The sequence below is a fragment of the Pseudoalteromonas sp. Of7M-16 genome, from assembly GCF_022347805.1.
In the GTDB taxonomy this organism is placed as follows: Bacteria; Pseudomonadota; Gammaproteobacteria; order Enterobacterales; family Alteromonadaceae; genus Pseudoalteromonas; species Pseudoalteromonas luteoviolacea_F.
Map to the genome: position 1 here is coordinate 57,672 of NZ_JAKRFY010000026.1, position 42,252 is coordinate 99,923.

Sequence of the window (42,252 nt, forward strand, 5' to 3'; positions counted from 1 at the left end):
CTTTTTGGCTTTCATGAATGGCAAGGCTATGCCATTTTCGTATGCAGAAAGTACACAGGGGTATCGAGTAAGGACTTTATAGTTGTCAAAAGACCCCATGGAGATCCCCAGTATGCTGACGGTGTCTCGCACGGTTAGTTTTTTGAGCCCGAGTCGGAGTCTGGCGTCTGACAAGGTTTGTAATTCGAGCAGTGCGGCATTAAACGAGACCAATTTTCCATACTGAGGTAGCTCTTCGCGGCTGGCATTTTCTTGAAATTGTTTGGTCTTTAGTAAGATAGGCTCGCATTGATAAACTTTAAACTGGGAAACAGAATTAATTCCGTAGGTATATAAAAGAGCAAAGTATCGGCGGTGTCCCGTTAAAATTTGAAATTGACCATCTTGAATTGGGTAAACAGTCGGCACCTGAATGATTTCTGACATGGCCAAGTTATTGGCTAAATCGACGATAGAGTGAATGGTTTCGTTTGCTTTTTTCCAATCTGGTGAGCCGTGGGGGAGGCAATTGATAAAACAGTTGTGGCCGACAAGTACGAGACCCTCGGCATCATACATCTTAGCCAATGTTCGCTTGGATATTTTCCTGTTGACGAAAAGAGCTGCATCTTCATCACTGATCATTACCGTGGGCAGGTAACGGGCATTTGTCGGATCGGGCTTTACGTTACAGAGGAAAATCGCCTCGTAAGAGAAATCTTCATCTTTAAAGCTCATTTCCTTGTTCTTCCCTAAAAATGAGATAACTTTCTGTTCTAAACTGATCATGCGACTACCAAAAGAATAGTGATATTAAAAAGAGTAACATTTGCCTAAGTAAGACTAGTACGCAAGTCTAACTCTTGCTAAAGAGAATTTCACCTTTATTGCAAAAATAGTGTTTTTCAGAACATGAATTAGTCTGTCAATTCCTTTATTGACGTCTTAAATACTATAAAATTAAGAGTTATTTGGTTTCTTCTTGATGGTTTTACGCTTTTTATTAAATAATTAATATAAATGAAACAATCGCATTAAGGCTTAGCACTTTGTCTCATGCGTGAGACAAATTGCTAATGTAAGCTGTGGGGAAGCGGGCCGGGGATCCTGAGATCTAGCCCAAAGGCTTAGCTTAAAACAGAAATGCGCACGGCAAACGCGAAAAATCACGGACATTGTCTGTGATTGTGAAGGAATTAAATACCGTGTGCATGATACGAATGTGAGTTGAATATGATTGAGGGTAGGCACAGATGAGACGTAAATAGTTATTTACAAATTAACTATTTATCACTGGCCATTTCTAACTCAGCAAAGCGCGACATATCATTTTGGGAAGATAATGCAGGCTCAAATTCACTATTCATAAAGCGTTCTACCACTTTTTCTAGCTTAATGTGTATGCCGTTGTTTGAATCCGAATACCCCAATTGGTAACCCGCTTCAAAGGCCAATATTATTGCTTTTTTTGTATTCATAACCACGTCTATTCCTTCGTCTGTTATCGCCTGTCAAAATTATATATTTTATAACAGGTTGAAAATCAATCTATCATATCCATTAGGTGCTTATCTATAGGAAAGTAAATTTTTTCACATTTTCCCGGTTGGTAAGCAATCATTTATCCTATATAGGAATTGTTTCAATTTGCAGAAGGTGTGTGGGGCGATTTGCATTCAGTTTTCGTGTGCAAGAGTGACTTGAGCCGAATCTTTTATTGGGTTAGTATCAAAATGTCATGTTCAATGACATATCATAATTTGAGACATATCATAAATTGATTTTTCGAGGATGCGAAGTTAATGGAAGGAATATACCAGTTTGTTCAGAGTACTTTCTCTGAAGTTTGCAATATAGATAGTGAAGAGATCACGCCAACGACCAATTTGTTTTCAGACTTGGGCATAGAAAGCATGGACTTTATGGACGTGTGCTATTTAATTGATGAGAAATACAGCATTCGTATTCCCATCGGTGAGTGGATGGGACGGGTTAATGAAGGCGATGAGTCTGCTGCAGACTTATTTGTATTTGAAGGCTTTGTGAAGGCGGTATCTAAGCTAGTTGAAGCTGAATTTGCTTAATGCTACTTTGTCGTTCTAAGATGTGATATCTAAAAGTAATTTATAAACACAACTCTGCCCGTATGCGTATACCCTATGCCTGTGCGGTTGCCAGTGTCTGATGTCAGCTAGGTGCGCTAAAGAATAGTAACTAGTGGACGCCACACGTTACGTGTATGAATGTTTATTTTAGATAGGCCAATTATAAATAATATGATCTGCTGTTGTGCGCAATCGCTGTGTTTTGCGCGACTGAAAGCTGCTAGAGCATGCAAACGGCTGACATATTTTCAATACTGTTACAAAACCGCTGGGTGCGCATTTACAGATAGTTAGGTATCGCGCATGAAGTGGTGTTATCGGTCAGAAGTTTTGGAGAAAACTCATGGATAGTTTGCAGTCGTTTGATGATAACGCACCAATAGAGAGGGTCATTACTGCACTTTTAAAAGATGGAGCCGTTATTCTTGATAAGTTGATCAGTGATGATGAAGCAGAGCAATTAAAAGCTGAAATTGAACCTGCGTATGATGCATTTCATGGCAAGGCCAATTCCAAGTTCTATGGGTTTAAAACCCGCAGGGCTCTGAGGCTGTTTGAGTACTCAAACAAAGCAATTGAGGTGTGTAGCCACCCTCGAGTTCTTGAGATCGCGGACAATATATTGCTACCGCATTGCGACTATTATCAGATAGATAAGTCAGTAGGCATTGAAATCTTCCCCGGTGAAGATAAGCAAGCAATACATCGTGATGACGTACAATATCCAATCCAAATGCAGGGTATGAACTTAATGTTTAGCTGCTTAGTCGCATTGGATGAGTTTACCCATGACAATGGTGCGACCTTGGTGGTGAAAAATAATCGCAGTATTCACAACGAGCCGACTTACGATCAAGCCTGTTCTGCGGTCATGAGCAAAGGATCCGCGGTGGTTTATTTGGGCAGCACTTATCACGGTGGAGGCAGTAACGACAGTCTTCATTCGCGCAGTGCACTAGCCACCATGTACAGCCTTGGTTGGCTAAGGCAAGCTGAAAACCCATATTTGTCACTGGCGCCAGAAACCGTCGAGAAATTACCACTGAGAACCAAGCAGTTACTTGGGTACAGGCAATTTGGCAAATACCTTGGTCACTATCCTCGGGACCCTGAGCGGCGATATCCTGGTGGGTATTAATCTATGACACCTTTTCACTATTATCAGAATTAGCAAGAATCAGAGTTGCAACATGAATAAATTGGCACCAAAAAACGGCAAATATACAAGTTATCAGGATGTGATCGCAACCGATAAAATTGCCCCGCCGGAGGATATGCATACGCACTCTTCGGCGCAATATGATTTTCACTCTATCTCTAAAGCCCGCTATACCGAAGCTGAATACCATGATTTGGAGATGAAAAAAGTGTGGTCGCGGGTCTGGCAAATGGCGTGCCGGGTCGAAGATATCCCTGAAGAGGGGGATACCTTTGTCTATGAGATAGGCCACCTATCCTTGATAGTTGTGCGCGTTTCGGACGATGAGCCGCAAAGCTTGAGTGAGACTAAGGTAATCAAGGCATATTATAACTCCTGTCGCCATCGAGGACGTAAACTGGTTGAGCATAACACCAGTGTGCAATGCATCAGATGTCCGTATCATGGTTTCACTTGGTCTCTAGAAGGCGAATTGACGGAAATTCCGTATGAGTGGGATTTTTCCAAAATAGAAAAGAAGTCGATGCCACTGCTAGAAGTGCGTGTTGATGTATGGGATGGCTTTGTGTTTATTAATATGGACCCAGATGCTGAGTCTCTTAAATCCTATCTAGAAATTTTGCCTGAGCAGCTTGCAAATAACTTTTATGGCGAGCAAGTTGTTGTAAAACATAGCCAGCAAGTGTTACCTGCAAATTGGAAAACTGTCATGGAATCCTTTATGGAAGGATTGCATGCCCACGAGACTCATGGTCATACATGGGCGCATCTTAGCGATATATTGCAATATGATACATTTCCGGGCGTCCGTCATATATCGAGAAGCTTTCACGCCGTTGGATTGCAAGTCAGTGAAGGCCGAGAAAAGCTGACCGAGCAGGAGATCATGGATCACTTCCATTACAACGTGCATCTTGGCAATCCAGATACACCGTCCCCCCAGTTAGGCCAAGGGGTAACGGCTCGGCAATATATGGCAGATATTATGCGCGCCCAGCACACATTAAAAACGGGCAAAGACCATATGCATCTATCCGATGCAGAGGCTCTGGATGTACTGCAATACACCTTGTTTCCGAATATCATTTTGTTCCGCGGGATCACGCTACCGATTATTTTGCGCTTTAGGCCAAATAAAAATGACCACAGCCAATGTATTTTCGATATCTTTTTTCTTGAAGATAAGCCGAAAAGCCAAGTTGAGTCTCCCGCTGTGGAGACGGTTCATATGGCTTCGGGTGATACCTATGAAGAAGCTGGCGTTTTGGAAGACTGGCTGGGTCATGTGTACGACCAAGATATGGTGAATATTGAGAATATGCATGGCGGCTTGCTGTCAGGACCTGATCAGGAAGTGTATCTAAGTGACTATCATGAGTCGCGGATCAAGCACTTTCACCATGCATTGAACCTGTACATGAATAAAAAGCTAGGAGGCGAGTAATGCTGGTCAACAATGAAACATGTGTGTCTACAAAGCCCTATTTTGAGATCCCAGATAAACATGTGGCCGAGTTTTTAGAGTTTTGTGATAAGTTCATTGCCAAGACGGCTAATGAGCCAAAATGTATGCATTACATTTTTTCTTTTGATGGTAACAAGGGTCATTGCCAGGAGTGCTATGAAGACGCAGAAGGCGTCTTGGCGCATTTGCAAAATATTGATGAGTTAAATCGCCAGGCTATGCACTTGGCGACAATATTTCGCTATGAGGTACATGGTCCAAAAAGCGAATTAGATAAACTCAGAGGGCCACTGGCTTTTTTGAACCCGATTTATTATGAAACCCGATGCGGTTTTCGTAAGGTATTGGAACCGACGAGTTAAGGCTTGGTAGGCGGATACAAGTTGGCCACACAAAGTGTGGCATACACCAGAGATGGGGTAGTGATGTCCGCTAGTTTAGATAGCCTTTTTATAAAGTGAAAACTTTGACAAGTGGGGTTTCCCCGCTTTAAACAAAGCTTAGTTAGTTGTCGTTTAAGGGAGCAGGTGCTTTTTGTAAGCACTGTGTTGTCTAGGCGCGTACAGTGAGACGGATGTAGTGGCAGTATCCTCTGCTTCAGCAATATGGATGTGAACACTGGCAGTGATGCTAAGTGGTGAGCGCAAAAATTTGTTAGCTAATGCTTTACTGGTGTGAGTAGATAGGCCGTCAGCGTTTACTCAAAATGAACAAGATAATCTTTATTGGTGCGAAGTTATATTATGAACATGGATGCATTTAAGCAACGAATTCAATTAAAAAATAGTGAAATCCACTTGAGCTCTGCTCTCGAAGTAACCGATGGTAATGCCGCTCTTTTTGCACAACACGTACGTGCATTATTAGAGGGGAAGCTACCCTTAGATGAAGCGCACCTAAAAGGGCATGTCAGCACTGACAGTACAATTCCTTTTAGTTTGTCTGATATTCAATATGCGTATGTGATCGGTCGAAATCCAGGCGTTGAGTTAGGTGGTCGCTCTAGCAATTTCTATATTGAGATCGATGTTGAAGATGCGGACGTTGACGCATTAACGACTTCACTCAATCATGTGATCTCATTGCATCCTATGTTACGCGCGGTATTAAGCGGTGATGGTCAACAAAAAGTGCTTGAACAGGTGTCGCCCTACCAAATTGAAATACTGGATGTGTCTGGTTTAGAACAGCATGAGCAGCAGGCCGCATTGGCTGCACATCGCCATGAGCTAGAGAGCACATTATTACCTTTAGATAACGCCCCTTCTTTTGTGATCAAGGCCATTCGCCTGAACACGGGCTTGGTGCGCCTAGCAATCTATTTTGATTTGATCTTTGTCGATATGCACAGCGTATACCTGGTGCTACAAGATTGGTTTGGCCACTATCAAACTGGTACTGTGAGCACACAATCACGACCTAGCTTCAGCGATTACTTAAATTGTGAATCGTTACTCACTGATCAAGCGCAAGGTCGAAAAGATGCTGCATACTGGGAAGATAAACTCAATACACTACCACAAGCACCAGAAATGCCGTTAAAAAAGGCGCCTAGCTTACTGTCTCAGCCCCGGTTTTGTCGTTTATCTAAAGCTTTGCCAGCAACGCTCATTGAGCAACTCCGCGTCGTTGCAAACAGTGGCGGAATGACACTCGAAGCCTTATTTCTTGGTGCCTATGCTGAGGTGGTTCGGCAGTGGTCAAAGGCACAGGATTTCACTTTGACCGTGACACAGATGAGTCGTCGGCCCTATTTCGAAGGTATAGAACACACGGTGGGTAACTTTTTACAACCTGTACTATTGCCTATCGAGGGGGGGCAAAACGAGACATTTTCACAGCGATTGCTGGCCTTACAGTCATCCATCATCAACAATCGCTTACACTCGTCCCACAATAGCATCAAGGTGCTAAGAGCGCTGACAAAGCAAAGTCAATCAAATCGTGCGGCTTCATTTCCTGTGGTATTTAGTAATACACTCGACTATGACCTACAAGAAGTGGTGAAAAGCCCTTCTTGGCCAGGCATTCACAGTCGATATATGAGCAATACAACGCCACAGCTGTGGTTAGAAAATCAGCTGACCTATGAGCAAGGACAAGTAACGATAAACTGGAACTATGTTGAAGAGTTATTCCCAGACGGCATGATCCAGGAGATGCAAGAGGCTTATCTGACGCTATTAAATGCCTGCGCCAACGATGCAAAGCTGCTTGATAAGCAAGGGGAGGTCGTTGATTTACCTGAGCATGATGCCAGTGCCCGGCAGCAAGCAAATGACACGGAGATAGCGCTCAACCCGACTTTACTTCAAGATTTAGTATTGAACGCAGCGCACAAGCATCCTGATCAGGTCGCCTTGGTACAAGGTGATCGCCAAGTCACTTACTCAGAGCTGCTTAATAAAGCCCAGTGGATCGCCAATCAGATCGGTCGCAATGTCAATATTTGCGCCAATGATATAGTGGCCGTCACCCAGCAACAGGGCCCAGATCTGGTCATTGCGATAGTCGGTGTGTTGTTATCAGGAGCTGCTTATGTGGCCATAGACCCAAATCTTCCCAGTGCCAGAAAAGTGAAATTACTAGAGCGCTGTGATGCCAAAGGCGTGGTTGGAGATGCAAATACCTTAGCTGATTTTAAACAGCTCAGTGATATCCCACACTGTGATTTATTCGGATATGATGCTGCGCAGACGGCATCAACTATGTCGCACCCCGTTCCCGAACTGGATGATTTGGCGTATGTGATCTTCACATCGGGGTCCACCGGAGAGCCCAAAGGGGTGATGATCTCCCATCGCAACGCCGCCAATACGGTAATAGATATTAATCGTCGTTTTAATGTTAGCAGCGATGATGCGGTACTGTCCGTAGCCCCGGCTGGATTTGATTTATCTGTATACGATTACTTTGGCGTACTTGGTGCCGGAGGACGGGTTGTCTTTGGCAAGCCTGAGTCGGCACAAGATCCGCTGCTGTGGTATGAAGAGCTGATCGAACATGACGTGACAATTTGGAACAGTGTTCCGGCACCAATGAAAGCGTTAGTAGACAAAAACACCAGCAATTTGTCTCAGTCCAAACTCAGATTGGTATTGATGAGTGGTGACTGGATCCCGGTTGATTTACCCGATCGAATCAAAGACGTGCTGCCGCACTGTGAGGTTATCAGTTTGGGCGGCGCAACCGAAGGGTCGATATGGTCTATTTTCTACCCTATTCAAGCCGTTGATGACAAATGGTCGAGTATTCCTTACGGAAAACCATTGGCAAACCAGCGTTTCCATGTATTAAACGAGTGGCTGTCTCACTGCCCGCGTTGGGTGACAGGTGAGCTGTACATTGCCGGTGAAGGGGTTGCACAAGGGTATCTTGGCGATAAAGAAAAAACTGCCCAGCGCTTTTTTGACCATCCAGTAACGGGAGAGCGCTTGTATAAAACTGGTGATTTAGGAAAATACATCGCCGATGGCTACATTGAGATTTTAGGGCGAGAAGACAATCAAGTAAAAATCAACGGCTATCGAGTTGAACTTGGTGAAGTGGAAGTGTGTTTATTGGAGCATGAACACATTAGTCATGTTGTGGTGGGGGCTCCCGCGCACCCGAGAACAGGACAGAGGCATATCGTCGCATGGATTGTATCTGATAAGCCTCAAGCTGAGTTAGATCATGATGCGTTGCAAACCCAGTTGCGAAACCTAGCCCAGCGTGAACTCCCCAACTATATGATCCCGTCTTATTATATTGTGTTGGATGCGATGCCACTTACCAGCAACGGAAAAATAAGTCACAACGAACTGCCTAGCCCTTGGCAAGATCTGGACAATGAGGCGGAGCAGAGTGTGCAAGCGGGCAATGAAATTGAAGCTGCACTTTTAGATATCTGGATCAAACAACTTCAGCATGATTCGGTCGATGTGACCAGCGGCTTTTTCGATATTGGCGGAGACTCCTTACATGCAGTGGCGCTAATCGGCACGATCAGAGAGCAATTTGGTATTAACACAGATACCGAACAAGAGATCGTGGAAGGGCTATTTATGAACTCAAATATTCAGTATTTTGCCCAACTCATCCACAAGGACAACGAGACAGAAGAATAATAAGGAAAGCGCAATGTACAGCGACGAAGTGCACAATCAAGTTTTTGATTACATTGTTATTGGGGGCGGAACGGCCGGGTGTGTCATGGCTGCTCGATTGTCTGAAGATGAGCAGGTCTCGGTATTATTAATTGAGGCAGGTCAGGACTCCGATGCAAACGAGGAAAATAGCCCGTTAAGAGATGCCTCTCAACTGGTTTTGGACGGGTATAATTGGGATTATGAAGCGAACCTCAGTGGCAGTAACCGCTTCATGTCAGAACAGCCTGAGGTGCCCGCGAAACCGGGTAAGCGTGTACCGGATAAGTTATTTGGTTACAAAGCGGGCAAAGTGATGGGCGGTTCATCAGCGGTCAATGGCGCTGTGGCGCTGCGCGGGTTTCCCAGTGATTTTGACACATGGGCTGAACTGGGTTGTCCAAACTGGCAATGGGATAAGGTAAAACCTTGGTTTGATCATTTAGAAGCTGATGCGGATTTTGGTGACACCGACCGCCATGGTAAAGATGGATACTTGCGGATCCGGCGACCTTCTGAGGCTGAGCTGCACCCACTGGATGTGCTCTTCTCGCAGATCTGTCAAGAATATCACATTCCCTATACTGAAGATTTAAATCACGGTGAGCAAACAGGTGTCGGGTTGGTGCCTTCCAATGTTGGCCGTGAAGCTGAGCGATTGGATGTGTATCGCTCTTATCTTGAACCTATGCGAGAGCGCAAAAACCTCCATGTTTTAACCGATGTGATGGTCTCTCATGTGCAGTTTTCGGGAAACAAAGCGACCGGGGTCAGGGTGCTACAAGGCAACTCAGCGCGTGAACTACAGGGGAAACAGGTGGTGCTCTGTGCTGGCGCGATTGGCAGCGCGGCAATTTTACAGCGTTCAGGCGTGGGGGATGCGACCCATCTAGACAAGCTTGGTATTCCTGTGGTGGCTGATTTACCAGCTGTGGGAGGCAACTTACAAGATCACAGTGCCGTGGTGTTATGGGCCAAGCCCAAACAAGCGCTATGCACCAGTGGCTCTCCATGGCGTCAGGTCGCCGCCCGATTACCCAGTGGTCATGACAGTCAAATTGATGTGCAGATTGGTCTGCTCAACAATGTGAGTAGTAAAACGGTGCCGCGATTTAGTCAACAAGGTGAAGATACCATGCTTATGGGCGCCTCGGTGATGTTGATGCGGCCTCAGGCGCGTGGCCGGGTGTTTATCGAAACGACATGTGCAAAAACCAGCCCTGTGATTGATTTTCCAATTCGCCAACATGAAGAGGATATTAAACGCCTGATAGGCGGAGTGAGAAAGATCTGGTCGGTGATAAGGCATGAGAAACTTGCGGACTGTCTAGAGGACATCCCTATCTGGTCTGACTCCATGATCAACAATGACGTTGTTATGCACAATGCGATGAAAAACTTGGTGAATCCTGGTTGGCATGCCTCTGGCACTGTGTGTATGGGTGAGCCCGGACAAGCGGGCACAGCCGCCGATGAACAGGGCAAGCTCCATGGCCTAGAAGGGATCACGGTTGCCGATACCTCGTTATTCCCGCGTGTCCCGTCGATGCCAACCAATTTGACCACCATCATGGTAGCGGAGCGGATCGCCAATAGTTTAAAAGTAGGAGCACTACAATGAGTGTGGACAAAAAAAGAGTGGTGTACGCCTTTCCGCACTTGGGCGCTGGGGCTGCGGTATATAATGCGTGGAGTAAGTATGCACAGCAACAGCCTTTGCTGCTGTTCAAAGCGATTGAGATCCCTGGCAGAGGGGCTTTAGGCGGTAAGCCACACATTCAAGAGCTGGACGAATTAGTGAATACACTCGCCGATGCGTTACATTTGCACTATCTCAGTACACAAGAGCAGTGTCAGGATTGGATCACATTTGGGCATAGCTTTGGTGGCGTGATCAGCATGGCAGTAAACCAATTGCTAGAGCGTAAATACGGGATGCGACCGACATTCAGTATCATTTCTGCCTCGCCAGCCCCCTGCGTGCAAGCGCAGGAAAATCTGCATTTGCTGAGCGATGAAGCGATCTTGGAAAAAATCAGAAGAGATAAAGGCACCCCCGAAGCGGTGCTTAATCAACCTATGATTGCCAACCGGCTGATCAAGCAGCTGCGCAGTGACTACACAGTGAAAAGCCAGTTTAGCGCGTTAAAACACATGCGAGTTAAGCAGCCACTAACCCTGATCACCGCGTCAAAAGACTTTGATGTGCCAGAGCAGGATGTCTTTGCCTGGCAGGAACACTCCACAGGCAGAACGAAACACGTAGAAGTGGCTGGGGACCATTTTGCAATTTATGACAATTGGGACGTGGTGGAGCGCGAAATGTTGCAAGGGTTAATGTCTGAGCAACCGGTATGTTAAAGAAGCGAGGGGATAGCAGTGAGTAAAGATATCGATTCGTACAACGAGTTTAGAGAATACTGCCGAGATTTTTTGCAACGGGAAGCAGTGCCCTATCAAGCTCAGTGGGAGCAACAGGGATTAGTGGATCGCTCATTTTGGAAAAAGCTGGGTGAAGCTGGGTTGCTTGGTATGGAGATTGACCCCGAGTATGGCGGTCAAGGTCGCAAGGGCATTTCGCATACAGTGATACTGACAGAAGAGCTTATCAGCGCTGGACTGACAGCACCTATCATTATTTCACACAACGATGTTCTGGCCAGTTACATCAATGCACATGGCACAGAGCAACAAAAAAGACGCTGGTTGCCAGCGCTGTGTAGTGGTGAAAAAGTGGCAGCGATTGCCACCACTGAACCTGGAGGCGGATCTGACTCAACAGAGATAAAGACCACAGCAGTGCGGGACGGTGAAAAATATGTCGTCAATGGGAGCAAGGCCTATATTACCAATGGCGTCAATGCAGACATCGTGGTAACCGCGGTACAAACGGGCAGCGGTCAGCGCGGTCAAGGGCTGAGCTTATTGGCCCTTGAACGAGGTTTGAATGGTTTTACACGCGGTGCCGCGTTGAAGAAGTTAGGGTGGCACGCCAGTGATACTGCTGCGCTTTATTTTGAGGATTGTCATGTGCCCGCAGACAACCTAATTGGCCGTGAAAACATGGGCAGCTACTATTTTATGACGGCCATGACTCGAGAGCGTTTAAGCATTTCATCGGTGGCGGTGGCCACCGCTGAAACCATATTGAAAGAGACGCTGGAATACAGCAAAAACCGTATTGCATTTGGTCAACCCATTGGCTCTTTGCAACACAATAAGTTCACACTCGCCAATTTAGATACTGAAGTCAAAATTGCTCGGATCTATCTCAATGATGCGATTGACAAGTTTAATCGCAAAAAACTCAATGTCGATGACGCGGCTCGAGCCAAGCTATGGACAACCAATTTGCAGGTTAAAGTGGCTGAGCAGTGCATGCAGTTACATGGCGCTTCGGGTTACATGAGTGACTCCAGCATGGGGAAACATTGGGTAAATAGCAGAGTGCAGAAAATTTATGGTGGCACCAGTGAAGTGTTGCAAGAAGTTATTGGAAAGTCGATTGGCCTTTAGCAAATTTGGAGAGAATAATGAGCGAAAAATTAGATAGTTATAAATTAACGCAGGACCACCAGTCGTGGACGTCAAAGCCTGCGACTTTGGAAGAGTGGCAAATTGTTAATGAGTGGGCACTGGCTGAAAAATGGGATTTGGGTCTAGGTGATACCGAGTGCTTTTTTAATATTGATGATCAAGGCTTTTATTTGGGCTATGTGAATGGTGAGCCAGTTGCATCGGTGTCAGTCGTTAATTATAGCGATGAATATGCCTACGCTGGGTTTTACTTGGTTGCACCTGGTGCTCGCGGTAAAGGATATGGATTGCGTTTGAGTTACGATGCATTTCACCACTGTGACAAGCGCTCAGTTGGGCTCGATGGCATGCCTGAACAGGAAGAGAATTACAAAAAAGGCGGGTTTGTCACTCATTATGAAACTTCGAGGCTGGTTGGAGTGCACAATCAGCAAGTTGATGCACCACAAGGTGTGCAAAATATTAGCGCGGACAATATCGAGGCGGTTATTGAGTTTGATGCGCAAATTACTGGCTATTCACGTGCTGCGTTACTGCAAAATTGGTTCAGCGGAGAGGGGCGTCACGGCTTTTTAATTGACTCTGGTGATGGTGTCTTAGGTGTGGTCGGGATCCGCCGCTCAACTGACGGGTATCGACTCGGTCCTCTGTATGCGGAAAATCAAGCGGTCAGCGAGAAGTTGTTTGCGATGGCGATGGCGCAGGTGCCACTTGGCACCCAGGTAACGATTGATGCACCGACGCTGGACCTTGGCTTTATCAACACCTTAAAAGCGTTAGGGTATGAGGAAATATTCCATACATTTCGCATGTACAGAGGCACAGAGCCACAAGGTGAAAAGCACAAAATTCAAGCTATTGCCTCATTGGAACTCGGCTGATCATAGCGCTTTATGCGCTATTGATTAGACATAATCACGCCCGAATAAAGAGATAAATAATGACACAACAGCCCACATTATTTGAATGGATGGGGGGACGGGAAGCCGTGTCCACCCTACTAGAAAAATTTTATGAAAAAGTGAAGCAAGATGACTTATTGCAGCCGCTTTTTCAACATATGGCAGATGACCATCACACCCATGTTGCGATGTGGTTTGAAGAGGTACTCGGCGGCACTTCGATTTATACCGAAGAGCGCGGTGGCTTTAAAACCATGATCCGCAGGCATCGGGGAAGAAAGATCCAGCCGGAACAGCGCGAGCGCTGGGTTGCACTGATGTTGCAAACCGCAGACGAAATTGAATTGCCTGCCGATCCCGAGTTCCGTTCAGCCTTTGTCGCATATATCGAATGGGGATCTCGACGAGCACTGGCTAACTCGCAACCGGATGCTCCTCCCTCAAAACGAGAAACTGTGCCGCGTTGGGGATGGGGGGAAGCACCTCCGGGAACTGAGTAAGTTTTAACCTAAATTACACTAATCATTGGTAGACAAAGATGGACGAACATAACAAGAAAGCGCGTATCCTGATAGGCGTCTCTGGATCCGTGGATATCGTTTTACTTCCTAAGTATTTGCAAACGATTAAAGCCAACATAGATTGTACTTTAACGGTATTGATGACTAAATCAGCCGAGGTTTTTATTCCGGCAACCACCATTGCCCTATTCGCAGATCGGGTGATCAGTGGTGAAAAGCCAGAAGATTGGCCAACGGATAAGCCTTCTAGGATCATTGCTGATCATGACATTGTGGCTGTGATGCCTGCGACTGCCAACACCTTAGCTGCAGTGGCAACAGGCAGTGCACCTAATCGACTTGCTACCATTATTATGGCTGCGACTTATCCCGTGTTGTTTTTTCCAGTGATGGGGGCCAGCATGTGGGAGAAACCCGCTGTACGCAGAAATGTGCAGCAATTACGAGAAGATGGTTATCAGGTGGTCGAGCCCGTTTGGCACGAAAACTTTGATGTTTCGTTAGCACGTATGGTGGGACACCCATCTTTTCCAAACCCAGAGGATGTGGTCGCCATTTTACGCGATAGCATTGGACGTTAACAAAGCCGCGCCAAGGTATTAAAACGAAAACAGGTCAACTGGGTGTTGCGTGTTTCTCCAGTTGGCTTTCACAACAACAATAATTAGAAGGTGTGAAGGTATGTACCAAGCGAGAAGAGATAGACGACAAACCATATATGCGCATTGGCAATGGTATTGTTTACTAATGATGAGCCTGTTGTTCCCAGCAACAGCGATGAGTACCCCACACACCAATAAACCAGACTTTATCGGATTTGAAAGCGGTCCGGTTCGACCTTTAGCGATATCTCCTGACGGCAAGCGTTTGTTTGTCACCAACATTCCAGATAATCGTTTGGAAATTTTTGATATTACACACACCACTCCCCGCCTTTTAGGCTCAGTCATGGTGGGGATGGAGCCTGTTGCCGTGGCGGTTTTAAGCAATGACATAGTCTTTGTTGCTAACCACCTTTCGGACAGTGTCAGTGTCGTGAACGTGCGAAACCCTGCAAGCGCGTTTGTTAGTAAGACACTTCTGGTCGGTGATGAACCGCGTGATATTGTCGTCACAGATCCTGATGGCAGTGGCCCCGCCAGCCCGAGGCTATTTGTTGCGACGGCACATCGAGGCCAACACCGAACCCACCCGAGTATTGCCAATGTACCTGGTGCCGGTGATCCACAATTGACAACACCGGGTGTTGGGCGTGCTGATGTTTGGGTGTTTGACAGTCATCAATTGGGCTCCGAGCTGGGCGGAAAGCCACTCAAAATAATGTCCTTTTTCTCGGACACTCCCCGTGCATTGGCGCTCAGTAATGATGGAAAGCGCGTCTATATGGCCGCGCACTTTTCACATAATAGAACCGCGCTGGTGAATAACTTTACCATTTGTAATGGCTTTGAACACGCAGGCCCCTGTGAAACATTGGATGGTCAAGCGTCACCAAATGGCCCTGTCAACGCAGATGGCAAAGGGATTTTACCAGGAGGGTTGCCAGCGCCAGCTGAGAACTTTGAGGGCTTCAAAGCACCAGAAACCAGCTTGATAGTACAGTTTGACCCTAATGCAGGACCGGCTGATAATGACCTCAATACTGGCCAGTTTGTCGATGCACAGGGCAGAAACTGGAGCAATGGCGTACGTATGCACCTGCCAGACAAAGATGTTTTTGTCATAGATGCATTGGATTTGCAGGAAGTCGCATTTCATCAATCTGTGGGCACGACGCTATTCAATATGGCGGTGAACCCGCGCACAGGTGTGCTTTACGTGAGCAATACCGAGGCGCAAAATATGAAACGCTATACTGGCGAGGGCTATAATGGCAAATCGCTGCGAGGGCATATTGCAGAGTCGAGAATTACCGTGATCACATCAGCGGATGAACATGATCAAGGTGGCAATAATGTCATCCCTCGTCATCTCAATAAGCACATTGACTATAATCAGCCTGTCGCCCCCGCAGAGGTTAAGGCAAGTAGTCTGTCCACTCCTTTGGAAATGGTCGTTAGCCAAGATGGACAGATGTTATATGTGGCTGCATTTGGCTCTCAGGCGATTGGCACATTTAATACCACAGCCCTTGAAAATGATACTTTTGTTCCCAGCGAGGCGTCACACATTCAGCTCTCGGCAGGAGGTCCTGGCGGGTTGGTGCTGGCTGATAACGATAACACTCTATATGTCTATACGCGCTTTGATAATGGTATTTCAGTGGTGGATACCAGAACCAAGCAAGAAGTTGATCACGTCACGCTTTTTAATCCTGAGCCTGAGTCCATCGTAAAGGGGCGCCCCTATTTATATGATGCCAAACTGACCTCAAGTAATGGAGAGGCATCGTGCGCCAGTTGTCATATTTTTGGTGATCACGACTTTATAGCATGGGATTTAGGGGATCCAAATGAGCGCGTTAAAAACAGCTCATTGCCGATCAATTTGCGTGAATTTTTTGAGTTTGCGTCCTCATTTGACCCCGTTGGGGCTGAACGTCTAGCTGCGCTCAATGGGGATGCCGAGGTCAATCAATTTCACCCACTTAAAGGCCCTCTGTTGACGCAGACGCTAAGAGGGATCAGCACACATGGCGCCATGCATTGGCGAGGCGATAAACTCAATGGCGTATTCACCGCAGATCCTGATAACCCCAGTTTGGATGATGCGTTCGATGAAGCCCTTTCATTTATTAATTTTGCGCCAAGTTATGCGTCTGTCAACGGCATGGCTGAGCCGCTGTCAAAATCGCAAATGCTGGAGTTTTGGGCATTTACAAAAGCACTGTTTATGCCACCAAACCCGGTTAGAAATCTGGACAATAGTCTAACGCCAACTCAACAAAATGGCAGAGACTTCTTTTTTGGTCTCAAAGAAAATGTCACCATGCCAGACGGAACTGAGATAACGGTCACACGACGCGCGGTATTTTTGTCTGAGTTAGATAATATTCTGTTGAAACAAACGACCGGATTGGACTTTGTCGGTGGCTTTAGTTGCGAAGGGTGCCACGCATTGGAACCCGAAAAAGGTTTTTTTGGTACCAATGGCAGACAGAATATGGAAGATCCGCAAATATTGAAGATCCCCCATTTACGCAATTTGGCCAACCGGGTCGGTGCGTTTGGCATTGTGCCCAATGAAGATGTGAACATGCATACAGTGCCTGATCCCAGTGTATTTGACTTCAAAGGCGATCAGATCAAAGGCTTTGGCTTTTTGAAAGACGGCGGCATTGATACTATCGGCAACTTTTTTGGCTCCAGTCGTTTCTTTGATACGGGCAAAGGCACTGGATTTCAAACGGCACAACAGCGGTTGGACACCGAACAATATATGTTCGCTTTTCCAGGGGACTTAGCACCGATTGTGGGGCAACAGATCACATTAAAGCGTTATACGGAACCCGGGTTTGAGCGGGTTAAACTGCTGCTCAAACGTGCGAGAGAAAAGTTTGTTTCCAAAACACTCGGTGGCGAAACTGTCGAAGCCGATGTGGTCGCAAAGTGCTTGGTTCACGGCAAGCCGCGAGGTTTTTTGTATAACCAATACGGTTTATTTACCTCTGACAGAGGGTTCCCACTGCTGACACTTGGTCTAGTATTTAGAATGTGTCATGGGCCTGTGACTTTCACCGCGGTTCCTCCGGGTTCGGGTTATCGGATCGGTATTGACAGAAATACTGATGGCCTACCGGATGGTTTTGATTGGTTTCGCTGGGGGGATTAAAAAAATGAGGTCATAACGACGAGTTATGACCTCAATTAACGGCTGAATTCTCTGTGTGTATCCCTTTGTTCTGCGCGCAGTGGCACCACATGTCTAAACTGTAAAGTGGGAGAAGAAAAATCACGCGTTGTGCACTGGATGGCCAATGCGCCTTGATACTCTGTACCTAGTTGAAACTGCAAAAATTGGTAATTTTCGCTTACCGGGGCGCTAGGCTCGGTATGACATACATGAATACGCTGTTTTAAAAATTGAAAATAAAACTGATTGAGGGGGAGCGACATACCCTGCCCGCACGCTTTGATATATGCCTCTTTTAATGTCCAGAGCTGATAAAAGTGGTGGTGCTGTGTTATGGGGTCCATAGCGGTTAAGGTATTCTTTTCATGCTGTGTAAAGTACCGCGCAGCTATGTCGATGATTTTCTCTCGTCGGTGTATCCACTCAATGTCTACCCCGACTTCACCTTCGCCATGAACAACGAGTACCACAGCCCCTTTGGTGTGGGACAGATTAAAGTAAAGAGGTGTCTTGAGGCGATTCACAATGGCTGGTTTACCAAAACGGTTCTTTTTGAATAGCCATTGATGTGGCGCAATCTCTGGGCAGTATCGGGACAAGGTGCTTTTGACAAGTGCGCGAGTCACCAAAAATTGATGCCGATGCTCATCGTATCTAAATTGCTGGTATTGTGCTCGCTCTTCATCACTGAGCAGTAATTGATATTGGTCTAATAACGCATGGCAGGTGATCTGCTCATCTTTTGTAATCCAAAGCGGTATTGAAAGGTGCTGAGTCATACCGCACTCATTAGCAGGATACGGTTTCTATTTCACAGGGGAGCTTGATCTGCACCGTGTTGTTTTCAACCAGAATATCATAACTTGTGAGTGGACGTTTGGTGAGCGATCCTAAAGACGCGCCATCGGATAAATTAAATTTCGCCCCATGTAACGGGCAGATCAGTTTTCCAGCTTTGACTTTGGCATTTGTCATTGGCCGGCTTTGATGGGGGCAGCTATTTTTGAACGCGTAATATTGGCCATCGAATTTGCACAATAGGACATTGTACCCGTTGATTTTAAGTGCCATGCTCTTCCCTTCTTTGAGCTGGTCTTCTGTTGTGGCTATATGATAGCGTCCTTGAACTAATGTCATGGTTTCATCCTTCCAAAACTTATTGTCTGGTTCTTGTCAGAACTATCTCTCATTGCAAAATACATGGCGCATGTTAGATGTTGTGAAATCGGCCTGTTTGAAGCCTGACACCATGCCTAGCGGGACTGAGAGTGATAGACTCCAGCATAGCGTAATCCCTTAGCGAATGCTACATTCAAGTTGTTAAAATCATGAGGGATTTTACGCACTGCTCTAGGCTCGATACAAATGCAAGCGAGCGATGACCGGGGCGACTTTGGCATCTTTGATGCGCTTGCCTGTATAGGGTTTGAGTGGTGATAATTTAGGCCGGTCATTTAACACAATCACAGGTGAGTGGGCAATCATAGTGGTTTTATTGAATTTCCCATTTTGAGCGCGGTTGTATTTGAGATTGACGATAGGAGTGATACGAAGTGGTCTAACGGTTCGAAAATATTCACTATCATTGGCGTTTTCCAATGCTTTCTTTTCTTGCTCTATCAACTTTTCCCAATTACTTGCATTCACATCGGACAGTTTGGATTGCAAGGTTCTATCCAGTTTTTCATGCCAATATTGCCTAGGCTGCACAGCACTTCGGCTGGTTGAATGAGACCAGCTGTAAGATAAACTAAAGGCGTCTTGTGGTGCGAGCAATAAGTTTCTGGAAACAGCTTTGCGGATCAATAATGGCACCGCTTGTGATACAAGTTCAAATCTTTGATCGGGGTTTTTACCAGCATAATGCTGAATGAAAGCGTCAAACTCACTCTTTAATTGATTGACATGTGCCACCCGCTCTCTCAATTCCTGCTCATGAGGCGTACTTAAGCATAAACAACCAGGTAAGCGACGAGCCATAACTCCGGGATGGTCGCCTTTGAGCGTAAAGTCCAATGCATGATGGAGAAAACGTTGACGGGCCTGTTCATTAAACAGCGCATTGGGAAAAATTGTCGGCATATGCTCGGCAATGTTTTCTTCCGTTAATCTTGGCAATTCGTATACAGCAGAGCAAGGTTGTAGCTGTGCATCTTTTAGGAGTGTTAATAGCTCTCCAATATGCGCTTGCAGGTAATGCAGATCGGAGCGTATTTTTCGTATGACGGTTACTTTTTGCATGCTTCTAATTCTTTTTGTACTACATCATACCCTTTATTTATTCAACGGTATCACGCAGCAACTCTGCTAAATTTTAAATGACTCAGTTAAACATCAAAACGAGCTGAATAAATTGGCCACTACGGCCTGATCGATATCATCCTGAGTATGCTTAATATAAATTTCTGTGGTTTTTAGCGATGAATGGCCCAGTAAAACAGAGATTACTTTTAGATCAGCGCCATTATTATACAGCCAGGTAGCATAAGACCTTCTCAATGAATGAGGTGGGATACGCTGTGCTGCCGAGATCAACCCATACTTCTTGCACAAGTTATAAATTGCATGACCTGATAGCCCCGGCGTATCGGACATTTTATAGTAAGGCTGACCACTTTTAGTCAACCTGATAAATAAGGGGCCATCGCTATATGGATGAATATTTAGCCAATCTTGCAGCGCAAGATAGGTAATATTATGTAGCTTTATTTCACGCTCTTTGTTGCCTTTACCCAGTACAGTGAGATGCTGCGTATCATGATTGATTTGCGCCAATTGTAATCCTGATAACTCAAAACGCCGCAAACCACATCCTATCAACAAATGAAAAATGGCTTTGTCCCGTAAACAAGTCGCAGTAGGCTGCTTTACCTCATCAACCTGGCGCAGCAATTGCCGAAAGCTTTGTTCGCTGATCAACTGATGTTTTTTAATCCTTGATCCCATAGACCTTTTCACACTTTTAACCCGTTCATAGTGCAATGTGGTGATTTGGCCAAGTAGAAAAGCCTCTTTCAAAACACTTTTAATGACCGACAAGTAAAGTGATTTTGTATCTGGGGAAAGACCCACTTTATCTAGAATAGTCAATAAGTTATTTATTGTGTTTTTATCTATTTTTGACCATTTTATTTGGTAGATATCATCGCACCCGAGATGCTGAGCAATAGCCATAAGCACACGCCTTGCGGTCTCTTGGGACTTGTCAGAGTTAAGCGACATAATATACGCATAGATCGGACACTCATTATCACGAACAATTAAATTTCGCCCGCCAGAGTGTGCGCTGATCTCTTTACTTACCTCATTAGGCGGTATGCGCAGTATATGTGACAAACGATAACTCATAATTTATGGCACTTAAAACTATTTGATACGACAACATTACTATAGCCGATCTTCATAACATTTACTAACGTAAATGTATATTTACGTTAGTAAATTATTATGTTAAATGGTAAAGTTTTATTAGTTTACCTATACATAGAGCAGTAAAAGTAAAATCTGCTTGCTATTTTATTAATGGCTTATACGCGCATTTTTTAAATGGCCTATTTGTTCAGCTGTAAACGGCGTAGATTTGGCGAATTCAAGTTGAATATGACGCGCTTGAGCTGTTTTACCAGAGAGCGAGTAACAACTTTTCAGTAAGTTGTAACGAATTTCACTTGCTATACCAAGTACCAGGAAAATCATGAAACAATAATTTACTTGGACAAAGGTGTACCTCACCCAAAATTCTCACAAATAAAATAGTAGTGATCCCATTCACACCTTCTGTTTGTAACATGTGCCACTTAATGAAAAAGGCAGCCCGCTTTGGTTTAACCTATACAAGTCTTCGCCAAACATACGATAGCCAATCAAAAGTGAATAAAGTCTTTAAGAACAATCCGGAGTTAGCCGCCTTGAACAGTTAAATCACCACTATTCAATACCTATTTACCCAAGGTTTCCAGACTGATAATAATGGGTATCTCTTTAAAAAAACGACTGCTATTTATCGTACTTGGACGATTACCAGTTTGAATAATAACGCAAAAGCATAGGTTCCAAGCTACACTCTTACCTATACATCCCCAAGTGTGATCAAGTACTTTACTCTAGCCCACTAAACAGGGGTTAAAATCATAAAAAAAGTAATGGAAATAATATGGGTAATACATTCGAGTACGCTACAACACCACTTGCTTTGGCATCTTTAATCGCCATTCTCGTCGTAGGCTTACTCAAAGTTATCTCGGCAGGAAAAAACAATGCACTAAACCGAATGATCACGCATTATGGATTTACACTGGTGCTCCTATTTGGCTTAGTTGGCAACGGTATTTACCTCTTTAACAGTTATCAATCTTCCGAAGCGCTTATTATTGGAACGGCTATAGATAAAAACAGTGGGAAATATTTACCCCGCGTCCAAGTCGATACTGGTGGTCATGCTCGCGGAATGACAAGTGATACAGGCGACTTTGTCTTGGCTATACCAAAATCTAGAATCACAGATCAATACCAAATTAGCGCTTCGCTAGAAGGATATGAAAGACAAACAGCCACAATTAATCACCAAGCAAAGATGTTTGTTAGATTTGAGCTAGAAAAAACACGATTAAACTTTGATACCGCTATGCAGGTGGCAGACGCGAGGATTGTTGTTGGTCATTACCTCGGTCTTCCAGAGATCCAATTAAGTATAAAATTCAATAATCCATTGTCAGCTGCAATAGTATTCAAGGACTTGCAGCTTGATGTGGTTTCACCCACGGGAAACGCTCGGCATTTAGCTCAAGTCGGGGCCACTCTAAACTCTCATTCCAACCTTCAGGCGCCACTACAAAGTATCTATGTTTCGCCTTCAAGCAGTGCACAATACCTGTTCAGATTCATACAATACGACGTTCAAACTCACCAAATAGCAATATCAGCGCAAACTTCGATGCAAACAAGGCCTGATTTTCAATTACGTGGTCCACAGATAGGAAACACTCTACTGGAGCCAGCGTTGACTCAACAGTTAAGTACTTTGATGAGCGCCAGTTGGTTTTGGGAAGTTGGAGAATCCATTGTCAATGTTTCTGCTAATGTTGATGGTGAGACGGTACGATTCTCGAGGGCCATACCAATTACATCAGATCAGATTGACGCGATGAAGGCCATCTCAAATTATTATAAAGACGGGTTTGGTCTATATCCGCAGGTCAGCCTTATGCCAGTAGGATCTGCCATTCCGGGACATCAAATTGAGTCTTCAGCACTATAGAGTGCTGAGTGCTCGCTTGTTGAAAAGGAAACTATCCGTAAAGTGATTTTCAACAAAAATACATCTTAAATGCCAAAATTTCGCAATCAGAAACCTGGTTTCTTTTCTTTGTTCGTTTTCCTTATGTTGCCGTCGTTATCTGTTTTTTTGTTTCAAGATTAGGCATACGGTAGCGACTATTTATTGGTGATCACAGCTCTTTTTATCCTTGTCTTTATTGGATATACATCCATTGCTTTCATTTATTTAAAATCATAAATCAACTCAGCAAATCTCTTTTGCGCTGATGGAGAAGGTATCATTGACTGCCTCTGGCTATCTTTAATGTACGATGTGTTCTAATTATTTCGCCTGCTGCTAAAAAGTAAAAAGAGCCAGCTAAATGCAGGCTCTTTTTTAGAACGGACCAAACTGGTTGATCAGATCCTGATAATCCATTCTGACATGACAAAATATCAGTAAGTAAATATTGAACTGTTGCTCACCAGTGTTCCTAATTTCGTATACAAATCGGTAATTGCCTTTTACTATCTCTCTAAACTCAGGTGAGTCAAAGTACTGGCAAGCTTTACCGCTCTCTGGCAAGGTTTCTAGTTGGCTTTTCCATGCTATGATAGTTGATTTAATACTATCCCTTGCAGCACAGTCTGTTTCTCGGCGCGAACGCCAATTGATGGCATCTTTAATTTGCAATTGTGCGTGTCTAGTTATTTCAATATTTACATTTGCCATTCTATACCTATGTTAAATAGAACTTAGAAAATCATCGATTGGTGTGGTTTTGCCCTCTTCGATATCTTTTCTTGAATTTAATAATAGCGTCATGAATGCCATTTTCTCCTGCTGATGCTGGTACGCTTCGTGCGTTTGGACCACTAATGACTCTTTGCCATTTTGTGTCACAAACAGAGGAGCAAGCCCTAATTCATCAGGCAAATTGGCCGCGTTGGCTTTCATTTGGCTAATTGTAGCGATTCTCATAAGCTTTTCCTTTCAAGCTAAGTTATATTGGAGTCTATATTTAGACTACAAGACCAAATATAGACCAATAGCATATCAACAGTCAACAATCGAACCAAATATAGACTTATTTTGCATCACACTTCGCCTCTCAGATCACAGTCAAAACCTGTCATCGAGACGAACGCCATATGATGCTTGGCTTAAAGGGTTGGGTCCAGCTCAAAGACATAGCTAATGTAACGACACCAGCCAAACCACAAATTTATTTTTGATCGATTACAGTGACTCTTATGGACTTGTCAAAACAAGTCGTCAGCAAAGCCCACTTATTGTTAAACAATCAGGCCTTGGAATTGTTATCACTCACTGAGTAAAAGTAGTCAGATGAAATAGAGGGTGGGATGATGTTTTCACGATACCTAGTATCGAATGGGGCTTTAATCCGATTCGATACCCGCTAACTTTTCAGCTTTTGCCAAGCGCGCTTTATACTGTTTATTTAAGCTCAAAATTTCTTCACAAAAACGTGCTGTTGGATATATTTCGTACTTGTAGTCAACAATGTTACCATCATCATCTTTTTCATTTTCAATTGTATAGCGGTTGATGATATCAGAATCAATCAAATCCTTCATGGTGCTAGTCATATCACGCCTGATTGCAGTTAGACGACTTTTATCGACATCCTCATGGGACGTGATCGATCCAAACTTTAAAGACATGTTTACCAACATAAAGTGATATGTTTTACCCACAGCAGCATATTTAAAGACTTGGTAAAGGCGCAATGTTAGCCAGCGACTTAGCGATCGCTTAAAACTTTGTACCCGATCAAAATAATAACTTCGATATGTCAGGCCTTCAATTTGCTGCGACATCACCTCATTTAAAAAGGCAACACATTTGACTGTGGACTTTCCGTTGGCGCCCGAAAAATGAATACTACTGATATAGTTCATTCTCGACTCGCTATATGATTCCGATTCTCCGTTCACTTCTCGGCACTGCATACTCAGTTCTGCGCCCTTTAGAATGAGGAGAGACTCTTTAATCTCATTCACTGATAAGGTTTGTGAAACCGACTTAAGTTCAGATTGAAGCTCGCGTAAGGTAAAGACGATCGCATAACGCTCCCCTACCCGGCCTGAAATTTTAACAATACGCCCTTGAGATCCTAATCTTACCAATGCGCGCTCGACTTTTTCTTCTCTGTCAGAAGGCCAGGCAAAAAAATCGGTATCCTTGCCTTTAATCAAAGCAGGAGAAATATCAAGTACGCCTTCATACAGAATGTTGTCCACTTTTTCAGAGACTCGACGAGATATGATAACCTTATCACTGGCCGCATTAACGGGGATCTGCTCACGCTTATGCCTGATAAATCGAGACCAAAGGTCATAGCCGACAAATGTATTACTTAAGGAGCTTTTTAAACCAGCACTAGAGGTTTTGCAATCAACAAATAAAGAAAGCTGCTCCACTTGGTGTGCACTTTCGATAGTTTCAATATCTCGCCTAATGGAAGCAGGTAGATTGCTCAAAGATACTTTCTTTACTGGTGTTTTCATTACCGACGGCTCCGTACTATTCCGTATAACGCTACAGCATACCACTAAAAATTTAAATGCGGATCTAAAACAAAACATATAGGAAATCTGATCTGGGCAAACAAAACATATAGGAAACCTGATCTGAGAAAATAAAACATATAGGAATTCTGATCTGAATGAACAGAACATAAAGGAAATCTGATCTGGATGTATAGCTAACTTAAAATCCAGTCGACATACCCACCCTTTCTTTGTGCTCTTTCCATGTCCTATCACGACTTTTTTCTAGCAAAGCAACAAAAAATAATTTACCAAGCCTCAAAATAACACGGACTTGCTCCATTCAACCATAGAGGAAATCTGATCTAAAGAGGAAAAGGCCGCAAGCCAAAAGGGGGGAAGAGAATGAAGTCAAAACCTAATTTTTTTAATGTTTCAATGCTTTCCATCTCTGCACTCAACATGGAGGAAATGAGATCTGCAAGATTTAAATTTATATAACTTATTGAATATAAAGCCCTACTTCTCATTTCTGAGCGCCACAAAACATAAAGGAATCTTGATCTGCATTGCATAACACCTTTCATATATACAACTAAATTGCATAATAAAAAGAAGTTCATCACTTTCAAAATGGATTAAACATAGAGGAAATATGATCCCATATTGCATTGTAACCCCAATATCAATTGAACTTATTGAAATAGTTAAACTGATATTGGATTTCTCTTCAGGATTTAAAACATAGAGGAATTATGTTCTGCCCCCCCCCTAAAAAAACCTAACCAATTGAATTTTAGCTACTTATTTAATTTTAAAATCTAGTTAATAACCATACAAACATAGAGTAAATGTGATCTGAGGTGAGTATCCGGCATCAATATCCAATTGAATAAAGTGGCATATTGTCATTATCAGACTTTTCAAAAAGCCCACTTCAGTTTCTCTTTGATATAGATGTAGATCCAATGTCGTTTATTGAACATAGAGGAATTGTGCTCTGTTACACAATAATTAACCAATTTTGAAAGAAAAATGATAATATTATCGTCTAAACATAGAGTAAATCTGATCTCATTAATATGGCGACAAATCGATTCATGGATACTCGTGGCTGGGAAAAACATAGAGGAATCTTGATCTATATAAGTACAGCGAGATAAAAAGCCTAGCCTATACATGTGGATAAGATGCTCTACACTGCTAGTAGATCCGATCTGATCAACAAGGAGATCAGATCTTCTATATGATTTTATGGAAGATACCTTCCTTAATATAGAAGCGATGTGGATAACCAAGCGGAAGAACTGCGAGTAATTCTGATCTCACGGCCAAAAATGTGCATATATTTGTGAATAAGCTGTAGTTAAATATATTGGCACGCTATTAACATGTAGTAATCATGATCTAAAACATGGAGTAAATTCGATCTATACATATAGGAAAATAGATCTGAGAAAATTAATAAAATTAAATATAGTCAAATACTTATAAGGTTTAATAGGACACTAGCCTTTATACCTATATATTAACCAATACTAACCTTATTAATTACCCTTAGCTGTTATAACTCTAAGTTAAATGTGCTTTTCTATCAAATGAAGAAACCATGGTACAGGTATTGAATAGCGAGAAGAGGCTTTATTATTAACCAATACATCATTTTTTTGTTTGTAAGCTCTTTTTTAAGGTGTATAGTATAATTTAAAATATCAAGGGAATTATTATGGATTCTGAACAAACAACCCATGCGTTTCTGGCACTTAAAGACAGTGCTGATGGGCTCATTAAAAGACGAAATCAGCGATTGTTGATCAACAATAAAAAAGAACAGAGAAATTTCACCCGTGCTGAAGCATCGGCTTATTTGGCAATCAATAGTAAAACTTTAGATAAATATGTCTCTAAAACAAATATTGATCCACGTAGACATGACGATGCTGTATGGTCGGTAAATTTGGAAGAAATTTATTTGATCAGAGATCAATTGCCAGAAGAATTGCGCAAAGAAGCCAAGTTTGTTCGTTCAGAGCACCAAAAAGTGCAAGTAATCGTGATCCAAAACCAAAAAGGGGGAGTTGGAAAAACTGTCTCAGCAGCAACAATTGCTTCAGGGATTGCAACAGAGTTTCCTCAAGAATATCGAGTGGGTCTGATCGACATGGATGGACAATCAACATTGTCTATGTATTATGCTACTGAAGCCATTCAACAAGGGTGTCTTTCTGTGGGCGATTTGATGATGGAGAACTTTGAGTTAGATGAAGGGGAAACATTACAAAGCGCGATCTCCGATGCGTTTTTGCCAACCACCATTCCCAATTTAAGGATCCTACCAGCATCACAATATGACAGAGCATTAGAAGGCTGGTTTCACGAACAGGTGTTCAATAAAGCACTTTCTTCACCATACACCTTATTAGATAACATCATACAAGCGGTTGAGAGCGAGTTTGACATCATTATTGTGGATACCCCACCCTCTTTAGGCTATTCAACATATAATGCCTACTACGCAGCCTCAAGCGTGATATTTCCATTGTCAGTAACACAAAACGATATTGATGCAACGTGTTCCTATTTTAGTTACATTCCAAAAATTTGGTCGCTGCTCCTCAATGAAGGCCACAGTGGATATGATTTCATGAAAATCTTATTGACGAATCATAGAGACAGCGCAACCACCACTGAGTTGATGAACCAATTGACGCAATATTTTGAGCAGCGTATCTATTCGAAAGAATTTAAACACAGTGAAGCGATTAGGCAATCATCAGCCTTACTCAGTACCGTGTTTGATATGTCTAAAAGTGAATATCCAAAAGCAAAATCTTCATTCCAAAACGCACAGCAAAATGCATTTGAGGTAACTAGCCAGATCATGCGAGATATTCATTTCGTTTGGTCACAACAACAAAGAGAGAATCAGTAAATGGCCAAAAGACGTGGCGAGATCAACCCTCTGGGCAATACATTCGGTTCACACGAAGCTGAAAAACGAGATGCAAAATCTCGCATTCCTAATTTGTTTAAGCAGCTATCATCGCAAATTGAAATATCCGGTGAAGATGTCACTGAGTATCTTAAGCAACACTTTGGGGTTGAGTCGATTGGTAAAACAAGTCATTGGCAGCTGGCATCGGGAAAAGAAGCGAGCTTCACGGAAATGGTGCTCGATCATACACAGTTAAAAAATGATACAGAAGTTAACTTCGATATAAATGGTCGTGAACAAGCGCTGTTAAATGAGGAGTCTGTTGCTGATTTGGATTCACTTACCTATCAGCAGTTCCACCCGGCTGTTGCTAGATACAATAACGGAAAGATCGAAATACTCGATGGTTCAAGAAGAAGAGCCTGGTTTTTATTTCACAAACATGATGGATATCGCGTGCTGGTCACACGGGACGAATTAGCTTTAGAGGATGCGAAAAATTTAGCAAAACAGTTGCAGTCCGCAAAAGAGCATAATTTATTTGAGATTGGACAACAGTGTCTGGCGATGCAAAAACACAACCCTGCACTAAAGCAAGCAGAATTGGCTAAATTGCATAATTGTAGTCAAGCCAAGATCAGCCGAGCATTGAAAGCGGCCAGTGTAGATATTCGACTGATCCAACTCTACCCTATCGCTGGGGAGCTATCCATCGCTGATTATGATCTGCTCTTTAAAGTGATGAATAGATATCAGGATACCTTGAACGATGAAATTACTCGTATTCAGGAAGTGTTGGCTGTGCAACTTGATGGCGTCGAGGTACATGAGCATAAAGAAATTATCAGCCAAACCCTTAAAGCAAGTTTGAGCTCAGAGCGCCCCAATAAGCCCGCTGTGGTGACTTCGACTCTGAGAAGCTTTGAGTCAAAAGACATGTTCGCGAGGAAAAAAGAGTCGAATCGCGCAGTGTCATTTGAGTTTGGTCGGATCAAAAAAGATGTATTGAAAGAGATTGAATCTTCTGTGCAAGCAATTTTAGCGCAGCATTATCAAGATTAATATTCGTCTTGCATAATCAAATAAGGGGTTTTTAACCCCTTGATTTAAATTATTAAATCAGTTTATTCAAGTTGAATTCGCCAACCTGTTAGCAAATTATTCAAACTGAATTCGCCAAAAATTAAACGCAATTTATCTTTCTGAGTTGCTTTATTTGGGCTCTGTTGCAAATGCCGTTGTTGCGCGAACCCCCGTTTACTTTTAATTGTAACCCGACATGAAGCTGTTAAAACACCGACACTTTGAATGCGGTACTATTATCTGGACGGCTCGTAAGTATTGAAACTCCACTCCTCCATTTTACTTAACGGCTCGGGTCAATCTCGACTACATATTTTTGTGACGCAGTCTGCAAACGAAAACAAGTCGTTCCAAGCTTCATAAGCTTGAGCAACAATATGCTCTTAGTTTTTAAAGCTCTGAGGGAATCTGGCGAAGGTTTTATTGTACCGACATTTTCAAATCGCGCTTCAAGTTCTTAGGTATGCCTGTTTCTATATTGAAGGAGGTGTGTTTTAGTTTTTTATTGTCATACCTTGGTTTGCGTATGGGATCGCAAGCGTGTCCCCTCCCCCCTTGTCGGATAGATGGCACTAAATAGGGAAATATATTCGAACTTTTGTTGCTATACCGCGCTTAGCGGGACTTTTTCGATTAAAGGTGTATGGTGGTAATGTGCAGATGAAGCGGATGTTCTGAAACCTGAACTCAACCCGACCGCTCAAGGCCCTATGTTCTGATACTTTAGAGATCGAGCCCTATCAATACGTGCATACCCTTGTTTAAAGTGTGCCAAGGCCAATAATCCCTGCTCATTTGTACTGAGCTTGGTGTTCGCGCGAGTGTCCAAAAGTACACTTTTTTAAGTCATTAATAACTGAGTAGTCACCTAGTACTGTATGAACGAACTCGCTCATATTTTTAAAGTTGACTGATATTGATGACAGAGCGGTTACCGCTAGCTGGAAAAAGTGCCCGAAGGACTGGGGAGCCGAAAATGCCTACACACTAATCTCCCCTTGAGTTCAGCTGTATGCCCTAGAAATAGGTAAACATTGATGGTGCTTTTGAAAATCCTAGCTCGGCGAGATCTGCAAGGGTTATGTTGAGTCGCTCTATAGATAAACTGGGCCAAATCAACAAACACAGCGTATGCCACAATCAAAGGGGGTGAGGTGACGTATATGATTAAAAAAGTTGGCTTAAGGGGGCAATACGGCAAGGGAGCACAGAAGAGAGACGTCTGGTGACTAATACTTTGCAGATACGCATATAACAGGCTTATCTGCATCGTGTCGTTTGGCGATGTATAAAACCACAATGTGCGATGATGATTGATACACCCGTACGATATTGCGGTGCCAGGTATGGAGTAGCAGCCAGAAAGGGCAAAAGCGCCTGTGTGATCCCAGCTGCCGTGATAAAGCGAGGGTGAAACAGTTACGACTCTTCTAGCGCTGTGGTGTGTGACTCAACAAATGAGATCAGATCGTTGACTGTGGTGAAATCATTAATGGTTTTATCTGCTGTGCCAAACTCGATACCTAAGTGCTCTGTAACTCGGGTAAGTAAAATGAGCTTGTTCAATGAATCGATATTGAGTTTATCTTTTAGCTCAAAGTCATTGTGGATCTCATCTCCACGTAGTGATGAGCGATTCATTTCTTCAATAAAGCCAATCACCAATGTTCTTGCTGTAGATGTTGCTGCGTTACTCATGTTATTTCATGCTCCTTGTATCTGTTATTAATCTAGGTGTAGCAATGTTAGTCTTCATCAACCAACCAATAGCGTTTTTTCTCAAATGGGTAGTTGGGTAAAGTGTGTTTTTCAAAAGCCTTGAGAGGGTAGTAGTTTTGCCAGTTAACTTGCGCGCCTTTGTCGACAATAGTTGCAAGCAGGGACCACAGGTCGGTGGGGGTAAATTGCTCGCTGTCACAGACATATACATATTCTGTGGTGTTGTTTACAGGGCGATTGCGATATATTATCGGGCCTTCACTTGCTAGGTGGACCGCTTGCTCAATGGCTACTTCACCCATCTGGGAAAAGCAACGGGCTTGTGTGTGGTTCAAATTACTGTGATGTATGTGTAGCTCTTTTTCCAGCGTACTGAGCCAGTGTTGTAAAGGGACGCCTTCCAACAACAGTTGGGCATATCGACCGATCCCCTCACCAAGAAACGATGCCATCTTCACTCCCCAATGTTTTAACTGCTCATACAATGCCAGTTCAAATGCAAACAATTGAGCGAATTGCTGCGCAAAGGGGGCCGTGGAGGCATTTATCTTTGTGAGCGCTTCAGAGTCCACCCAGCGTTGATAGGCAATGGTAAAATGTTGGCAGCGCATGTCAGCGGTGAGTGCAGCCAATTGGCTGGGGTGAGCGAATTCTGAGGGGTTACATATATACTGGCTTGGTTTATCAAATGTCGTGCTGCGCTGTTCGCTGTTCGCGTTGATTTTGGCCAAGGCTTGCTCGCGCCACTGCGCTATGCTCATATCCCGGTTGATCACCACTGTATTTCGTATTGGTAAATGTGCACGACTTATGTTGATGTTGTAGGCAAGGGCGCACAGGGGCAAGGGGGGGTCGTCTTTTGCGATACTCTCGATGTATTCGACGAGCTGCGTTTTCGTTTTGGCTGATAAACACAGCACATCTTGTGCCGGCTCTGTTACGTCACTGTCATTGGATATCGCCGCATCAGTTGTGGGAAGATCGCTGAGAATTGCAAAGACATTGGTGCCGCCCACACCCAAACAGTTCAGCCCGGCGTAACGTCGCTGCTGTTCAGGTTCCCACATTTCATAGTCGAGTGCCATTTTAAAAGGGGATTGCGGCAGTTTTAATTTAGGGTTGGGGGCGCGAAAATTAATGGTGGGCACCAGTCGACGATGTTTTATCATCAGCGCAAGTTTGATGAGGCTGGCCAGTCCAGCTGCCTGCTCCAAATGACCAATATTCGGTTTCACGCTACCGATATGACAAAATTGCTTTTTATCGGTATCCAATGAAAATGCTTTTTCGAGCGAACGGATCTCCAGTGGGTCGCCTATTTTTGTCGCGGTGCCATGGCATTCAATATAACTGAGTTGGTCTGCACTGATCCCCGCCAGTGCGATAGCTTTAACCATGGCCTTGGCTTGACCTGGCACACTGGAAGCGGTAAAGCCAAACTTTCCTGCCCCATCATTATTGACGGCGGTTGACTTGATCAGCGCATAAATATGGTCGCCATCAGCCAGTGCGTCTTGATAACGCTTGAGCACCACGGCGCCTGAGCCACTGCCAAAAATGGTGCCATCGGCGTCGTCAGAAAATGTTCTACAGCGACCTGTTGGTGAGTAGATCATGCTTTCAGCCGCATTATAGCCCCGCTCTTGCGGCAATCTGATACAACTGGCCGCAGCGATCCCGATATCGATTTCTCCGCTCAGTAACGCACTTCTAGCCAAGTGAACCGCAACCATGGAGCTTGAACAGGCTGTTTGCACGGAGAGGCTAGGGCCTTGTAAATTTAGTTTGTAGGATACCCGTGTTGCAAGAAAATCTTTGTCGTTGAGTAACTGTAACAAGCTGCCGGTATCACTATTGCCCTTAAAATGCTTTGCCGCTTCTTGATATAGATAGCTACGTGTGATCCCGCCGCCAGTTGCATAGACACCTGTTTCACTCTGTTGAGCCGTTTGCAAAGCACCGGCATCCTCCAAAGCATGATAGATAATTTCGAGCAAGGTCCGCTGCTGTGGATCCATTAATTTTGCTTCTGCAGCAGGGATGCCAAAAAAGCGCGCATCAAACTTGTCGACATCGGCAAGGGGGGTATATGCATTGACGTAACTGGGTTGCCCGAATTCGCTGTCACTGACCCCTGCGTTACGTAATTGCGCGTCGGATAATCTTGCTATGGACTCCCGTCCTTGTGCTAAGTTCTGCCAAAACTGGGTCGGAGAACTCGCTTCTGGAAATCGGCAAGCGAGCCCGACAATTGCTATATCATCTGTAGCCATCATGTATTTTACTTCTACGTTTATATATCTGAGTCACGCTAGATATGAACAGCTGAAATATCATAGCGAGCACCAAAGTGAGGGTGTATATGACCTGTGTGTCGCTATGATCTTGTATGTCAGTGTCTAGCTCGATTATCGTGTTTGATTCTTTATGGCTTTTAGCTCTTCGCTGAGGGCGTCATGTGTCTCCTCTGATTGGCCTGACAAGCCCAGTGTATAGGCGGCAGCGAGATCATCTATGGTAACGACACTGGTGATGGCAACCAATTCCTCGAATGGGTCAACTTCATAGCGCGCTTCTAGATTGCTGATCAGCTCGGCCAGATCCAGAGACGTTAATGACAATTCAGAAAATGCCGTGGCGCTTTCCAGCTGGGTGATCGGCTGCGACTTTTCAGACAGTATCGTGGCCACTTCTTGGATAATATTGTCCAATACTTCATTTTTAACTTGTTGTGCGTCTAACATGTAAAACCTCCATCTATGACGATGTTTTGTCCGGTGATAAAGTGCCCCTCAGTTGCTAAAAACAGCACCAACTTGGCAATCTCACTCTGTGTACCTAAGCGCCCAAGCGGCGTACGGCGCTCAATTTTACCTAAAATGTCATCTGACAGATCTTTCACCATGTCACTGGCAAAATAGCCCGGAGAGACAGAGTTGACACGGATCCCTTTTCTGCCGAGCTCTTTCGCTAAGCTTCTTGTCATGCCATCCATGGCCGCTTTTGTGGCACTGTAAATAGACACACCTGGTAAACCTCTTACGCCCATGATAGAAGAGATATTAATGATAAACCCGTCGCGGTTTTGCAGGAGTTTCTTAGACACTAATTTTGACAGGTAGATCTGTGCTTTGAGGTTGACATCCAGCGCCCGGTCAATGTCAGACGTACGCATTGTGCTGAGCACGCCATCCGCTCCAATGGCGGCATTATTGACTAGGCCGACAATATTGCCGAGTCGCTGCTGGGCTTGTTTGAGAAATTCGGTCAGAGCCTGATAGTCACTGCCGTCAACCGATTGCCAAAAAAAGCGCGGATCATCTGCAAGTGCTGTAACGTGCTCAGTACTGCCTCTTGAAAATGTTGCAACGGAATATCCTTGCTGCAAAAATTGGGATGCGATTTCGAACCCCAATCCTCGGCTCCCACCGCTGATCACAATTGTACCCTTTTTATTTTCCACTGGTTTGTGTTCCTTGTATCTTATTGATTTTTTTAAACCTTTCGCTATGATACTGCTCATTTACAAATTCGAAGTGTCTTGGAATTTTGTAGGGGGCTAAGGTTCGCTTACAGATATCTAAAATGTGTTTTTTTGCTTGCTTCGGATCGACCTCTTCATCAGTGTAAATTGTCGCGGCGACAATTTTTCCGGTGATCGGGCTCTTTTTCCCCCATACGGATGAATTCTTTACAAATGGAATTTGTAATAAGAAGGCTTCAATTTCGGCTGGAAACACCTTTTCACCCGCCACATTTATCACCGTACTTTGGCGCCCCAAAATGCGTATATACTCTCCTTGTTGTTCCACCAAATCTCCAGTACACAGCCACCCGTCACTCATTGCGGGGTTATCTTGGTTGAGGTAACCAAGCATGGCTGTTGGCGATTTGACCCACAGCACGCCATCTTGCACCTTATAGTCGGTTTTTTTTATTTTTAACCATAGCGAGTTACCTGCCTTCGACTCCGTGGGGAGTACGCCCAGCTCGCTCATACCATATGTTTGTTTTAGTGCGACTTGTGGCAATGCTTGTTGCAGCAAGTCGAGTGTTGCCTGTGGCATGACTTCTGAGCCATATGCGATCACAGTAAGCGAACTCAGATCTGCGCGTTGATGGCTGCGGTTGATCAATACCATGTTAAGAAAAGTCGGCGTAGTGGGTAATACATTGATGCGGTGCCTTTCAATGGCCTGACATACCGCTTCGGGGGTGCGTTCGGTCATACTGACCAAGGCGCACCCAGTCATTAAACATTGCATTAGGACATCAAAGCCACCAATATGATCGAAAAATAAAAAACCTGCGATGGTGGAAGTGGGGTGGTCTTTGCGAACTTGATAACGCTGCAAAAGCTTGTCCAAGCTGAGTAAAATTGCTTTGGGTGTACCTGTGCTGCCAGAGCTGTATAAGATCAATCCGGACTCTCCCAATGTGTCCAGTTGCTTTAATAACGCAGGCCTAGTGGTTGCAACGGGGGCTAGTGCGCTGCAGCACATGGTGTCGTCGCGTGTGTCGCACAGTAAATCTGGATGAACCGTGTTAATGATCGTGTCTAGGTGTGTAGCCTCGCTATTGAATAAGGGAGCGATTGTACACTGCTTGATATAAGCACAGAGCATCAACCCTAATGTTGTTGCGTTAAATACGCCATTGATGACAACGACACTGTGCTCTGTGATCGACTCGTTGATCAGCCAGTTGTGAGTACTTTGGGCAATGGCGTCAAAGGTAATGTGTTTTTCTTCTGCCACAACCGCGAGGGTATCACCGAACTGTTTTACACGATCCAAAATCCATGTTCTATCCACTAGGTTAGCTTCCTTTTTAAGTTGCTCATAAATCGTCATAGCTTATTGCCACTGACATAAACAGGTGCTATTACGCCGATCGCCACGCGTGACGACACATCCTTGATAGAACGGCGGGAAGCCTACAAGGTGATAGGGGATCAGCATCAAGTGACCTCAAAACACAGGCGATGCTTATGGAATTATAAGCGCAGAAATACCGCCCAGTTTAAAGGGATCTTAAATTATTATTTGTCTAGGCACTCAGGGTGTGGTGATTTTCTGATGTATGATAAACAGCACACCGACGGCGTATTTTCAGCCGTGTAATTGAATGATGAAAAACATTGTAAACATTGATAAATAACATGTAAAGCATGTATTGAGTCACAAGGTGAAAGGGGAAGGTTGGCGCATGTTTGCAGAAAATTGTCTGTTTATTGGTCTAATAAGCAGTGTGCACAGGCACGTAAAGTGTGACTGTGCACGCCTTGGCAACGCTAGATTATGTCGCTTTATTCAACTTCAGCAATAGCGTATGGCCTTCTACATCATAACGCGCAACCGTGTCATCCGATGCAATATCGCGCTTTTCAAAGCTCAATGCCAATGTCTCCGATGAGATGGTCTCTGTATGTGCAGCGATAGCCGCATCGAGTGCGTCATCACATGCATATTCGACATGAATACGGTCCTCGATCTTAAAGTCTAACTGCTTACGTGTTTTCTGAACACGGTTAACGATTTCGCGGGCCAGACCTTCAGCCAATAATTCCTCGTTTAGTTTACAGTCCAGTTCAATGGAAATATAACTATCCGAAATGACTTCTGAGCCTTCTTTTGGCTCACGGAAAGTGAGGATTTCTTCTTTGTCGAAGCGCATGCCTTCAAGTTCAATGCTGCCGTCTTTCTCTAGTTGGCGTAGTTGCTCACCAGTGAGTGCCTCAATAAGCGTTTTATATTGCTTAAATGATTTGCCCAACTTCTTGCCCAGCAAAGGTGAGTTTGGCTTGGCGTAGAAATTGATGAAGGTGTCTTCATCTTCACGGTAGACGACTGATTTTACATTCAGCTCAGATTGCAAGTAAGACTCTAGCTTCTTGATCTCTTGAAGTAGACCTGTATCGCGGTGGATCACGGTTAGGCTCATTAGAGGGATTTTGGTCTTGATCCGCTCTTTATTACGTTTTTGACGACCTAGCAGTACGACGTTTTGCAATAGCGCGAGTGCATCTTCAAGCTCTGGTTGAATGAGTGCTTCATCCACGGTTGGATAAGTACATAAGTGCACTGACTCTGGTTGCTCCTCTTTTTCTTGCAGGGCAAGCATTTCTTGATAGATATGCTCAGACAAGAATGGTGCAAACGGGGCCATGGCCAAGCTTAACTCGTAGATACAAGTGTACAGCGTCTGATATGCACACACCTTGTCTTCCGTCAGTGTTTCAGCCCAAAAACGTGAGCGATTAAGGCGGATATACCAGTTAGTCAATTGCTCAATAAACTCAAACAACACTGGAATAACGTTGTATAGCTGATAGTTTTCGATCTCCGTGGTGACCTTTAACTTCAATGTTTGCAGCTTTGACAGTATCCAATGATCCAACGGATTGGTGATTGTGTGCGCGGTATTTGACGGTTTCCAACCATCGATCTCTATATAAGTTTTCAGGAATTTAAAGGCATTCCACCAAGGTAGCATGGCACGACGAACAGTCAGTTTCACACCTTCGTTTGAAAAGTGTTGTGGTTCGCCTTTTACCAAACCTGAGTTTATTAAATATAACCGCAGTGCATCGGCACCAAACTCTTCCATGATGTCATCTGGCTGGGTGTAGTTGCGCAAGCGCTTCGACATTTTTTTGCCATCTTCTGCCATCACGATGCCATTAACAATGACGTTCTTAAATGCGGGCTTGTCGTGTAAAGCCTGGCTTAATACCAATAGGGTATAGAACCAACCGCGTGTTTGATCCAATCCCTCGGCAATGAATTCAGCCGGAAAACTAGACTCGAAAAGCGACTGATTTTCGAACGGGTAGTGGAGCTGAGCATACGGCATAGCGCCTGACTCAAACCAACAATCTAGCACTTCCTCAATCCGCTGATAAGTGCCTTCTTCACCCGCCACACTGAAAGAAATATCATCGACGTAGTCACGGTGCAAGTCATCGACACGGATCCCTGAATAGTGCTCCAATTCTTCTATGGAACCAATACACAAATAGTTGCCAGTTACGTCGTTGCGCCACAGCGGGATGGGTGTTCCCCAGTATCTGTTTCGCGAGACAGCCCAGTCAATGGCGCCTGCCAACCAGTTACCCATTCGGCCTTCTTTAATATACTCAGGAACCCAGTTGATCTGTTGGTTCAATGCCACGAGTTTGTCGCGCATTTGTTCTACTTTGACATACCATGATGGAATAGAACGATAGATGATCGGCGTGTCAGAGCGCGGGCAGAACGGGTAGCTGTGCACTATGGTGGTGTGGCTGTAGAGGTGACCGGTTTCTTTTAAGTGGCGAATGATTTTTTTATCCGCTTCTTTGACGTGCATACCGCTAAAGTCCGTCACTTCTTCGGTAAACTCGCCAACCATATTCAAAGGACACACAACGGCCTGAATATTTGCCTCTTTCATAACGCGGTTATCGTCTTCACCAAATGCTGGTGCGATATGTACGATACCCGTACCACTGTCCATGGTGACATAATCGTCTGCAAGGACAACAAATGCGCCTTCATTCTTTAATTCTTTGAAATAATCAAATAGCGGCTCATAGCGTTTGCCGACCAATTCCGCGCCTGTAAATTCTTGCACTACGGTTAAGTTTTTCCCTTTACCTATGGCTTCAAGGCGCGCTTTGGCAATAATAAAGTGGATATCTTTATCTTCATCTAACACTTTTATGTAGTCGGCGTCGGCTTTTACACATAACCCCAAGTTAGAAGGTAATGTCCAAGGTGTGGTGGTCCACGCTGCGATATAGCAGTCTTCGTCTTCTAATTTGAATAACACTTCAAGTGCAGGATCTTGCACATCTTTGTAGTTAGAACCCGCTTCGAAGTTAGATAAAACGGTGCCCAAAGTGGTAGAGAACGGTACAACCTTGACGCCTTGGGTGATAAGGTCTTTTTCCCAAAGTTGTTTGAACACCCACCATACAGACTCCATGTACCAAGGTTCCATGGTTCTGTAATCATTATCAAAATCGACCCAGCGGCCAATACGTGTAACGGTAGAGCGCCACTCTTTGGTATAGCGTTGAACGATACCTCGACACTCATCATTGTATGCTTTGATCCCTAAGGTCTCAACGGCCTCTTTGGCTGACATGCCCAAGGTTTTATCGGTTTCATGTTCAATCGGTAGGCCATGACAATCCCAGCCAAAACGGCGTTGGACATAATAACCTTTCATCGTAAAGTAGCGAGGGATAATATCTTTAATGGTGGATGCCAGCAGGTGCCCATGGTGTGGTTTACCAGTTGCAAATGGAGGTCCATCGTAAAATGCATAGGGTGGATTGTTGGCTGTTTGACGAAGAGATTTTTGGAAAATATCCTGTTTTTCCCAAAAATCAAGGACTTTTCGTTCCGCATCAACAAAGGAAAATGTATTCTGATCTGTATCGAGAGTATTGCCGTTCATTCTGCCAAAGTAACCTTTAATTAGAGTTCATTATGCTGTAGCGATAAGCTGATATTTCATCATACCATAAATTCAACAACGTAAAAGGCTTACGGTACTTATGGGATTATTTTCCAAGAGAATGATTGGTTCTGCGTGTGTTTTTACTGGCGCCGGGCACCGTTAGGTGTTCACTCGCAGTAAAACCCTTGTATATCTGAGCCTAAATATGTTATCAATTTAACTGTTTAACCTATTGTATTTATTGTGTGTTTAAACTACTTGGCGCAGTTATGACATGGTCCGTGGGGCGGGTGATTAATTGCACAGAGATTATTTCCTTAATTGCAATTAAAGATTTGTCTCACGCATGAGACAAAATGGGGTGAGCGAAACAAAAAATACGTGTAAAAATTCCTAAGCTGATTTTGCCAACGAACAATGGTTGGATTGTGTGGGAAAATTTTGCATAATCAAAAATGATTCAAATACGATTTCTACAACATCACATTGTCAGTGCCAGGGTGTTTGCCGCATGTGCAACGCTATAAAATTTATGTGTAACGATACATAGGGTGCTGAAGCGCAGTCGTTTTGGGCTGGAATAATTTAAGGATAAAATTATTGATGACGATACAAGCACTGTTAGGTATAGATACTGACTTTTCACCTGTGAAGTCAGATCCCAAGCCGGCTGGAGAAATGGCATTTAGCATGATGTTTTTCTCAGACATCCGCAAAGACATTACCAGCTCAGAGAAATACGACTTTATCACCGCGCTGACGCAGTTTGCAGATCAGTCTAAGTTCACCGCGGTTTACTTGCCTGAACGCCACTTCCACGAGTTTGGTGCGATTTTTCCTAACTCTGCGGTCATGGCTGCTTACCTTATCCCACAAACAAAACATATCCGCTTTCGAACTGCGGGTGTGAGCTTGCCACTGCACCACCCAGCAGAAGTGGTGGAGTGGTGGGCGATGAATGATATTTTGTCCAATGGGCGTGTTGATTTGGGGTTTGGTTCTGGGTGGAATAAACCGGACTTTATTTATGCCCCGCATAACTATGATGACCGCCGCGAGAAAATGACGGAGCAGATCGCCATCGTTAAACAACTGTGGGCAGGGGAAAGTGTTGAGTTTGAGGGGCCTGATAACGCTTATTATGCGACCAAAGTCTACCCAAGGCCAATTCAAAAGTCGTTGAATGTGTGGATGTTAGTCGCTCAAAATGACAAGGGGTTTGAGCAGGCAGGTGCGAGTGGTCACAATGTATTTACCATGCTTTACGGCGTTGATCTTGCCTCCATGGAGCGAAAAATCAGCATTTATCGGGCGGCGAGAAAACGAGCCGGTTTTGACCCTGAGACGGGGGTGGTCACACTGATGCTACACACCTTGATTGGGGATTCCATCTCGCAAGTAAAGCGCGCAGTGGAAAGCCCATTCAAAGCATATATTCGCAGTTCAATGGAAGCCCACTTGGCCAGTGACTCGTTGCAGAAAAAGGGCGCTGCTGAATTTGGTGAGCAAGATAAAGACAGTATTTTGGAGTATGCTTTTCAGCGATATTTTAAGACCGGTGCATTGTTCGGCACCGTTGAAGATGGCAAGCGGATCGTCAAACAGGCGCAGGACATCGGCGTGAATGAAATTGCGTGCTTAATGGACTTTGGCGTGGATTACGCATCAGTAAAGGACTCTTTACCCCATTTGGAGCAGCTCGTAGCAGCATATACAGGAGTGAAATAAGTTTTGGATATTGAAAAACAGCGACTGGCGATCAAGGATTTGATGCGTGAATACGCGACAAAACACACCGCTCAATCCGCCAACAAAGAAGGTGCCGACGAAGGAAATAGCAACTCCTCAGAACTAGAACCTATCGCCATTGTCGGGCTGGAAGGGTATTTACCTGGCTGCCAATCAGTAGCCGAGTTTTGGCAGCATTTAGATAAGGATGAGTCACTGATCGAGGAAATCCCTCAATCGCGCTTTGACTGGCGTTTATATGCTGATGAAGCACAAGATGGAGAGGTTCAGTCCGATAAAATGCGGTGTCGTTGGGGGGGATTTATTCCCGATATCCAAAGCTTTGACCCACACTTTTTTAAGTTATTACCCGATGATGCAGAGCGCATGGATCCCCAGCAACGTTTGTTACTGATGTCGGTGTATAACACCTTGGAAAATGCAGGCTATTGTCCGCAAGCACTGAAAGGCTCAAATACCGGGGTCTTTGTTGGTTTTGAACGCAATGAGTATTTATTGAACCTGATTGAGTCGGGCTATGATACGGGAGAGAGTCTACATCAATCGGACAGTATGATTGCCAATAATATCTCATACTACTTCGATTTTTCGGGTCCCAGTGAAGTAGTCAATACAATGTGCTCCGGTGCTGCTGTGGCGATACACAGAGCTGTAGTTGCACTGCGCGCGGGGGAGATTGAGCAGGCCATAGTTGGGGCGGCTAATTTATTGCTGCGACCAGATACCTTCGTGAAATTGTCGCAATCGCAACAGATGAGTCCAACACCGACAGTGAAATCATTTGGTGAAGATGCCGACGGCTATTTACGAGCGGAAGGGGTCGCCAGTATTTTACTTAAACCTTATTCCCGTGCGCGCAAAGATGGGGACGCTATTTATGCTGTGATCAAAAATTCAGCGGTAAATTATAACGGCAATCGTTCGGCATCCATTGCTGCACCCAATACCAACGCACATGCAT

Annotated in this window: 32 protein-coding genes (1 of these 32 cut by a window edge); 17 read left to right on the forward strand and 15 right to left on the reverse strand. The window is 44.3% G+C overall.

Features of this window, described 5'->3' with window-relative positions; translation table 11 throughout:
• Both MHN81_RS21735 and MHN81_RS21740 read right to left on the reverse strand, forming a co-directional pair.
• A protein-coding gene (locus tag MHN81_RS21735) for a hypothetical protein (protein WP_239426707.1) crosses the window boundary here: on the reverse strand, nt 1-768 show its 5' portion. Its footprint begins 321 nt before the window's first position; only the first 768 of its 1,089 coding nucleotides appear in the window; it begins with the start codon at nt 766-768; its stop codon lies off the left edge, out of view.
• A gap of 494 nt (nt 769-1,262) precedes the next feature.
• Nucleotides 1,263-1,457 (reverse strand): hypothetical protein, encoded by a 195-nt coding sequence (locus MHN81_RS21740; protein WP_023402297.1) that lies wholly within the window; start codon nt 1,455-1,457, stop codon nt 1,263-1,265.
• A gap of 324 nt (nt 1,458-1,781) precedes the next feature.
• Here MHN81_RS21740 and MHN81_RS21745 point away from each other — a divergent pair, with 324 nt between their 5' ends.
• From MHN81_RS21745 to MHN81_RS21800, 12 genes are all read left to right on the forward strand, one after another.
• Nucleotides 1,782-2,063 carry a phosphopantetheine-binding protein gene (locus MHN81_RS21745; protein ID WP_023402296.1) on the forward strand — a complete coding sequence of 94 codons (282 nt, stop codon included), beginning with the start codon at nt 1,782-1,784 and terminating at the stop codon, nt 2,061-2,063.
• 364 nt (nt 2,064-2,427) lie between these two features.
• Nucleotides 2,428-3,222 carry a phytanoyl-CoA dioxygenase family protein gene (locus MHN81_RS21750; RefSeq protein ID WP_023402295.1) on the forward strand — a complete coding sequence of 265 codons (795 nt, stop codon included), beginning with the start codon at nt 2,428-2,430 and terminating at the stop codon, nt 3,220-3,222.
• Between the two features lie 52 nt (nt 3,223-3,274).
• Nucleotides 3,275-4,687, forward strand: a complete 1,413-nt coding sequence (locus MHN81_RS21755) for an aromatic ring-hydroxylating dioxygenase subunit alpha (protein ID WP_023402294.1) — start codon at nt 3,275-3,277, stop codon at nt 4,685-4,687.
• A complete protein-coding gene (locus MHN81_RS21760) occupies nt 4,687-5,070 on the forward strand; it encodes a hypothetical protein (protein ID WP_023402293.1) in 384 nt (127 codons plus the stop codon). The genes MHN81_RS21755 and MHN81_RS21760 overlap by 1 nt, the downstream gene beginning before the upstream one ends.
• 381 nt (nt 5,071-5,451) lie before the next feature.
• Nucleotides 5,452-8,817: an amino acid adenylation domain-containing protein gene (locus MHN81_RS21765; protein WP_239426708.1), complete on the forward strand. Its 3,366-nt coding sequence runs from the start codon at nt 5,452-5,454 to the stop codon at nt 8,815-8,817.
• Nucleotides 8,818-8,830: 13 nt separating this feature from the next.
• Nucleotides 8,831-10,456 carry a GMC family oxidoreductase N-terminal domain-containing protein gene (locus tag MHN81_RS21770; RefSeq protein ID WP_023402291.1) on the forward strand — a complete coding sequence of 542 codons (1,626 nt, stop codon included), beginning with the start codon at nt 8,831-8,833 and terminating at the stop codon, nt 10,454-10,456.
• Entirely contained in the window at nt 10,453-11,196 is a 744-nt protein-coding gene (locus MHN81_RS21775; RefSeq protein ID WP_023402290.1) for a thioesterase domain-containing protein, read from the forward strand. Before MHN81_RS21770 ends, MHN81_RS21775 begins: the two co-directional genes overlap by 4 nt.
• Before the next feature lie 18 nt (nt 11,197-11,214).
• Nucleotides 11,215-12,351, forward strand: coding sequence for an acyl-CoA dehydrogenase family protein (locus MHN81_RS28280; protein ID WP_023402289.1), 1,137 nt, complete (start codon nt 11,215-11,217; stop codon nt 12,349-12,351).
• 17 nt (nt 12,352-12,368) lie between these two features.
• Complete coding sequence (locus MHN81_RS21785; RefSeq protein ID WP_023402288.1) at nt 12,369-13,253, forward strand: GNAT family N-acetyltransferase; 885 nt, start codon at nt 12,369-12,371, stop codon at nt 13,251-13,253.
• A 59-nt stretch (nt 13,254-13,312) separates the two neighbouring features.
• The gene (locus tag MHN81_RS21790) at nt 13,313-13,774 is read left to right on the forward strand and encodes a group II truncated hemoglobin (protein WP_023402287.1); all 462 of its coding nucleotides are present in this window, start codon (nt 13,313-13,315) and stop codon (nt 13,772-13,774) included.
• A 38-nt stretch (nt 13,775-13,812) separates the two neighbouring features.
• Nucleotides 13,813-14,376 carry a flavoprotein gene (locus MHN81_RS21795; protein ID WP_023402286.1) on the forward strand — a complete coding sequence of 188 codons (564 nt, stop codon included), beginning with the start codon at nt 13,813-13,815 and terminating at the stop codon, nt 14,374-14,376.
• Between the two features lie 100 nt (nt 14,377-14,476).
• Complete coding sequence (locus MHN81_RS21800; RefSeq protein ID WP_023402285.1) at nt 14,477-17,566, forward strand: hypothetical protein; 3,090 nt, start codon at nt 14,477-14,479, stop codon at nt 17,564-17,566.
• A 35-nt stretch (nt 17,567-17,601) separates the two neighbouring features.
• Here the strand turns inward: MHN81_RS21800 and MHN81_RS21805 are convergent, their stop codons facing one another.
• From MHN81_RS21805 to MHN81_RS21820, 4 genes are all read right to left on the reverse strand, one after another.
• On the reverse strand, nt 17,602-18,366 hold the full coding sequence (locus tag MHN81_RS21805) for a 4'-phosphopantetheinyl transferase superfamily protein (RefSeq protein WP_239426709.1): 765 nt from the start codon (nt 18,364-18,366) through the stop codon (nt 17,602-17,604).
• A gap of 10 nt (nt 18,367-18,376) precedes the next feature.
• On the reverse strand, nt 18,377-18,724 hold the full coding sequence (locus tag MHN81_RS21810) for a Rieske (2Fe-2S) protein (protein WP_023402283.1): 348 nt from the start codon (nt 18,722-18,724) through the stop codon (nt 18,377-18,379).
• Between the two features lie 213 nt (nt 18,725-18,937).
• Nucleotides 18,938-19,828: a DNA replication protein gene (locus tag MHN81_RS21815; protein ID WP_023402282.1), complete on the reverse strand. Its 891-nt coding sequence runs from the start codon at nt 19,826-19,828 to the stop codon at nt 18,938-18,940.
• A 93-nt stretch (nt 19,829-19,921) separates the two neighbouring features.
• Nucleotides 19,922-20,923, reverse strand: coding sequence for a tyrosine-type recombinase/integrase (locus tag MHN81_RS21820; RefSeq protein WP_172642437.1), 1,002 nt, complete (start codon nt 20,921-20,923; stop codon nt 19,922-19,924).
• 817 nt (nt 20,924-21,740) lie between these two features.
• Here MHN81_RS21820 and MHN81_RS21825 point away from each other — a divergent pair.
• Complete coding sequence (locus MHN81_RS21825; protein WP_239426710.1) at nt 21,741-22,844, forward strand: hypothetical protein; 1,104 nt, start codon at nt 21,741-21,743, stop codon at nt 22,842-22,844.
• Between the two features lie 396 nt (nt 22,845-23,240).
• On the opposite strand, the gene MHN81_RS21830 is transcribed toward MHN81_RS21825, so the two are convergent.
• From MHN81_RS21830 to MHN81_RS21840, 3 genes are all read right to left on the reverse strand, one after another.
• Nucleotides 23,241-23,576 (reverse strand): type II toxin-antitoxin system RelE/ParE family toxin, encoded by a 336-nt coding sequence (locus tag MHN81_RS21830; protein ID WP_239426711.1) that lies wholly within the window; start codon nt 23,574-23,576, stop codon nt 23,241-23,243.
• 12 nt (nt 23,577-23,588) lie between these two features.
• Nucleotides 23,589-23,825, reverse strand: a complete 237-nt coding sequence (locus tag MHN81_RS21835) for a type II toxin-antitoxin system Phd/YefM family antitoxin (RefSeq protein ID WP_023402277.1) — start codon at nt 23,823-23,825, stop codon at nt 23,589-23,591.
• 419 nt (nt 23,826-24,244) lie between these two features.
• A complete protein-coding gene (locus MHN81_RS21840; RefSeq protein ID WP_023402276.1) occupies nt 24,245-25,375 on the reverse strand; it encodes a hypothetical protein in 1,131 nt (376 codons plus the stop codon).
• A 1,708-nt stretch (nt 25,376-27,083) separates the two neighbouring features.
• Here MHN81_RS21840 and MHN81_RS21845 point away from each other — a divergent pair.
• Together MHN81_RS21845 and MHN81_RS21850 are read left to right on the forward strand one after the other, a co-directional pair.
• Entirely contained in the window at nt 27,084-28,289 is a 1,206-nt protein-coding gene (locus MHN81_RS21845) for a ParA family protein (protein ID WP_239426712.1), read from the forward strand.
• A complete protein-coding gene (locus MHN81_RS21850; RefSeq protein ID WP_239426713.1) occupies nt 28,290-29,354 on the forward strand; it encodes a ParB family protein in 1,065 nt (354 codons plus the stop codon).
• 1,440 nt (nt 29,355-30,794) lie between these two features.
• Here MHN81_RS21850 and MHN81_RS21855 read toward each other — a convergent pair.
• The 6 genes from MHN81_RS21855 to ileS all read right to left on the reverse strand — a co-directional run bounded on the left by MHN81_RS21855 (nt 30,795) and on the right by ileS (nt 39,539).
• A complete protein-coding gene (locus MHN81_RS21855) occupies nt 30,795-31,073 on the reverse strand; it encodes an acyl carrier protein (protein WP_023402322.1) in 279 nt (92 codons plus the stop codon).
• Nucleotides 31,074-31,120: 47 nt separating this feature from the next.
• Entirely contained in the window at nt 31,121-33,370 is a 2,250-nt protein-coding gene (locus MHN81_RS21860; RefSeq protein ID WP_239426714.1) for a polyketide synthase, read from the reverse strand.
• A gap of 132 nt (nt 33,371-33,502) precedes the next feature.
• A complete protein-coding gene (locus MHN81_RS21865) occupies nt 33,503-33,838 on the reverse strand; it encodes a phosphopantetheine-binding protein (protein WP_023402320.1) in 336 nt (111 codons plus the stop codon).
• Nucleotides 33,832-34,557, reverse strand: a complete 726-nt coding sequence (locus tag MHN81_RS21870) for an SDR family oxidoreductase (RefSeq protein WP_023402319.1) — start codon at nt 34,555-34,557, stop codon at nt 33,832-33,834. Before MHN81_RS21870 ends, MHN81_RS21865 begins: the two co-directional genes overlap by 7 nt.
• Nucleotides 34,547-35,947 (reverse strand): fatty acid--CoA ligase family protein, encoded by a 1,401-nt coding sequence (locus MHN81_RS21875; RefSeq protein WP_023402318.1) that lies wholly within the window; start codon nt 35,945-35,947, stop codon nt 34,547-34,549. The genes MHN81_RS21870 and MHN81_RS21875 overlap by 11 nt, the downstream gene beginning before the upstream one ends.
• 445 nt (nt 35,948-36,392) lie before the next feature.
• Nucleotides 36,393-39,539, reverse strand: a complete 3,147-nt coding sequence (gene ileS / locus MHN81_RS21880; protein WP_023402317.1) for an isoleucine--tRNA ligase — start codon at nt 39,537-39,539, stop codon at nt 36,393-36,395.
• Between the two features lie 606 nt (nt 39,540-40,145).
• On the opposite strand from ileS, the gene MHN81_RS21885 reads away from it, so the two are divergent.
• The gene (locus MHN81_RS21885) at nt 40,146-41,270 is read left to right on the forward strand and encodes a MupA/Atu3671 family FMN-dependent luciferase-like monooxygenase (protein ID WP_023402316.1); all 1,125 of its coding nucleotides are present in this window, start codon (nt 40,146-40,148) and stop codon (nt 41,268-41,270) included.
• A 3-nt stretch (nt 41,271-41,273) separates the two neighbouring features.
• Nucleotides 41,274-42,252: polyketide synthase (locus MHN81_RS21890; RefSeq protein WP_239426715.1), on the forward strand; the 979-nt coding region annotated here is incomplete at its 3' end.

What these genes read in the sequence shown, in the direction of transcription:
- MHN81_RS21855 (WP_023402322.1), bottom strand. Translation starts at nt 31,073, where the DNA reads ATGAGTAACGCAGCAACATCTACAGCAAGAACATTGGTGATTGGCTTT.
- MHN81_RS21850 (WP_239426713.1), top strand. Translation starts at nt 28,290, where the DNA reads ATGGCCAAAAGACGTGGCGAGATCAACCCTCTGGGCAATACATTCGGT.
- MHN81_RS21835 (WP_023402277.1), bottom strand. Translation starts at nt 23,825, where the DNA reads ATGAGAATCGCTACAATTAGCCAAATGAAAGCCAACGCGGCCAATTTG.
- MHN81_RS21795 (WP_023402286.1), top strand. Translation starts at nt 13,813, where the DNA reads ATGGACGAACATAACAAGAAAGCGCGTATCCTGATAGGCGTCTCTGGA.
- MHN81_RS21875 (WP_023402318.1), bottom strand. Translation starts at nt 35,947, where the DNA reads ATGACGATTTATGAGCAACTTAAAAAGGAAGCTAACCTAGTGGATAGA.
- MHN81_RS21800 (WP_023402285.1), top strand. Translation starts at nt 14,477, where the DNA reads ATGTACCAAGCGAGAAGAGATAGACGACAAACCATATATGCGCATTGG.
- MHN81_RS21765 (WP_239426708.1), top strand. Translation starts at nt 5,452, where the DNA reads ATGAACATGGATGCATTTAAGCAACGAATTCAATTAAAAAATAGTGAA.
- MHN81_RS21825 (WP_239426710.1), top strand. Translation starts at nt 21,741, where the DNA reads ATGGGTAATACATTCGAGTACGCTACAACACCACTTGCTTTGGCATCT.
- MHN81_RS21770 (WP_023402291.1), top strand. Translation starts at nt 8,831, where the DNA reads ATGTACAGCGACGAAGTGCACAATCAAGTTTTTGATTACATTGTTATT.
- MHN81_RS21815 (WP_023402282.1), bottom strand. Translation starts at nt 19,828, where the DNA reads ATGCAAAAAGTAACCGTCATACGAAAAATACGCTCCGATCTGCATTAC.
- MHN81_RS21830 (WP_239426711.1), bottom strand. Translation starts at nt 23,576, where the DNA reads ATGGCAAATGTAAATATTGAAATAACTAGACACGCACAATTGCAAATT.
- MHN81_RS21785 (WP_023402288.1), top strand. Translation starts at nt 12,369, where the DNA reads ATGAGCGAAAAATTAGATAGTTATAAATTAACGCAGGACCACCAGTCG.
- MHN81_RS21755 (WP_023402294.1), top strand. Translation starts at nt 3,275, where the DNA reads ATGAATAAATTGGCACCAAAAAACGGCAAATATACAAGTTATCAGGAT.
- MHN81_RS21865 (WP_023402320.1), bottom strand. Translation starts at nt 33,838, where the DNA reads ATGTTAGACGCACAACAAGTTAAAAATGAAGTATTGGACAATATTATC.
- MHN81_RS21775 (WP_023402290.1), top strand. Translation starts at nt 10,453, where the DNA reads ATGAGTGTGGACAAAAAAAGAGTGGTGTACGCCTTTCCGCACTTGGGC.
- MHN81_RS21845 (WP_239426712.1), top strand. Translation starts at nt 27,084, where the DNA reads ATGGATTCTGAACAAACAACCCATGCGTTTCTGGCACTTAAAGACAGT.
- MHN81_RS21790 (WP_023402287.1), top strand. Translation starts at nt 13,313, where the DNA reads ATGACACAACAGCCCACATTATTTGAATGGATGGGGGGACGGGAAGCC.
- ileS (WP_023402317.1), bottom strand. Translation starts at nt 39,539, where the DNA reads ATGAACGGCAATACTCTCGATACAGATCAGAATACATTTTCCTTTGTT.
- MHN81_RS21810 (WP_023402283.1), bottom strand. Translation starts at nt 18,724, where the DNA reads ATGACATTAGTTCAAGGACGCTATCATATAGCCACAACAGAAGACCAG.
- MHN81_RS21805 (WP_239426709.1), bottom strand. Translation starts at nt 18,366, where the DNA reads ATGACTCAGCACCTTTCAATACCGCTTTGGATTACAAAAGATGAGCAG.
- MHN81_RS21740 (WP_023402297.1), bottom strand. Translation starts at nt 1,457, where the DNA reads ATGAATACAAAAAAAGCAATAATATTGGCCTTTGAAGCGGGTTACCAA.
- MHN81_RS21840 (WP_023402276.1), bottom strand. Translation starts at nt 25,375, where the DNA reads ATGAAAACACCAGTAAAGAAAGTATCTTTGAGCAATCTACCTGCTTCC.
- MHN81_RS21750 (WP_023402295.1), top strand. Translation starts at nt 2,428, where the DNA reads ATGGATAGTTTGCAGTCGTTTGATGATAACGCACCAATAGAGAGGGTC.
- MHN81_RS21760 (WP_023402293.1), top strand. Translation starts at nt 4,687, where the DNA reads ATGCTGGTCAACAATGAAACATGTGTGTCTACAAAGCCCTATTTTGAG.
- MHN81_RS21860 (WP_239426714.1), bottom strand. Translation starts at nt 33,370, where the DNA reads ATGATGGCTACAGATGATATAGCAATTGTCGGGCTCGCTTGCCGATTT.
- MHN81_RS21885 (WP_023402316.1), top strand. Translation starts at nt 40,146, where the DNA reads ATGACGATACAAGCACTGTTAGGTATAGATACTGACTTTTCACCTGTG.
- MHN81_RS21745 (WP_023402296.1), top strand. Translation starts at nt 1,782, where the DNA reads ATGGAAGGAATATACCAGTTTGTTCAGAGTACTTTCTCTGAAGTTTGC.